Below are 57,671 nucleotides of genomic sequence, written 5' to 3'. Positions count from 1 at the left end.
ACTCTTGAGACAAGCACGGGATCGAGCCAGATGCTGGGCTATATTCCCTTCGCCGAAGTGATGTATGGCATCCCGTCCGCGGCTCTCCCGTCGCCGCGCCGGATGGAAAGCGATGACGCGCTCGCCGCGCTCGCCGCTCCGCTCATGGCGTCGCTGGCGCAGCAGATGAACCGGCTCGACGGAGAAGGCGGCAGGTGCGCGCGCCAATTGCTGGTGGAACTGACGCGGGGCCTCATCAACCGCCAGCGCCAGCGGCCCGTGCTGGTCGAGCCCATCCCGGACCCGCGGGTGCGCCATTTCATCGACGCCCATCTCGCCGACCCCGATCTCAATCCGGCGAACATCGCGTCGGGATGCAATATCTCCGTGCGGCGCCTGCACAGGATCTTCTCGACCACGCCATGGTCCGCTTGCGGCTGGATTCGCAAGGAGCGTCTGGAGCGCTGCCGCAGGGACCTGACCGACCCGGCGCTGTCGGACCTTTCCGTCACGCAGATCGCGTTCCGCTGGGGTTTCAACGATGCGGCGCATTTCAGCCGCGCCTTCCGCAGCGCTTATGGGGAAAGCCCGTCCGAAGCCCGGCGGGCCGTCGATGCGCCCCGATATGCTGACATTCCGCGTGCCGTGCTGCGCGCCCGCCTTGAGGAAAGCGGTTCAGCCCGCCCCTGACGCCGCCAGATCGGAAAAGAGCGCCAGCCGCTCCGCCCCCAGCAGCGCAAGCGCGGCGGCCTGACGGGAGCGCGCATCCAGTTCCGTGAGGAAATAGCGCGCGCCCGCCTGCACCGCCCGCGCCTCAGGGCCTTCCGCAGTCTTCGTCAGCAGGAAAAGCGCGGTCCATCCCGCCGCCGCCAGCGAAGCCAGTTCAAGGAAATGGGTCGCTCCCGCATCCGCTTCTTGAGGAGCGTCCTGCCAGCCGGTCAGCTGCGCGGCGGTCTGCTTCAGGCGGTCGAGCACTGGCGAGAGAAGCGCCGCATCCTCTTTGCGCGCCTTGGTCAATGTGTCCGCCGCAAGGGCCATGAAGACGTCCAGTCCTTCACCCCGTTCGCGCCACAACCGGCGATGAAGGATGTCGATCGCCTGCATGCCCGTCGTGCCTTCGAACACGGAAAAGACGCGCGCGTCGCGCAGGGCCTGCTCCACCGGCCATTCGCGCGTATACCCCGCGCCGCCCAGCACCTGAACCGCGTCGCTGGCAAGATCGAATCCGGTGCGCGCCGCCATGTCCTTGGCAAGGGGCAGCAGCCATTGCGCCAGCGCCAGCATGCGCGTCCGCTCATCGGCGTCCGGCGACCGTTCGGCAAGGTCCAGGCTGGCCGCCGCCGCCAGTCCCACGCCGCGAATGGCCTCCAGCCGCCCCGCCATGGAAAGAAGCTGGCGCTGCACATCGGCATGGCTGGCGATCGGCACGGGCGGCTGGTCGGCGGGTCCGCCCTGCTTGCGCTCGGCGGCATAGGCGATCGCGATGTCCACCACCTTGGCCCCGACGCCGCATCCTTGCGGATTGACCGAAAGGCGCATGCGCAGGACCATGTCGAAAAGCTGCTGCAATCCCCGGCCGCGCTGCCCGATCAACGTCGCTTCGCTGCCCTCGAACCCCAGCGCGCAGGTGGGCGAGCCATGCAGGCCCAGCTTCTCCTCGATCCGCCGGGTAAAGACCTGGTTCCGGCTGCCATCGGCCAGACGATCGGGGACGAGGAAGAGGCTGAGGCCCCGAACGCCCGGCGCATCCTCCGTCCGTGCGAGCAGCAGATGGCCGATCCGTTCCGACAGGTCATGATCGCCGAAGGATATCCAGCATTTCTCGCCAGTGACGCGCCACGTCTCGCCGTCCAGCGCCGCGCGGGTGCGCACACGGCCCACATCCGATCCGGCATCGGGTTCCGACATGCATATGGTGGTGTTCCATTCGCCGCTCGCCAGCTTCGGAAGCCATTCCTTCTGCACATCTTCGGGCGCATGGGTGGACAGGAGGAATGCGCCCGTCCGCGTCGGCGCCGCCAGCATGCTGAGGCTGGGCGATGCGCGATTGGACAATTCCTCAAAGGCGGTCTGGACCAGCAGGGGCAGGCCCTGCCCGCCATGATCGGCCGAAAGATTGAGCGTGAGCCAGCCTGCGGCGGTAAAGTCCGCCCATGCCTGCCGTTCGACAGCGCTGATCCTGACCCGCCCATCTTTGACCCGGCATCCTTCCCGATCGAAGCTGCTGTCCTGCGCCGCCCATCGATCCTCGAAGAAACGGGCGGCCTCGTGCAGGACCATCGCTGCCGTATCCGTATCGAACAGATCGGGATCGACCGCGCGGAGGCGCGCCGCGAGCGGCGATGCTTCCATGTGGAAGAGGAGGGCGGCGGCGTTGGTGGCAAAGGACATGACGCTGTTTCCGGCAAGAATAAGGGACGGGCGGGCCTAAGGCAGAAGGCCGCCCTTCAGTCGCGATGTTGGCGTTGGAGCCTTTCAGATCAGGCGGGAACGCCCGCGATCGTCTTGACCTCCATGAAGTCGATCAGGCCGTGGCGGCCGCCTTCCCGGCCGTTGCCTGATTGCTTGTATCCGCCAAAGGGCGTGCCTTGCGGGGGCGCCCAGCCATTGATGGTGACGATGCCAGCCCTGATCCGGCGGGCAATACCGGCGGCGGCGGCGGGCTCGCCAGTAACGGTGGCGGACAGCCCATATTCCGTGTCGTTCGCCAGCCTGATCGCTTCGTCGATATCGGAATAGGCCGTGATCGTCGCCACGGGGCCGAACACTTCCTCGCGGAATATCCGCATGCCGGGGGTCACGTCCGCCAGCAATGTCGGCCGGACATAATAGCCGGTGTCATGGCCTTCCGGCCGCCCCGTGCCGCCCGCGACCAGCGTTGCGCCCTCGTCGATGGCGGACTGGATCAGCGCCTGTATCTTCTCGAACTGGGCAAGGTTCACCACCGGGCCGATATGCATGCCCATTTCGGCCGGGTCGCCCACGGCCGTGGCTTCCATCATCCCCTTGACCAGTGACGTCGCTTCCTCGACCTGGCTCTCATGCACCAAAAGGCGGGTCGGCGCGATGCAGCTTTGGCCCGAGTTGACGATCACGCCTTCGACCGCCGGGGGAAGGAAGGTGGCAAGGTCCGTGCCCTCCAGCACCAGATTGGGCGCTTTCCCGCCAAGTTCCTGATGGACGCGCTTGACCGTCCGCGCCGCCGCCTGCGCGACCGCGATACCGGCGCGGGTGGAGCCGGTGAAGCTGATCATGTCCACATCGGGATGTTCCGAAAGCGCGGCCCCGACGACCGCCCCCGTGCCGTTCACCACGTTGAACACGCCGGGGGGCGCGCCCGCCGCCTCCAGAATTTCGGCCAGGATAAGGCCGGAAGAGGGGGCTTCCTCGGACGGTTTCAGCACGATCGTGTTTCCAGCCGCCAGCGCGGGCGCGACCTTGGCGCAAATCTGGTTGAGCGGCCAGTTCCAGGGCGTGATCATCCCGACGACGCCGATCGGCTCATAGCGGATGGAATATCCGTCGCCCTTTTCTTCCTCCCGGAAATCCCTGAGCACCGCGAGGGTGGATATGAAATGCCCCAGGCCAATCGGCACCTGCGCCGCGCGGGCGAAGCCGATCGGCGCGCCCATCTCCTCGCTCGTGACAAGCGCGAGCGCATCGGCGCGCTTCTGATATTCCTCGATGATCCGCTCAAGCAGGGCGATCCTGCTGGCGAGCGATGTCGTCGAGAAGGATGCAAAGGCGGTCCTGGCCGCCGCGACCGCCTGGTCCACATCCGCCGCCGAGCCGAGGAGGATTTCGGCGACGGGCGCTTCGGTGGCGGGGTTGATCACCTGATGAACCTGTCCGCCGGTGCCGGGCGTGCGTGCGCCGCCTATATAATGCCAAAGTTGACTGCGCATTCGACCACCTCCCCATGATTGAGGGCCATTTTTCTCAAACGCTGTTACCGGCGCATCCGGGTTCGAGCGAATCGTAACGAGCGATTATCTCCATCTCGATCCGCGATTTGTATCCCGCCCGGTCCTGATCAAGAAAGCGCTGGACGGCGGCGGGCCGTGCAATGCCGGAACCGCCTGCAATGCCTGTGGAAAGGAATGGAATAATGGCGGATTCGCGGCTGGATGCGGCTCTTGAAGTACAGCGGGCGATGTTCCCGCCGGGCTTCGCGGACAATGCGATGAAGAACGCCAGCGAGTTCTCAAAGCCATTCTTCGTCATGATGGCCGAACAATTGTTCGGTGAAATCTGGACGCGTCCGGGACTGTCCCGCCGTGATCGCAGCCTGATCACGGTGGCGATGCTGACGGTGCTCAACCGCAGCGAAGAGTTGCAGCTTCACGTCCCCGGTGCGATCGCCAACGGCGTGACCCGCGATGAAATCCGCGAGGTTCTTCTCCAGGCCATGGGCTATGGCGGCGTGCCCTATGCCGTCGCCGCCTTCAAATCGGCGGATGAGGCCCTCAGGAAGCTCGACGCCGCCGACGCGGCAAAGACGGCGTGACCGGCATGCGGATCGCTTTTATCGGGCTTGGCAATATGGGCCATGAAATGGCCCTCCGGCTGATCGCGAACGGCTTCGACGTTGCTGGATATGACAGTTCGGAAGCGGGACGGGCGAAGTTCGCCGCAGTTGGTGGAACGGTGGTCGACCAGCTGGCAGGGCTTGGCGGCGACCGTGACGTGATCATCACCATGTTGCCCGATGGCGGCATCGTTCAGGCTGTCCTGTTCGGCGATCAGGGCCTGGCGCAGCAGTTGAAGCCGGGCGCGATCGTGATCGAGATGAGCAGCTCCGCGCCGACCGACACGATCATCACGGCGCAGCGGCTTGCGGAAAAGGGCGTCATCCTGATCGACGCGCCGGTGTCCGGCGGCGTCGCGGGTGCGCGGGATGGCCGGTTGAACATCATGGCGGGTACAGCGGACCCTGCCGCCTTCGACAAGGTCAAGCCCGTGCTGGACGCCATGGGCAATGCGCGGCTGGTCGGCGGCACGGGCGCGGGACATGCGGCGAAGGCGATCAACAATTTCGTCGCCGCCGCCGCCATCGCCGCGACGTCCGAAGGGCTGGTGCTGGCGGAAAGCTTCGGCCTGTCGCCCGAAACGATGCTGGATGTGATCAATCGTTCCAGCGGGCGCAGCGCCAGTTCCGAAGGCCTGTTCCCGGCCCATGTCATCCCCCGCACATTCAGCTTCGGCTTCGCCATGAGCCTGATGGCGAAGGATGCCGGAATCGCCGCGCGCATGAGCGAGGACCGGCAGGCGAACCTGCCGTTCGTGGCGCTGACCTCCGGCCAGTGGGCGGCGGCGCGCGATGCCTTGCCGGGCGCTGATTTCTCCGCGATGCAGCTTTACGTGGAAAAGCAGGCCGGGGTGGAGTGAAGCCGCGCCCGCGCGCGCAGGCCTTTCGCCTTTCTTAGAAAGGATTGCGGCTTGACGAACTCATCGCCGCCCCCAGCTCCCGTTCCAGGCAGTCGACGGCTTGCTGGATCTTGGGCAGCAGGTGGCGGCGCTGGGGATAGACGGCCCAGATCGCCTCATCCTCAGGCTGGCAGTCCCGCAGGATCAGGGTGACGAGGCCCTGATCCAGATAGGGAAGGACGTAGAAGTCGGGCAACTGGCAAATCCCCATGCCGGAAAGGCAGGCTTCCATGACGGCATGGCCGCTGTTGCAGCGGAACCTGCCCTTGGGGTGATGCGTGACCTCCTGACCTGCGACATTGAAATGCCATGTGCCGCTCGTCCCGGCGATGCATTCATGATGGGAAAGGTCTTCGACCGTGGCGGGCGTCCCGGCGCGGCTGAGATAGCCGGGCGCGGCGCAGGTGTAGAGCGTGCGCGCGGCGACGGGCTTGGCGATCAGCCGGGGATCGGACGGCTGACCCGTCCTGATCGCCAGGTCATAGCCTTCGGATATAAGGTCGACCACCCGGTTGGTCAGATCGATCATGACGTTCAGCTTGGGATGCTGCGTGGCGAACCGGCGGATGATGGGGGCGACGAACCGTTCCCCCATCGATGTGGAGCAGGTCAGGCGCAATTCGCCCTGCGGCTCGCCCTGCTCGCCGATCTGGGCGATGACCTCATCGGTCTCCTGCGAAATCCGCTGGCACCGCTCATAAAAGACGCGGCCCGTGTCCGTCAGCTGGACGATGCGGGTGGTGCGATGGAACAGCTGTGCCTGCACGCGCCGCTCCAGCGCCAGGATCGCCCGGCTGACATGGGTGGGAGACATGCCGATGGCCTGAGCGCCCTTGGTGAAGGAACCGGTGGTCGCCACCGCGATGAATTCGTCAAATCCTTCCCACTTCGACATGATTATCCCAATGCTGACACAATGATTTGCGAAATTAGCCTATTATCACAGATGCGGGGCGGCCTTATAGAAAAAGGCAGAAAAAATGAGAGGAGAGGCACGGTGTTCGGAGCGATCTGGATTTGCCTGCAAAAGCTGTTGGAGGCGTTCGCGAATGCGGCGGGCGCATGCGACGGATTGTCTTGCGCTCCGGTGCAACATGATAGTGATTATAATACGAGGAAATTGCCCAAATGAAGACGCGCGCCGCCGTCGCCTTTGAAGCCAAAAAGCCGCTGGAAATTGTCGAGGTCGATCTGGAAGGGCCCAAGGCGGGCGAGGTCCTGGTCGAAATCATGGCGACCGGCATCTGCCATACCGACGCCTATACGCTGGACGGTTTCGACAGCGAGGGGATTTTCCCGTCGATCCTGGGTCATGAAGGCGCGGGCATCGTGCGCGAAGTGGGGCCGGGCGTCACGTCGGTAAAGCCGGGCGACCATGTGATCCCGCTCTACACGCCGGAATGCCGCCAGTGCAAAAGCTGCCTTTCGGGGAAGACGAACCTGTGCACCGCGATCCGCGCGACCCAGGGCAAGGGGCTTATGCCTGACGGCACGAGCCGGTTCAGCTACAAGGGGCAGACCATCTTCCACTATATGGGCTGCTCGACCTTCTCCAACTTCACCGTGCTGCCGGAAATCGCGGTGGCGAAGATCCGTGAGGACGCGCCGTTCGACAAGAGCTGCTATGTCGGTTGCGGCGTGACCACGGGCGTGGGCGCCGTGGTCAAGACCGCGAAGGTGACGCCGGGCAGCAATGTCATCGTCTTCGGTCTGGGCGGCATCGGCCTCAACGTCATTCAGGGCGCGCGAATGGTGGGCGCGGACATGATCGTCGGCGTGGACCTCAACGACAGCAAGGCGGAATGGGGCAAGCGCTTCGGCATGACCCATTTCTACAATCCCAAGGGCAAGTCCACGGCGGAGGTCGTCGCCGATCTGGTCGCGCTGACCGATGGCGGCGCGGACTATACGTTCGATTGCACCGGCAATACCGAAGTCATGCGTCAGGCGCTGGAAGCCTGCCATCGCGGCTGGGGGGTTTCCACGGTCATCGGCGTGGCGGAAGCGGGCAAGGAAATCTCCACCCGCCCGTTCCAGCTCGTCACCGGCCGGGTCTGGCAGGGGTCGGCCTTTGGCGGCGCGAAGGGCCGCACCGACGTGCCCAAGATCGTCGACTGGTACATGAACGGAAAGATCCAGATCGACCCGATGATCACCCATGTGCTGAGCCTGGAAGAGATCAACAAGGGTTTCGACCTGATGCATGCAGGGGAAAGCATCCGGTCCGTGGTGGTGTTCTGACGGGCGCTGCGCTCGTCAGCGGATGAAGCTGCGGGCGCGCCCATCCCTCCTTGATCGATTTTAAAAAATTGCATCATTTCCAACAAGGAGAACCGATATGGCGGTGATTTCCGGTGATGGCGTGTTCAGCCATGTGTTCATTGGCGCGGCGGATGTCGATGCGTCCGCGGCCTTCTACGACGCCGCTCTGGGCGCGCTGGGCGTCAAGAATCTCGGACCGTTCGGCAATGGCTGGATATTGTACGGCCGCGACAAGCCTGCCTTCATCATCGCGCGGCCCGGCAATGGCGAAGCGCCCTCGTCCAACGGGGTGACCATCGGCTTTGCGGCCGCCACGACGGCTGACGTCGACAAGTTCCATGCCGCGGGAGTGGCCAATGGCGGCACCGACGAGGGCGCGCCCGGCGCCCGCAGCCACCTGCCCGGCGCTTATGCGGCCTATCTGCGCGATCCGGCGGGCAACAAGATCTGCGCCTATACGTTCACGGACGGCAACTGACGGATGAGCATGGAGCAGGTCAGCGCCAATCTGGCTTTCGGCGGCGTTCAGGGCGTCTATAAACATGCCTCTGCCGCCACCGGCACGGACATGACATTTTCGGTCTATGTCCCGCTCCATGCCGACGGGGCGAAGCTGCCGGTTGTCTGGTATCTGTCGGGGCTGACCTGCACCCATGCCAATGTGACGGAAAAGGGCGAGTTCAGGCGCGCCTGCGCTGAACTGGGCCTGATATTCGTCGCGCCCGACACCTCGCCGCGCGGCGAAGGCGTTCCCGATGACGCAGCGGCCGCCTATGATTTCGGCCTGGGCGCGGGCTTCTATGTCGATGCGACGCAGCCGCCGTTCGACCGGCATTACCGCATGTGGTCCTATGTGACGGAGGAACTGCCCGCCCTGATCGCCGGGAACTTCCCCGCGGATATGAGCCGCCAGTCGATCATGGGGCATTCCATGGGCGGGCATGGCGCGCTGACCATCGCGCTGCGGCACCCGGACCGGTTCAAGGCCGTGTCCGCTTTCTCTCCCATCGTCGCGCCGGGCCAGGTGCCCTGGGGGGAAAAGGCGCTGGCGGGCTATCTGGGCGATGACCGTTCCGCATGGCGCAGGCATGACGCCGTCGCGCTGATCGAGGATGGGGCGCGCGTTCCCGGCCTGCTGGTGGATCAGGGCACGGCCGACCAGTTTCTGGAACAGCAATTGCGGCCCGAACTGTTGAAAGCGGCCTGCGAAGCCGCCGCCATCCCCCTGACGCTCAACATGCGGGAGGGCTATGACCACAGCTATTATTTCATTTCCACCTTCATGGCCGATCATCTGCGCTGGCATGCCGGGCGGCTGGGCGCCGGGACACGCTGAATGAGCGCGGAACAGATTTTGGCCGCCTATTATGGCGCGTTCAACCGGGGCGACAGCGCCGCCATGCTGGAACTGCTGACCGATGACGTGGTCCACGAACCTTCGCAAGGCGCTGTCCGGCACGGCAAGGCGGCCTTCGCGGAATTTCTGGACCATATGAACCGCTGCTACAAGGAACGGGTGATCGATCCGGTTTTCCTGAGCGATGCAGAAGGCGGCCGGGCAGCGGCGGAGTTCCAGCTGGAAGGCGTCTACCTTCAGACCGATGGTGATCTGCCGCCCGCCCGCGATCAACGCTATGCCCTGCGCGTCGGAGCCTTTTTCGAGCTTCGCGGCGGCCGGATCGCACGCGTCAGCAACCATTATAATCTGGCCGATTGGCTGGCGCAGGTCAGCGCCGGATGATGGCTGCTGCACGTCCCTCTGCCCAGGTCACGGTGGAGCGGATCGGCAAGGACGATATGTCGCTGCGCGCGCTGGCGACCTTGCGCATGACCGTGTTCCGCAGCTGGCCCTATCTCTATGACGGCAGCATGGATTATGAGGCGGACTATCTTGCCGAATTTCTGGCGGACGAGGCGGCGGTCCTGATCGTCGCCAGGGTGGGGGACATCCCGGTCGGGATGGCCACCGCCTCCCCGATGGCGGGTCAGGCGGACGCGATCAGGCAGCCCTTTCTGCGCGCCGGGCGGGACCTTGGCGCGATCAGCTATTTCGGCGAATCCGTCCTGCTGCCCCAGTTCAGGGGACAGGGCATCGGCCACCGCTTCTTCGACGAACGGGAAGCCGCCGCCCGTGAAGCAGGCGCATCACTGGCGGTCTTCTGCGCTGTTCAACGGGACAGCAGCCACCCCGCCCGGCCGCCAGCGGCGCGTGACCTCCAGCCTTTCTGGGAAGGCCGTGGATACCGCCAGACGCCCGATTTCAGCACAGCCATGTCCTGGAAGGAAGTCGGTCAGGCGGACGAAAGCGAACATCTGATGCACTTCTGGCAAAAGCACCTCTGACGGCGGAACAAATCCTCCGCCGTCGAGATTTCCCTTCAGCGCCAGCGCCGGTCACGCCTGACTGTTCAGGTCGGCGCGCCGGTTATCCTGCTTGAACGGCGATTGCGCGACGGTCACGCGGATTGCCTTCTGCCGATGGCCCGGCTCGCCCCAGATCACCGTCAGTTCCGTTCCCGGCTCCGCATAGGCGGTGTCGATGACGACATGGCTCAGCATCTTGCGGAAATAATAGGAATAGCCGCGCGATGTCGCCACGCCCACCAGCCTGTCGCCGTCCATCACCTTGTTCGCATACATGGCGTTCCATTGGTGCCGGGGGAATTCCATATAGTCATAGGGCGTCTCTTCTTCGAAAAGCGACGCGAACACATCGACCACATCCTGCTTGTTCCAGATGAGCGTGCGGCGGACACGCTTGATATCGGTCATTTCGGCTTCCAGCGCCTCGCGCCCGTAAAAATCATGGTCGAACTTGATGCTTTTCGCCCATCCCAATTCGATGGGAGAGCGATACCAGTCGGTGACGGATCGTCCCTCATAACTGCCCTTCACCTTCTGGGTCCGCGCGAAGCTGCGGAACCATTCGGGCGAACCGAACACGGGCGTCGCGGAACCGTAAAGCTCGTAGAATTCACGTTCCGGTTCGTCGCCGACCGCTGGCAGATAGTCATGCGTCACGGTGGGAAAGGCGGCTTCGAGATGGTTGATCATGGCGGTGCGCGATCCAAGCTGGCGGATGCCCATGTCCGCGCCCGCCTCCAATATCGCCTGCCGGACAATTTCTGCTTTTTCCGAAGGGCCCTGAAGCTCGAACCCGATTTCGCCCGCCATGCCCTGCCGCAGGAAAAGGACATCGACATCTCGGATCGGCGCTGACCGGAAGCGCATGAAACCGATGTCGCGCAACGGCTCGCCGGTCGCCTTTTCGCAAACGGCGAGGGCGGCCGGTCCCGACACCTGGAATTTGAACTTGCTTATCGACGTTGCATAGGCCGCAGAATAGCCCCCCTTGGCGAGACGATATTCCAGCCATTTGACGACTGGCCCGCGCGCCTGAAATTCGAATTCGTCCTCGCCCAGCCGCTGGAGCACGCCTTCGCCGATGACCTTGCCCGCCTTGTTGCAGAACACGGCATGTTTCGCCTGGCCAAGGTCGAATTTCGCGAAGCTGTTGATGGCGTGATCGACAGGAATTTCAGCGCATCGGCGCCCTTGACATGGAATTCGTCGAGCCAGCTCCAGTCGCCAATGTAGCAGCTTTCCTTCCACGACAGGTTCTCATCCTGCCACCCAGTGAACTCAAGACGCCCCCATGATACCGAGGTGTCCACATTAGTGCGAAGATCATCGATGCCGGACATGGAAACTCTCTCCTACGATGCGGGATTATGAAATGGCGGGGCGCAGCGCGCCGCCATCTCTGTCGCGGTCAATGCGCTGACCCAGGGGGGAGCAGGTCACATCCGGGGATAAGCTTTGCGCCCGTTGGCAGGCCAATCGTTATTATGAATTTTCAGCATCGGCGAACGTGATGGGCGCGTAAATGCCTCAACGGCTGCCGAAAAGCGCGTCCCGCACCGATTGCAGATGCGCCCGCATCAGCGCTTCCGCCCGCTTGTGGTCGCGCGCGGCGATCGCGTCCACATAGGCTTCGTGCTGCTCGTTGGTTTCGGGTGCGGGCGCGGGGAAGACATCGTGCAGCCGGTCGCGCATGCCCGTCGGCGCGCTTTCGCGAACGGTGTCGTAGAGCGCGAGCAGGAGGGTATTATGCGCCGCCTTCGCCACCAGCCGGTGCAGGCGCTCGTCCCAGACCGCCCAGTCCGCAAATTGGGACAGGTCCGCCATGCGCGCCAGGCATTCGCGCATTTCCTCGATCTGGGCAGGCGTGGCGCGCAGCGCCGCAAGGCCCGCAAGCTGCGGTTCGAGCACGATCCGCGCTTCGAAGGTTTCCAGGGGCGTCAGCATGTTGGGCAGTTCGCCCAGCGTGTTGGTAAGGCTGCGCTCGCCGACGAAAGTGCCCTTGCCGACATGCCGCCAGATCAGCCCTTCGGACTCCAGCTTCTTCAATATGCGCCGCAGCCGGGGCCGGGTGATGCCCAGCCGCTCGGCAAGCTGCGGTTCGGACGGCAGGCGCGCCTGCTGGTCCCGGCGCGCCTGCTCCACATAGCTGCGCACGCGATTGAGTTCTTCATGCGGGGCGGGGTCGGTCGGCATCGTCATGCCAACGGCTGTAGAAGGCGGCGGCGCGGCTGTCCACATTTCATCGGGTGATGCAACGCAATCAATCTTCTTGACCGCGCTCAATAATGAAATTAAGGCACATCAATATCAACTAAGACTCGCGAACCCGTCGCGACTGGATGAGAGGTTTTCCCCATGGCCGATCCCGATACGCCGTCCGTATTCGTCTCCGGCGAAACCGCGCGCGCGGTTTTCCAATGGCCCGATGCTATCAAGGCGCTGCAACACGCCTATGCTCAGCAGGCCGATCCCGTCGCCCTGCCGCCCCGCACCGTCGCGCGGGGCGGAGGGGCGTGGCTGCGCACCTTGCCAGCCTTGCCGCCGGGCTCGCGCTATTTCGGTGCGAAGCTCATGGGGATGTCGGCCACCGCTCCCGCGCCGGGCGCTGAATATGTGATCGTGCTTTTCGACCGTGAAACGAGCCGCATCGCCGCATTCGTGGACGCGAACATGGTCACCGCCTATCGCACCGCCGCGACCACGGCGGCCGCGCTGGACCGCATCGCTCCGGCGAAGGTCGACCGGCTCGCCGTGCTGGGCAGCGGGCTGGAAGCGGCCATGCATGTCCGCGCCATCGCCAGCGTGCGGGACCTGAGCGAGATCGCGATATTCAGCCCCACGCCGGCGAAGCGCGAAGCCTTTGCGGCGTCCATCCAGGAAGAACTGGGCGTCACTGCCACGGCCTGCGCCAGCCCGGAAGAGGCGGTGCGGGAATCCGGCCTCGTCCTCGCCGCCGCCCGTTCGCAAGGGGAGCGCCCGATCCTGTACGGCGACTGGCTGCGGGACGGGGCTGTTGTGGCGTCGATCGGATCGACCGTGCCCGAACAGCGCGAGATCGACATTTCGGTCATCAAGCGCGCCGACCTGATCGTGTGCGACATGGTGGAAGAAGTGCTGGAGGAAACCGGCGACATGATCGCCGCGCATGAAGCGGGCATCGAATTCCATGACAAGTCGTTCGGTCTGTTCGACCTAATGTCGGGCAGTCTCGACAGCCGGGTGCAGGCCGCGCGGAACCCGATGTTCAAATCCGTCGGCGGCGGCCTCCAGGACGTGGTCGTGGCCGGACTCATCCTCACCAAGGCCCTGGAAGCGGGTCTCGCATTGCCGCTTCCGGCCGCCTTCGAAACCAAGCGTTAGAAAAGGATCTGGGACATGCTCAGCTATAATCGCAACGACGCACGGGCATGGGCTCGTGAAAAGCTGGTGGGCGTTGCCAATGTGGTGATGCCGACGATGACGTCGGACTTCACCCGCCTGAACGAGGCGGCGGTCCGCCATGATGTCGAAACCAGCATCCGGCATGGCTTCACCGCTACGCTTGCCTGTTCGGAAGTCGTCATCACGATGGACGAATATGAACAGTTCGTGCGCGTCATGGTGGATCAGGCCGCCGGGCGGATCATCACCGTCCACCATGCCGTGTTCAACTCGCTTGAGGAAAATATCGAAGCGGTGAAGCGGGCGGAACGCGCGGGGGCCGAACTGGTGCTCCTTGGTTATCCGCCTTATTTCTACCCCAAGTCGATGGAAGAGGTTTACGCCTATACCAAGGCATTTTGTGATGCCACCGACATGGCGGTGATGCTTTTCCCCATCCCGACCTGGGGCTTTTCGCATCTCGACCCGGCGGACATCCCGGTTCCCATATTGCGCCGCCTGATCGACGATTGCCCGAACATCGTCGCGATCAAGGCGGAAGGCGGCGCGCCGCTGATCATGGCGCCGATCGAGGTTCATCGCGCCTTCCATGAGGAAGTGGTGATCTCATTCCCGATCGAACATGAATTCATCCCCCTGTCGCAGATCATCCCGGTGCCCTTCTGCGGCACCAACTATTCCGCCTATTTCGGCCCGATGCTGCCCAGGATCTTCAACCTGGTGCAGGAATGCCGGTTCGATGAGGCGACGGCCCTTTATTATTCCATGGACGCGGCGCGCAAAGCCTTTGGCAGCGTGCCGATGGGCGGTGGCGGCCTGCTCAACCGCATGCTATGGAAATATCAGGGCTGGCTCCAGGGATATAATGGCGGTCCGCTCCGCCATCCTACGGCGCGCATCTACACGCGGGAAATGATCGTCCTGCGCCGTGGCCTGGAAGCGGCCGGTCTCAACCCGACAACCGATCCCGACGAAGCCTTCTTCGTGGGACGCAATCCTGAATGAGGGCCGCCATGACTGCTCCTGTCAAACTTGATCTTAAAGACCCCGGTCTCCTGCGTCAGGCCATATTGATCGATGGCGAATGGGTTCAGGCGGACGATGGCCGCACCCTGGACGTGCGCAATCCCGCCACCGGCGAATTGATCGCCACGGTGCCGGATGCGGGCGCTGAGGAAACCCGCCGCGCGATCGCCGCCGCCGAGCGCGCGACGCGGGAATGGAGGAAGGTGCTGCCCAAGGAGCGGTCGCGCATCCTGCGCCGCCTCTACGACCTCATGCTGGAGCATATCGGCGATCTGGCGGTGATCCTGACGGCGGAACAGGGCAAACCCCTGTCCGAAGCGCATGGCGAACTGCTCTACGCCGCAGGCTTCATCGAATGGTTCGCGGAAGAGGCGAAGCGCGTCTATGGCGACATCATCCCGCAAAATGCGGACAATCGCCGCATCCTGGTGCAGAAGTCGCCGATCGGCGTGTTCGCGGCGATCACGCCGTGGAACTTCCCGGCCGCGATGATCACGCGAAAGGCGGGGCCGGGCTGGGCGGCGGGCTGCGCTGGCGTCATCAAGCCCGCCAGCCAGACGCCGCTGTCCGCGCTCGCGCTGGGCGTGCTGGCGGAGCGCGCGGGTCTGCCGAAGGGCGTCTGCAACATCGTCACCGGATCGGCGCGGGCGATCGGCGGCGAACTCACCGGCAGCCCCATCGTGCGGAAACTGTCCTTCACCGGATCGACCGAAGTCGGCGCCCTGCTGCTGGCCCAATGCGCGCCCACCATCAAGAAGACAAGCATGGAACTGGGCGGCAATGCGCCCTTCATCGTCTTCGATGACGCCGATCTGGAAAGCGCGGTGAAGGGCGCGCTCATGGCCAAATATCGCAATACCGGCCAGGCCTGCATCGCGGCGAACCGCCTGCTCGTCCAGTCCGGCATCTATGACGCGTTCGCGAAGCGCCTTGCCGAGGAAACCGCGAAGCTGAAGGTGGGCAACGGCATGGAGGATGGCGTCGTCCAGGGGCCGCTCATCGACGAAAATGCGGTGGCGAAGGTCGAGGAGCATGTGGCCGACGCCGTGGCGAAGGGCGCGGAGGTGCGCGCAGGCGGCAAGCGGCATGCGCTGGGCGGCACCTTCTTCGAACCCACGGTGCTGACCAATGTCCCGCGCGACGCGATGATCTTCGCTGATGAGACCTTCGGTCCCATCGCGCCGCTGTTCCGCTTCGAAACCGAAGAGGAAGCGATCGCGCTCGCCAATGACACGCCCTTCGGCCTTGCTTCCTACATCTACGCGCGTGACGTGGGCCGCATCTTCCGCGTCAGCGAAGCGCTGGAATTCGGCATGGTCGGCGTGAATGAGGGGCTGATTTCCACCGAGGTCGCGCCCTTTGGCGGGGTCAAGGCCTCCGGCCTCGGCCGCGAAGGATCGAAATATGGCATCGATGACTATCTGGAGATCAAATATATCGCTCTAGGCGGCCTCTGAGCGCGCTGACGGGGAGCGGAAGGGAGCGCCCGCACGCGCGGCTTTCCTTCCCTCCCGGACGCGCGCAGCGGATGGTTCAAGAATGCTTGCTCCCTTAACCGTTCGTGTGTACGGTTAACTCCGGTTCTTCCCCATAAGGGCAGTTAACGCCCGCCGAAGGACCGGCAGATATAAGGAGAGGCGCGGCGCCGACGCCTCCCCCGGCAGATAAAATTCGGGCGCAGTGAAAAGAGTCCGGTTTCATCGGAATCGGCTGGGAGAGGTGGAAGATGGCCATGAGCTTTCGATCTGGAAAGCCAGAACGGCACGCGCCTGAGCAAGAGCGCGCCGCTTCGTCAGGGGGGCGGCCATGCATCTGAATGGCCTCGACCTCAATCTCCTCGTCTCGCTCGATGCGCTTCTGAACGAGCGCAACGTCACGCGGGCGTCCGAACGCCTCCACGTCTCCCAGCCAGCGATGAGCTTCGCGCTGCAAAAGCTGCGCTTCCACTTCTCTGATCCCCTGCTGGAACGGATCGGGCGGCAGATGGAGCTTACGCCGCGCGCCCGCATGCTGGTGGGGCCGCTCAAGGAGATATTGTTCGATGTGCGCGCGCTTCTCAGCGATGGCGACGGCTTCCAGCCTGCCGAAGCGCAACGCACCTTCAAGGTGGTGATGTCCAATAGCTGCGCCGAGATTTTCGGGGTTCAGCTAGTCGATGAGATCGTTTCCGCCGGACCGGGGCTGAACTGTGAGATTGATGAACTGTCGATGGACACGCTGACGCGCCTGCATGATGGCCAGATCGATGCCTGCGTCACTCTTCCGCACAGCGCGCTGTTCGACCCCGCCTATCGCCGGGACGATGTGTGCGAGCAGTTGCTGTTCCATGACCGCTTCATCCTGGCCGGGTCCAGAAGCAATCCCCTGCTGAACCGCCCGATCAGCTACCCGGAATTCTGCCAGCAGGTCTTTGTCGACGTGCGCTTCGGCGGCCGTCTGGTCAGCAATATCGAACTGGCATTGCGCAAGCAGATGGAGCGGCCCCGGATCGGCGGATGCGTGCCCACCTTCTTCCACGCGCTTTCGATGGTGAGCGGCACGGACATGGTGACGATCGTCCCGCACCGCCTTTTCGAAATTCACAAGGATTATCTCCAGCTCAAGGCGCTGCCCGCGCCGATTGAGCTTCTGGAACTGAATGAAACGGCCATGTGGCACCCCCGGTCGGAAGCGGACCCAGGGCATCGCTGGCTAAGGGACGTCATGTCGGCGGTGGCCGAACGCATGCCCGCGACGGCAGAGCCGCTTGGCATGGACCCGCCGGTGCGGCGCACTCTTCAGGCTGTGGCCGATTGCGGCACGAAACCGCGCGCGGTTGCGGGCGGCCGCCCGTGATCGCCGCTATCAGGATGCAAGGACGAACATGATAGAATTTGCTGGAGACGTCGCCATAGTGACCGGCGCCGGGGGCGGCATTGGCGCTGCAAGCGCGCAACTGCTGGCAGCGCGGGGCGCCAGGGTCGTGGTGGCCGACATCGCGCTGGAAGCGGCGGAGGCCGTTGCCCACGCCATCGCCGGTCAGGGTGGCGATGCGATCGCGCTTCCCTTCGACCTGCATGACGAAACCAGCATCGAACGGCTGATTGCCCGGTCGCACGATCATTTTGGGTCCATCGGCATCCTGCACGCCAATGCCGCCGATCTGTCGCCTGACCTGAACGGCAGGGATGGCGCGATCGCCGGCATGGATGCCCAGGTCTGGGATCGTATTTTCGGGGCCAATTGCAAGGGCACGATGCTGTGCAGCAAATATGTGCTTCCGCATCTGCTGGCGGCCGGGGGCGGCGCGATCGTCAATACCGGCTCGGCCCTTTCCCTGCGCGGCAATCTCGTCCAGTCGGCCTATTCCGCGAGCAAGCTCGCCCTTGTCCAGCTTACTCGGTCGGTGGCCACGCAATATGGCAAGGACGGCGTTCGCTGCAATGCCGTCCTGCCGGGCCTGACGCGTTCGCCCGCCGTCGTGGCGGCGTTCCACCCGGCGATCTTTGAACTGGAGTTGGAGGAAACGCTGACCCCCACGCTTGCCGAACCTGTGGACATTGCCAACGCCGCCGTGTTCCTGGCCTCGTCTGCCGCGCGCATGATCACGGGCCAGATCCTGGTCGTGGACGGCGGGGAGGGCGCTCACGTGCCGGGAATAGGGAAAGTGCGCGAAACGCTCCTTCACGGGCAGATGATCAATTCCTGACAGCGCATATGAGGAGGCATGGCAATGAGTGAACAGGCGCGGACCAGCCAAGGCAAGGTGGAAGGCCGCCTCGCCGGAAAGGTAGCCATGCTGACGGGCGTCGCAGGCGGGCAGGGCAGGGAAGCCGCGCTTCTGTTCGCCAGGGCCGGGGCGGCGGTCTTCGGGTGCGACATCAATGAAGACGGGCTGCGGCAAACCCGCGCGCTGGCGGAGGCGGAAGGGCTGACGCTCGATCTCGACGTTGCTGACGCCACCAATCCTGAACAGATGAAGCGCTGGGCCGATGCCGTGGTCCAGAAGCAGGGCGGGATCGATATCCTTTACAATAATGGCGGGTCGGCCCGGTTCGCGCCGTTCGCAGAAACCAGCATCGAAATGTGGCATGACAATCTGCGCGTCGAACTCGATGTCATCTTCGTGCCGACGCAGGCGGTCTGGCCGCATATGATCAAGCGGGGCGGCGGCAGCATCATCAATATCGGGTCGATCAGCGGCATGGGCGGCGCTGAACCGATTGAAGGCGTCGGCGCGCTTGCGCACGGCACCGCCAAGAGCGGCGTCATCGCGATGTCGCGCCAGCTCGCGGTCGAGGGCGCGCCCCACTGGATTCGGGTGAACGCCATTTCCCCCGGCATCATCGCCACGCCCGCCACGCAGCCGCTGCTGCGTGAAAAGCCGAGGCTCAAGGCCTTTTTCGAGGATTCCTCCGCACTTGCGCGCCTCGGCAGCCCGGCCGACGTAGTCTATACGGGCCTGTTCCTGGCCTCCGATGAAGCTGCCTATATCACCGGCGCGAATATCCCGGTCGACGGCGGGGCCACGGCGCGGCTCAGCCTCACCTTCCGGGGATAGGCCGCCTGGGTCCTGCGCGGCGGCGTTCGGCTCCCGCGCCGGGGTTCAGGCATAACCCGGTTCGATATATCCGATCAGCCACATATATTTGTGGGCTCACAGTCCCGATGCTAGCCTCCACTTCCGTAACTGGCCCTTGCTGCACGGTCAGGAAATGGAGGCCAAGTCCTGGCGGCGTGGCGCGGGCAATTGCCAGCGCCGGTGGCAAGTCGCGCGCGCGGCGGGCATTTTCATGAATTTCACTTTTGCGATTGGATGAAGATCGATGAACAGTATCCCGGACCAGAAATCCTATATTCGCGCGCAACCCCAACCTGTGCCGGAAGGGGCGCAAACCATCCAGATCGCCATGCGGGACGGCGTCGAGCTTGCGGCGGACCTTTACAGGGCCGACCTCGACATCCCGGCCGCGACCATCCTCATCCGCACGCCCTATGACAAGGGCGGCTTCCCCGGCATGGGGAAGATCGCGCGGCTGTTCGTTGCGCACGGCTATAATGTCGTCATTCAGGATGTGCGCGGACGCTTCCGTTCGGGCGGCGCGACCGAATATATGATCCACGAGCCTGATGACGGCTATGACACGATCGACTGGATCGCAAAGCAGCCGTGGAGCGATGGTTCGGTCGGCATGTGGGGAACGTCCTATATCGGCTTTACCCAGATCGCGGCGCTTTCCTCGGCTCATCCTGCGCTCAAGTGCATCGCGCCGCGCCTGACCGGCTCCAACCTCGGCCTTCCGGTGATCGCCCCGGACGGTTCCGAAGATGTCGAGCATGTGGTCAACCGCTGGTATTTCGGCCAATGCTATAACGACAATTTCCTCTATATAGGGCGGCTCCCCTGGCATCAGCGCCCCTGGAAGAAGATGATGGAGGGCTTTTTCGAAACGGTCGGCCAATGGTCGGCGGATTTCGAAAAGTCATTCGAAAGGGATTTCCCCTCGCGCGCGCCCAGCCTGGCGTCGCTGATCGCCAATCCCATCCCGACCCTGTTCACCGTGGGCTATTACGACCTGTGCGCCCCCGCCGCATGGCAGGATATAGAGGCGCTCTCCGCCGCCCCCGCCTGGGCGGGCAAGCTCTTTCTCCGCCTCGAAGCGGTGGATCATGAAGGCTATAATGTTGAACAGGCACCCTTCGGGCCGGAGGACTGGTACACGCACAATCCCGTCGCGCTGGAAAAATTCATCCGCCGCGCGGTCGATCCGACGATCCCCTTCTACAATCGCCATCTGCGCGGGCTGGGCGAAGGCGTCCCGCCGGTGCAATATGAGATCGGCAGGACCGGCTGGAAAGCGAGCGAGGCCTGGCCCCCCGCCCACACGCGCCGGGTCCGCTTCTACCTGTCCGGCAAGAATGACGCGCAGGGTCTGTTGGGTGAAACGCCGCCCGAGCGGGACTTCGCGCGCTGGCGTCATGACGGCGAAAATCTCGTGCCTTCGATCGCCGCGAGCGCAGAGCAGCCCTGCGGTCCGGGATCGACCACGGTGCTGATGGCGTGGCCCGATCTTGCGCCGCTTGGCGACCGGCCCGATGTGCTCGCTTTCGGCAGCAAGCCGGTGGCGGTCGACCTCCTGATCACCGGCGCGGTGACGCTGAAAGGGCGGCTCGCCTCCACGCTGGAAAGCGCCGACATCTTCGCCCGCCTGCTCGACCAGGCCCCCGATGGGACCGCCCATCTCATCACGCGCGGCCAGGTCCGGCTCAAGACCCGGCCCGTCAGCGAAACGGCGGACGGCGGCGTCATTCAGGAACATGCGACGCCCTTCACCGTGACGGTGGGGCAGACCGCCTATAAGCTTCCCGCCGGTCACCGGCTGTTGCTGCATATCTTCAGCAGCGACTTTCCCGAATATACGGCCAATGGCGGCGGCGTCGATCCCTGGCTTATCGAGGACGTGCCGTCCGGCACGCATATTCTGGAATTCGGCCCGGCGACGGGAGCCATCCTCGACATCGACGTCGCCGCCTCGCCTGAGGCCGTGCGCGCCGCCTTCGCTTGAACCCCCCTATCGAATGGAGCCACCTCATGGCGGAATATAAAGACAAGCTTGCCTATATCACGGGGTCCGCGAGCGGGATCGGGCGCGGACTGGCGCTCGCCTTTGCGAAGCGGGGCAGCGCGCTGGCGCTCGCCGATGTGTCGGAAGCAGGGCTTGAGGAAACGAAGGCGCTCGCCCTCGCGGCAGGCGCGCCCAAGGTGACGACGCATCTGTGCGACGTCAGCGCGATCGACCAGATCGAACGCGTGGCGAAGGAGGTGCTGGACGCGCATGGCGACGTGCATTTCCTCTGCGCCAATGCGGGCATCGGCATTGCCGGCATTCCCTTCACATCCGTGACGCAGCGCGAGGTCCGCTGGGTGATGGACGTCAACACCATCGGCGTCTACGAAACCGTTCGCTCCCTGCTCCCCTCCATGCTCGCCCATGGACAGCCGGGCCATATCCTGTGCACCTCCTCGCTCGCCGGGCTGCTGACGCCGCCGGGATGGCATCACGGCATCTATTCCGCCAGCAAGTTCGGCGTCGCCGCGCTGGCGCAGGGCATGCGGGACGAGATCGGCGACAGGCCGATCAAGGTTTCCAGTATCTATCCCGGCATGGTGCGCACCAATATCTCCAACACCTTCCGTTCGCTGCGGCCCACGGGCGGCGTAGCGCCGCAACTGCCCGAAGGCCTCGACATGAACGTCGCCATTCCGCCGGCGCAGGCCGCCGAGATCATCCTGGCCGCGGCCGAGGCTGGCGTGGAGGACATCTGCACCCACCCGGACGAAGCGCGGGAGATGCATGAAGCCTACAGCCAGCGGGTAAAGGCAGGCATCGCCGCATCCGCCGCGGCGATCGAGCGGCTCAGCAAGGCAGAGGCGGAATTGCCCGCCTGATCCCGCAATGATGTTCCGGCCGCATGGCCGGACCATCCAGCAGCATGGTCCAGTTCATGGCTCGCCCGGTTCATCTTTCCGATGGATCGGGCGAGTCATGAATATGTCATTGTCCTTCATGACAACCGATCATTGTTATGGAACATTGCAAATCCGCCATCTGTCGAGATGATGCCATAAATAACTAACTTATATTGGACCAATTCTGTCCTGTTCCTAACATCCCCGCAAAACATCATTTACCGGGGAGGACAGCCATGAAAATGGGCAAGGTTTCATTGAACGCCATCGCCTGGGCGTTCGCATTTTCCACACCAGCTTTCGCTCAGCAAAATGCCGCCGATCCTGCCAGCACGCAGGCCGCGGCAGAGGCTGCGTCCCCCTCTTCGCCCGGCGGCATTCAGGACATTGTGGTGACCGCCCAGCGCCGTTCGGAAAATCTTCAGCGCGCCGCGATCGCCGTTACCGCGGTCAATGGCGACGCCCTGCGAGCCGCTGGCGTGTCCGATCCCAAGGCGCTGACCACGCTCGTTCCCTCGCTTCAGGTCGCGGGCAATAATGGCGCATACACGCAATTCTACCTGCGCGGCGTCGGCAATGTGAACGCCAATCCACTGACGGAATCCGCGATCGCGTTCAACTATGACGGCGTCTATATCGGGCGGCCCAATTCGACCACTGGCTATTTCTACGATCTCGAACGTGTCGAGGTTCTCAAGGGGCCTCAGGGCACATTATATGGCCGCAACGCGACCGGCGGCGCGATCAACGTCATCACCCGCAAGCCCGATTTCGCCTTCGGTGCGGATGCCAGCGCCGAATATGGCAATTATGATGCGGTAAGGCTCGACGGCGCGCTCAATGTTCCGCTTTCGCCGGTTGCGGCCATTCGCGCTGCGGGCATCTTCGTTCGCCATGACGGCTATATGAAGGACGGCACCGACGACCAGCATGATTATGGCGGCCGTATTCAATTGCGGGTAAATCCAAGTGATGATCTGGAGATATTGCTGTCCGCCGACTATTTCCATCAGGGCGGCCGGGGAGCAGGCGGCACGCCGGTCGATCTGGGCATCGACAATCGCTACGGGATCAATTCGCCGGAAGGACAGGCCTTCTACCATTCTCTGCCCAACGTCCTTGGCGGCAGGAACTTTCTGTCCGTTGCCGATAACCAGTATCAAAGGAACAATTTCTGGGGCGTTTCGGCGAACCTCAGCTATTCGACCGATGCCGGCACGTTCACGATCATACCCGCTTACCGGCGATCCAGCCTCGACAATGTCAGCACGACGGACGGCTTCTGGATCTACGACCGGGAGAAGAATGAGCAGACGAGCGTCGAGGCCCGTTATGCAAGCCCGGAAAGCAACCCCCTGCGGCTGCTCGTCGGCGCTTATTATTATAATGAAGACAATCATGTTCCCACCTATCTGGTGAACCATCAGTTCGACCATTATCAGGCGCAATTCGCGTCCACGCTTGACAGCTATGCAGGCTCTGCGCGGCTGACCTATGCTCTCAGGGATAATGTCCGCGTCACCGGCGGCATCCGCTACACGCATGAGCGCAAGACGCTGAAAGCCAATCTCCAGACGATCGACCGCGTCTGCCTCGCCCAATATCCCAATTGCCCGGACGCGGTGCCCTTCCCCTATGACACCGCGCCCATCCCGGTCACGCGCCTACCGGACGGCACGATCGCGCCCGTGCCCGGCGCTGATGGAACGCTTCAGGTGGGCACGGAAATCGCCCAGGACGGGGCCGCCAGGTTCAACCGGGTCACGTGGCGCGCTGGCGCCGACTGGGACATCACGCCCCGGAACCTGCTCTATGCGAGCTTTGAAACCGGCTTCAAATCAGGCGGCTTCTTCCTGAGCGGGGATGAAGGCGTGTTCAAGCCGGAAACCATCAAGGCCTGGACCGTGGGATCGAAGAACCGCTTCTTCGACAATCGCCTGCAACTGAATCTTGAGGCCTTTTACTGGCGCTACACCGACCAGCAGGTGAGCCACCTTGCACGGGATTCTGCGGGCACCACCATTTTCGCGACGGAAAATGTCGGCCGCGCCAGCTTCAAGGGCGTCGAACTGGAAGCCCAGTTCAAGCCGCTCAGGAACACGCTGCTCACCGCCGATGTCCTTTATCTCGACGCCCGGTACAAGGATTTCGTCTATTCGGTCCCCAATCTGGGCGCGCCGCCCGCATCCGGCTGCGCGGTCGGCGCGCTGGTCGGCAATTCCTACTCCGTCGATTGCAGCGGCAGGAGGCCGCCCCAGGCGCCCGTGTGGACGATCAACCTGGGCGCGCAGCAAACCGTTCCTCTTGCCAATGACGCGAACATCGTCCTCAATGTGCGGACGCATTATCAATCCTCCTCCCTGACCGCACTCGACTTCGTGGCTGATGAATATCAGCAGGGTTATTGGATGAGCGACGCGCAGTTGACCTATAATGCGGCGGGCGGACGCTGGTATGCGGCGGCCTTCATCAACAATATCGAAAATACGACCGTCATGGGCAATGGCTGGCAACTGCCCTTCTCCGCAGCGTCTAACGTGATCGCGATCCTGCGCGCGCCCCGAACCTATGGCGGGCGGATCGGCGTGCGTTTCTGATCCGGCTCTTGATTGTTCCCCTGATCAGGAAGGGCATATTTGCTGGTGACCCGCGTCCGCCTTTGCACGTATAGCAGGCGAGAGGCGCGAAGGCGGACGGGCGGGTCACAGGGAATGAGCCAGAAGATGAAAGAGACCTCCGGGCCCGCGGTCAAAAGCGACGTCCGCGCCACGCGAAACAAGGCGGCATCGATCGAACAGATACTGGATACCGCCGAAGAACTGTTTTCCTGCCATTCCTATGACGAAGTCTCGACCCGGATGATCAGCAGCCGGGCGGGATTTTCGCTGGGCCTGCTCACCTATCATTTCGCGACGAAGGACATTCTGCTCGACGCCGTGCTTGCCCGCCGGGCCACGATGCTGGATGAAGCAAGGCGCGCCTCCTTCGCGCGGCTTCCGGCATCACCCAGCCTGGAACAGGTGTTCGACGCCTTCGCCCGCCCGGTGCTTGACCTCATGACCAACGGCGATGCTGGCTGGCGCGCTTATGGGCGTCTGCTCGCGCGGATGCATCAGGACCCTCGCTGGGCCGCGCTTTTGCTGAAGCATTTCGGGGCGGTCGGACGCGTGGCGATCGAGCGGATCATGGCCGCCGAGCCGTCCCTCAGCCTGGAAACGGCCCAGCGCGGCTTCACCTATGCGCTGTCGGTGATGATGGGCACGTTTGAAATAGACGGGCTGCTCGACCTCGTGTCGGAAGGCCGGATGAGCGGAGAGGATATCTCCGCCGCTTACCCCTCTCTCCTGTCCTATATCGTCGGCGGATTTCAGGCGCTTGCCGGTTACCGGCTGGTACGTCCGCAGCCGCTCTCAAGCGCCAAGGGGTGATCAAGGTCACCATAAGACCTGCTTATTCCATCTACCAAAAACAAATGATTTGAGCTTCGCCGGTTTTCCGGCGACGGTCGGGCATAGCCGCAGGAGCAATGGGTCATGTGCGGGTGCCGGTTCAACCGCACGCGCCCGCACTGGCTATCGTTCGGATGGCGGCGCTCTGCTCTAATATCAGGGCAGAACGGGCAAGAGGATGCGGAGGGGATGGTGAAAGACAACAGGATTCTGGTCATCGGCGGCGGTATCGGCGGCCTGAGCGCGGCCATCGGATTGCATCAGAAGGGCTTCGACGTCGATGTCGTCGAACTGAGCACTGATTGGCGCGTCTATCATGTCGGCATCATCGTCCAGGCCAATTTCGTGCGCGCCCTGGCAGCATTGGACCTGGGTGACGAGGCCGTTGCGGCGGGCTTTCCCTATAAGGGCTGGAAATTCCTCGACATGGCGGGGGAGGAGATTGCGGAGCTGCCTGGTGACTCGACGGTGACCGCGCCCTATCCCGCCGATCTGGGCCTTACCCGTCCCGCCCTTCACAAGGTACTGACCGGCAAGGTGAAGGCGCTCGGCATTCCCGTGCGTCTTGGCGTCACCTTTGAATCCATCGAAGATCGCGGCGACGGCGTAGATGTCCGCTTCACTGATGGAACATCGTGCCGCTATGATCTGGTGATCGGCGCGGACGGCGCTTATTCCAGGACACGCAATATAGTCTTCCCGCACGCGCCAAGACCAAGCTATACTGGACAGGGCGTATGGCGGTACAATGTTCCTCGTCCCAGAGACTTGGAATGGTTCCATCTTTACATGCATGATGACGGCCACACCGCAGGATATTGCCCGCTGACGCAGGACACCATGTATATCATGACGGTGACCGAGGAACCGGGCAATCCCCATTTCCCGCCCGAAAGCCTCGCCGATGAGATGCGCAAGCGTCTCGCTGGCTTCGGCGGCCTGCTTGGCGAGTTGGCCAAGCGCATCACGGAGCCGGAGCTTGTCGTCTACCGGCCCCTTGAGGTCTGCATGCTACCCTCCCCATGGTATAAGGGGCGCATCCTCCTGATCGGCGACGCCGCGCACAGCGCCACGCCGCATCTGGGCCAGGGCGCGGCCATGGCGATCGAGGATTCGGTCGCGCTCGCCGACGAACTGTCGCGCGACGAAGCGCCGCTGGCGGACAAGCTCGCAAGGTTCATGACGCGTCGCTTCGAACGCGCGAACCTGGTGGGGCAAATGTCGATCAAGCTCGGCGAATGGCAGATGAACCCGGCGTCCGCGGAACAGTCCCAGGCCGAGGTCACGGCGCAGATGCGGGCCAAATTGCTCGAACCGATTTGAGCACTCGAAAGAACCTATTTCACTCAGTAGCAGGAGTATGTGTGTTGGCGGATGATCATGGCAGGGCGGACAAGCTTTCGGGACGTCACGTCGTCGTCGTCGGGGGCAGCCAGGGCATCGGCCTCGCCGTCGCTCAGGCGGCGGCTGCGGCGGGCGCGAAGGTGACGATCATGGCCCGCAATCCTGATCGTCTGGCGCAGGCACAAGCGACGATCCCCGGCAGCGCCACGGTCGTCTGCGATGTCGCGGACGAGGCGTCGGTCGAAGCCGCGTTCGGCGGGGTCGCGCAGGTGGATCATCTTGTCGTCACATCCGGCACCTTCGGTTCGGAGGAGCGATGGACCTTCGTGAAGCTTCCCAGGGCGGAATTGGAGCGCGTCGTGCGGGTGCGGATTTGGGGTGTCTTCAACGTCATCCGGGCGGCCAGTTCGAAGCTGGCGGAGCGCGCGAGCATCACGCTGTTTTCCGGCGCTGCGGCATGGAAGCCCGTGCCGTCGCTGGGGGAGGCCGCCAGCACCATGGCGGGCATCGACAGCTTCGCGCGAAACCTCACGGTCGAAATGGCGCCGGTCCGCGTCAACGTGGTCGCGCCTGGCCCGGTCCGCTCGCCCGCGCTCGAACGGCATGTGGGGCAATCCTATGACAGGATGATCGAGCATCTCTCGTCAGTGCTTCCCAGCCGCTATGTCCCTACGACCGACGACATTGCCGACGCGGTGCTGTTCGCCATGCGCAATCCGGCGCTCGCGGGCACGACGCTCCATGTCGATGGTGGCGCGACGCTCGTCTGAGGCAGGCCATCTTTTTCAACGGCCCTGCCACCGCAAGCATTGCTATGGTGGCAGGGCTTCTACCGCTACCCGTCAGCCATTGTCTGACAGGATCATCGCCGCAGCCTTCTCCCCGATCATGATGGACGGCGCATTGGTATGCGCCCCGACGATGACCGGCATGATCGACGCGTCAGCCACGCGCAGGCCTTCGACGCCGTGGACTTTCAGCTTTGCATCGACCACCGCATTCTCGCCAGTGCCCATGGAACAGGTGCTGGTGGCATGATGGGCCGTATGAATATTGGCGCGGATATAATCGTCGATTTCGGCATCGCTGTTGATCGACGGTCCGGGCCTGATCTCTTCTCCGATCAGGTCGGAAACGGGCTGCTGCCGCATCAGGCCGCGGATCCACCGCACCCCTCGCCGCATGGCCGCCAGGTCGCTTTCTTCGGCAAGCAGGTTCCACTGGATACGGGGTTTGTCACGCGGGTCATTGGACCGCAGCTTCACCCAACCCCGGCTATCCGGGCGCAGGATGATGGTGGAGGTGGTGAAAACATGACCACGGGCGCGCGCGATCCCCGGAAACCATATGCGCGCGTCGAAAGCGGTCGGGATGAACATCGTTTCCAGATCGGGCCGTTCCAGTCCCTCGCGCGATTTGTAGAAGGCCATGGCGGTCAGGGGGATGGACCCCGCTATCCCCTTGCCGGTTGCCGCCCACCAGGCGACTGAGCGGGCCACCCGGTCTAGACGGATCGCATTTTCGAAATCCATGGGAATGCGCGGCTGGAATTGCGTATGCAACCCAGGATGCTCCTGCAAATTCTGGCCCACGCCCGGCAGGTCGGCGAGCACCGGGATGTCCATCTCACGCAGATGGTCCGCTGGCCCGACGCCGGACAGCATCAGCAGTTGCGGCGAATTATAAGCGCCCGCCGACAATATCACTTCGCGCGATGCGCGGGCCTGGACGATCTCGCCGCGCCGCAGATATTCAATCCCTACGGCCCGTTTTCCTTCGAACATTATGCGCGTGGACTGGGCTTCGACCGCCACCGTCAGGTTGGGCCGCCGCAAGACCGGGTCGAGATAGCCTCTCGCAGTGCTCGATCGCCGCCCCTTGCGGATGGAGAAGTCCGGGACGCCGAACCCTTCCGGGACGTCCGCTTCAAAATCCTGCCTGACGGGATATCCGTTCCGCCGCGCGACTTCCACAAGCGCCTGGTAAAGCGGGTTGTCAGTCGATTGCCCTTGCGTGCTGATGGGTCCCCCTGCGCCATGGCGATCGCTGCTGCCGCGCCAGCTATTTTCCATGCGTCTGAAATAGGGAAGGACGTCATCGAAGCTCCAGCCCTGGTTGCCCATCTGTGCCCATTGGTCATAGTCCCTGGGATGGCCACGGGTGAACATCATGCCGTTGATGGAGGAGGACCCGCCCAGCACCTTGCCGCGCAGCACCGGCAGGCGGCGATTATCGGCAAATGGCTCCGGCTCCGTCATATAGCCCCAGTTCAGGCCGGGCCGAAGCATGAGCGAAAAGAAGGAAAGCGGCATCGCCATGAGCGGGTGGCGGCTCGCCTTGCCTGCTTCGAGCAGCAGGACGCGTATGTCTGGATCGGCGCTCAGGCGGTTCGCGATGACCGCGCCTGCCGAACCTGCGCCAACGATGATATAGTCAAATTCGTCGGTCATCGAATTGCTGCTGCCTCTTCCCGCCAGATGATCCAAAAAGCTGGATATGCCGCCGATTGCAGAGGGGGGCTTCGGCTCCGCAAGACCCGATCAGCGCCGCCCGGCAGTCATTACGGAAGACATATCGGGTCTCTTATAGGCAGCAAAGAACAGGCAGGAAAAATCAGTCGCGCTGATGTGCGGCATATGACGGGATTATGAAAGGCAGTTTGCAACGGCCCTTCACGATACCGTCAAATAGCGGGGCGCCACCATCATCATTGCGGCAATGCTTGATCCGCCCGGATTATGGCAAGCATAATGGATATATATTTCCTGCCCCTTATCCGCCCTGCTAGACCTTGGACCGATAGATGGATTCAGGGCAGATATTCCAGAAGTTATGGCGAAGTGACCTGATCATATCGGGCGTGCCATGGCGAGCCATTTGGGAGTGGTGAAAGTCCAGATCCAAAGGCGGCGAAATATCAGCAGATTAAGGACAGTGATCAAGTCGGTGGAGTTGATCGCGACGGTCTTTGCCGCACGCCCTTTGAAGATGATCTTGAGAATAAGAACGTCAAAAAATCATAGAAAAAGGGAGGATGATATGAAATTTCTGGTTCTTTGCGGATCTCCTTTCGCGCTTGCATTGGCGCAAACGGCCGCGGCGGAGGTTCCGGGTACACCAGCGGATACTCCCAATGCAGAACAGTCAGGATCGGATGCTTCGGCAAATAGAAACGCTTCCGGGCTTGCCGATATCATCGTCACGGCATCGCGCAGAAGTGAAAGCGCCCAGCGGGCGGCATTGGCGATCCAGGCGATCACCGGCGAAGACCTTGCCCAGCGCGGCGTGCTGCGTCCTGAAGATCTGAACGCGGTCGCGCCCGGCGTGAATATTGGCACGGCGGGCAATTATCCGCAGGTCTATGTTCGCGGCGTCGGCAATTATTCGGCGAACTCCTTTGCCGAAGGCGCGGTCGCGGTCAATCTCAACGGCGTCTATGTGTCGCGGCCCTGGGCCACGCGCGCCAGCTTCTTCGACCTCGATCGTGTCGAGATATTGAAGGGGCCGCAAGGCACGCTTTATGGCCGCAACGCATCGGGCGGCGCGGTGAACGTCATCTATGCGCGTCCAAAGCTGGGGTCCCGGTCGGGCTTCATGGAGGTTGAGGCCGGCAATTACGACCTTCTGCGCGGAACGGCGGCGGTCAACCTGCCGGTCGGCGACACGCTGGCCATTCGTGCAAGCGGGCAGATCGTCCATCGCAACGGCTATCTGAGCGACGGCGCGGACGACGACAAGAGCCAGGCCGCCCGGCTTCAATTGCTCTATGAACCTGACAGCACATTCTCGCTGCTGCTGACCGGCGCCTACCAGCATATCGGCGGCGTTGGCGCGGGCGGGGTCCCGCTCCCCAGGATTTCGGGCAAGAGCGCCTGGACGTCCGTTACCGATCCCAGCCTGGAACCCATCTATGCCGGAGAACCCGGCGTCGGACCGTTCCTGACCCGCCCGACGACGGCCCAGAATGTGAATATCGACGTTCTCCATGTGTCGGCGGAAATGAATTGGGATCTGGGACCGGCGACGTTGACGGTCATTCCGGCCTACCGGCGCGGCAAGCTGGAAGATCTCCACAATCTGACCGGCTTTCGGACCACGGACAGCGAAATCGATCATCAGACCAGCGTGGAAGCCCGTCTGGCCAATGAAAGCGCCGCCTTCAAATGGGTCGCCGGCGGCTTCTACTTCGATGAGCATCAGAAGCGGGGCGACAAGCCTTACAGTCTGGTCGCCGACATTGGTCCTGCCACCGCCGTCCTGGACGTCGATCAGAAAAGCCGGAGCTATGCCGCCTTCGGTCAGGCGACCTACAGCCTCACGGAAGCCCTGCGCCTGACCGGGGGCCTGCGCTATACCTATGAGCGCAAGACGCTTGGCGGACCCACCACCAATTATCAGCTTCCCATGCCGGGTGTGGGATGCGCGCCGCCTTATGTCTTCAATCCCGCCACGCCTTATCCACCGCAATTTTGCACTTTCTCTTCACGGATGGACAACCGCCGTACCTTCAAGCAGGTATCGTGGAAGGCTGGCGTCGAATATGACGTGGCGCCCAACTCGCTCCTCTTTTTCAATGCCAGCACGGGCTTCAAATCCGGCGGCTATTACCCCGCGCCACTGCCCAATTCTTTCGGGCCGGAAAAAGTGCTGGCCTTCGAGCTTGGCAGCAAGAATCGTTTCTTCGACAACAAGCTTCAGCTGAACCTTGAAGCCTTCTACTGGAAATATAAGGGCCAGCAGCAAAGCTATTTCTCTGCAACCTCCATTCCGGGCTATTTCACTTTCGCAACCGTGAATGCAGGCAAGGCGCGGATCTTCGGCATCGACGCGGATATCGCCTTTCGCCCGACCGATGCCGATACGTTCAATCTCCAGGTCGAATATATCAACACCAAATATCAGAAGTTCACCATCACCAACTACACCTCGCTTGGGCCGCCAGTGACGGGCTGCGATATCGGGCAGCTCAGCCCGGACGGGGCGACGCGCCCGATCGACTGCGCCGGTTTTCCGCTTGTCCGCACGCCCAAATGGAGCGGCACGGCGAGCTACTCGCATCGCTTCGAGCTGAGCAGCGGCTTCGCGATTGAACCGGGCGCGAGCGTGCAGTTCGCCTCCTCAAGCTGGCTTTCGGTCGAATATCTGGGCACGGAGCGGCAGGACGCCTATGCGATGCTTGATGCCTCGCTCGCCTTCTACGCGCCGGGCAACCAGCTGTCGCTGACGGTCTTTGCGAGAAACCTCACCAATGAAGCGGTGATCACCCAGGCCAACCGGCACCTGTTCATCCATCCCGCCCCAGCCAACCCCAATGGCGGCGCTGACGGGCTGATCGTCGGCAGCATTCGCGCACCCCGCACCTACGGCGCGCGCCTGAGATATAATTTCTGATGGCCGTGAAGGCGCCGATGGTCCGCCTGAACGGAGGGCAGGGACCATCAGCGCCTTCACCGGGCGGCGAGCCTTTCGAACGACGAAAATTGCAGAACTGAGGAGTTGAAGATGGTCACGACTGAATATGCTCGAAAGGCAATCGCCGCACCCGACCCAGCGGAAATACCCTATATCACCAGCGACCCCCTGAACCGCGAAGCCATCCTGAACGCCACCGCCGTCGACAAGGAAATTCAGGCTGCCGGGCCGATGGTCTGGCTCGATCATCATAAGATGTGGGCCACCGCTCGCTATGATCTGGTCAAGGCGATCCTTCAGGATTGGGAGACCTTCTCCTCCGCGCAGCGGCCTTTTGAAAACCCCGACATTCCCATTCCGCAGATCGCGGTCAGCGAGGACCCGCCGTCGCACACCGACACGCGGCGCGCTCTGAACTGGATTCTCGCCCCCGCCGTCATACGCACCTTGAAAAGCAATTTCGAAGCGGCGGCCCGCGCAGCCGTCGATCGCGTCGCCGACGCGAAGGGCATCGATATCGTCGAGGGTCTGGTGAGGCCCTATATCTTCAAGGTGTTCGGGGACGCGATGGGGCTGCGCCCCGATGGACGGGAGAATCTGTCGCTGTTCGGCGCCGCCGCGATCAATGCTTTTGGTCCGACCACCGACTTCATGATCCAGTTCTTCGAAGAAGCCAGGGAGGCAGCGGTCTGGGTCCAGGGGCAGTGCAATCCCGAAGCCCTGGCTCCCGGCAGCATCGGCGCGCGTGTGTTCGAAGCGGCCGATCGCGGCGACATGACGCATGACCGCGCGGCGACATTGGTGCTGGCGCTGCTCACGGCGGGCACCGACACCACCATCGGCGTGCTCACCAATATGTTCTACGGCTTCTCGCAGTTCCCGGACCAATGGACCGTGCTGCGCAACAATCCAGATCTCGCCCTCAGCGCTTTCGAGGAGGGCCACCGCTGGCTCAGCCCCGGCCGCTGGCTGGGCCGCGTCGCGGTGCGCGATACCGAACTGGCGGGCGCCCATATCCACAAGGGCGATCCGGTTCTGATCTTCGCCACAATGGCGAACCGCGACCCCACGGTCTGGGACGAGCCGGACCGGTTCGACATCACCCGCAAGTTTGGCAAGCATCTCTCCTTTGGCACCGGCATCCACAATTGCGCGGGCCAGATGCTGGCGCGCGAGGAGGCGGTGGCGTTGATCCGCGCCATGGCGGAAAAGATCGAACGTATCGAACTCGCGGGCAAGCCGGAGGTGATGATATCGGCCTTCCAGACCTTCGATCATCTGCCGATGAATTTCCACGCCGCTTCCTGAACTTACGCTCGACAGGCAAGCGTTTCGATAAGGGGGCGGAAAGGCTGACCCGGCCGCCGATGCGATGCAGATGGCGCCGGGCAGCCGATCTGAACGATCTCATTCCGGCTTGGCCGGATCGTCAACCATTTGGGAGTCTTCATATGCCGGATTATGCAGGCAAGGTTGCCTATATCACAGGCAGTGGCAGCGGGATCGGCCGGGGACTCGCCATGGCTTTCGCGCGGGGAGGGGCGGCGCTGGCGCTGGTCGACATCTCGCCTTCTTCGCTGGAAGAAGTGAAGGCGGCGGCGGAGGAAGCCGGCTCCCCCAAGGTCACGATCCATGTGGGCGACGTCACGGACAATGACCGGCTCGCGGCGATCGCCGGGGAGGTTTTGGACGCTCATGGCGAGGTTCATTATCTGTGCGCCAATGCTGGCGTCGGGCTTGCTGGAATTCCGTTCACGAAGGTGACGCCCGAAGAGGTGCGCTGGTCCCTCGATGTCAACACCATCAGCGTCTATGAAACCGTCCGCTCGCTCATGCCGTCCATGCTGGCGCACGGAAAGCCTGCCTATATCCTCTGCACGGCGTCGCTGGCTGCCCTGGTGGCCTCGCCCGGCTGGCATATCGCCCTCTATGCGGCGGCGAAATTCGGGGTTGCGGCCTTGTCCCAGGGCATGCGGGATGAGATTGGGGACAGGCCGATCAGGGTTTCCACCATCTATCCGGGGCTGACCCGCACCAACATCGGCGCTAACTTCCTCGCCCTGCGCCCTGCGGGAGGCGTCACGCCGGACATCCCCGAAGGCCTCGCGGAGTCCGAAAAGACCATCTCTCCCGATCAATCCGCGCAGATCATTCTGGCGGCGGCCGCCGCGGGTGTGGAGGACATCTTCACACATCCGGATGACGCGCGGGAGATGCATCAGGAATATTGCGATCGTATCCAGAAGGGCATCGCTGGTTCCAGCGCGGTCGTCGCGCGCATCCGTGACCATGTGACTGCCTGAATGCCGGAGTTCGAAGCCCGGACGGGCGCAGAGTAATTTTGCTGGGAGAAACAGGATGCTTTTTGAACGGGTCGATCGGGTCATCGCGCTGGTCGATGACATTGACAAAGCCAGGGACTTCTTCAGCGATCTGCTCGGCTGGAAGTTCGACGATGTCATCAGGTCGGAAGAACAGCAGATCGCCGTGACGCTGGCGGGCCGCCATGGTTTTGAGCTGGGCCAGCCACTTTCCGACGGCCATCCAGTCGGCGCGGCGGAAATGAAGCATCTGGCGGACCATGGCCCTTGCCTGCGCACCTTCGTCATCAAGGTGTCCAACCTTGATGAGGCGGTCGCGCATTTCCGCAAGCGCGGGATAGAGCCGCTGATGATCAATTCGATCGGGCCCGCCCGCGAAGCCTTCTACGATGCCAGCCAGACCTACGGCATTTCCTTCCTGCTCAATGAATATCCCGAACCCCACCCTATGTCGCTGATCGGCAAGAAGGTCGAACAAGAAGGCGGCTGAGCGAAACGTTATAAGTGACTATTTCAAACGATAAGAAAGCGTGCGTTATGAACAAAGTCGTTATCGTCCCCAAAACCAAGATCGGCTTGTCACGGGCTGATATTCAGCATCATCTGTTGAACGTTCACGGCCCGCTCGCCATGGCGCATGAAGAGGTCGGCGGCCGGTTTGACGGATATGCGCATGCCTATGCCATCGATGGCGCGTCCGACAGTGTCAGCGGCGCGCCACTGCTGGATTGCGACGCGCTCTCGCTGGTGCGGATCGCGTCAAAGCAGGTTGCTTTCGCAACGCTGGACAATGATGCCTATCGCAATCATGTGCAGCCGGACGAGGATAATTTCGGTGACCGCGAAGGCACCCGCATCCTCTTTGCCGATGCAACCGAATGGGGACCGCCCGCCAAGAGTGGAGACACGAAGGTCATCCTGTTCAGACGTGCGGAGCGCACGCCCCCGGCCACCGCATTGGCGGAGTGGCGTACCCGGCTGGAAAGGCTGCTCTCCCGCTATCCCTCGGTTTCATATTGCCATAACGCCATCGAACAGGGCGAAGAACCGGCGGCCTGGGACGCGATCGATGAAGTGGTTGTGCCCAGTGGGGGGCTGCCACAGGATTTCTCTGCCCAACTGTCGGAGGCTGCGATTGAAGTGTTCGGTACGGATGCGGTGGCTGCGATGGTGACGCGCTACCAATTGTTCAAATAGGGCGGGCGCGCGCCCCTCGCGATCAACAATCGACCCGCACTTTCAGCGAGGAAAAGCCGCGCAGCACCGCATGGTCGGTGCGCTTTTCCTCCAATATTTCGATGCTCCTGACCCGCCGCGTCAGGGCAGTCAGCAGCGCCGTCATCTCCAGCAGCGCAAGGTTGGCGCCCACGCAGCGGTGGATCGCGTGTCCGAAGGAAAGGTGGTCCGTGCTGTCGCGCTCGATGTCGAAGCGATCGGGATCCGGATAGCGCCGCTCGTCACGATTGCCCGCCGCGAACAGCATCAATATGCGGCTGCCCTTTGGAATATCCACACCGTCGATATTTGCGTCGCGGGTGAGCAGGCGTGAAAAGCCGGTCACCGGGCTTTCCAGCCGCAAGGCTTCGTTGATCGCGCGCGGAATCAGGGCGGGCCGGTCACGGAGGCGTTGCCACTGTTCAGGATGCTTCGCCAGCAGCCACATCAGATTGGATGTTGCGAAGATTGTGGTGTCGAGCGATGGCGCAAGATAGGCTTGCAGCAGGCTTTCGAACGTATCCTTGGTGATCTCGCCGGCCTTCACTGCTTCATGGAGTTCCGCCGCCCAGCCGCCCGGCACCAATCGTTCCGGCAAAGCGGCGTCCGCGATATAGGCGACCATTTCGCCGACGATGGGAAGCGCTTCCGCCGCATAGCTGCTGCCTTCCATCGCCATGCTGTTGAAGACGGCCGCCGCCCAATCGAGCATCCGCCGCCGTCCATCGTCCGGCATGCCGACCAGTTCCGACACGATCGTAAGCGGCAGATGCTGGGCAAGGTCCGTGGCGGCGCAGAACTCGCCGCGTGACGCCAGATCGTCCACCAGCGCTTCCGCGGTTTCGGTGATCTTTTGCCGCAAGGCCGCCAGCCGCCCTGGCGCTAGGGGGCGGCCGACGACCTGCCGCAATCCGGTGTGCAGCGGCGGGTCGCTGGCAAGGACCGTCCCGCTCAGCGCGTCATTCATCGTCTCGTTCAAAGCCACGCCGGACTGCGAACTGAACAGGGACCAGTCGCTCAACGCTTGTTTGAGATCGGCGTGGCGGCCCATGGCGAAGACCCCGCCCGGTAGGCGGCAGACGGGCCCCGCATCGCGGATCGCCTTAAAGACCGGATACGGATCGGCGATCAACTCAGGCGAATATAGATCGATATCCAGATCGGCAATCATGGTGGCATCCTCTCAGCCTTGATCAGCGCCAGTGAACCATGGGCAATCCCGCAACTGGGGAAGTGAAATAGGGGAGGCGGCTCCCCTTGAGGCTGCCGAGATAAGCGGTCTTGAGGTCGGGCCCCCCAAAGGTCACGCTTGCAAGCCAGGGCGCGATCGTTCCGCCGCAGCGCGACAGAATGTCGAAGGAGACGCTCTTGCCAGTAGCGAAGGCCGCTTCAAATTCTGCCGTAGCGGCATCATTGCCGTCGTCCAGCAATTCGAGCAGTTCGCCATCGGGCGTCAGGGCAATCAGCCGGTCCGCCAGGAACATCGTGCCCCACAAATTGCCATAGGCATCGAAGCTGATGCCGTCGATCAGACCCTTGCCAAGATTGCCGGGGCCGAAAATCTCCCGGTCGGTGAGCGATCCATCCTCACGGATGCGCAGCCGCGTGATGCGCTTGGCCGTGGTTTCAGCGACATAGATCCACTCTTCCGCCGCATCCAGCCTGACCTCGTTCGTGAAAGAAAAGCCATCGGCCACGATCCGCGCGCCGCGCTCGTCGATCAGCAGCAGATAGCCGTCATGCAATGCGCTGCAAATTGCATCGCTCCACGGGTTGATCCGGGTGGAGATGGTCACCCACAGCCTGTTCCGGCTGTCTCGCAGCACGAAATTGACCTTGCCCATCGGCGCGCCGTCAAGTTCGGAAAGCAGGACTTGCGTCGCGCCGCCAGGGGTCATCATCTCCAGCCGGTCCGTGCCGAAATTGGCGATGAGGAAATTGCCCTCGGCATCGAAGGCCAGCCCGTTGGGCAGGGTGCCGGTCAACAGGCTGGACGCGGCATCGGCGGCGAGATCGAAATGATGGTCCGCCTGCTGGGCAATCAGCCGTTGCGACCCGTCCCTGGCGATCGCCACCACGCCGCCGCGCGCGTCGGCTGTGAACAATGTGCCGTCGGGGCGCGCCAGGATGCATTCGGGGCGCTGCAATCCCTCCCCCACATATCGGATGGTGGCGGGATCGACCTGCCAGCCCTTGAGGGGATTGGGTCCGGGGGAGGTGCGGATGACGGTCATGCGGATATCCTCGTATTGGCGGCGCCCTTGAGCTGGAGAAGCTCTCGGGCCTCGGCGGGTGTTGCGATTTCAAGCGAGAGCGCTTCGATGACCTGCCGGATGCGGGTCACCTGGTCGGCGTTTGACCGGGCCAACCGTCCGGGGCCGTCCCAAAGCGAATCCTCGATCCCCACGCGCACATTGCCGCCGATCGCCGCGGACAGGGTGGCGATCGGCATCTGGTTGCGGCCAGCGCCCAGCACGGACCATTGATAGTCATGGCCGAACAGCCGGTCGGCCGTCCGCCGCATCATGATGACATCTTCATAATGCGGCCCCGCTCCGCCCCGCAGACCAAAGACCGACTGGATGAAAAGCGGCTTGGGCAGCAGGCCGCGATCCAGGAAATAGGCGGCGGTATAGAGGTGACTGGTGTCATAGCATTCCAGCTCGAACCGCGTCCCCGCATCGCCGCAGGACCGCAGAATATGCTCGATGTCCCGGAAGCTGTTGCGGAAGACCAGATCGTCGGAATTGCGCAGATACGGTTCTTCCCAATCATGCTGGAATTCCTTGAACCTGTTCAGCATCTCGAACAGGCCGAAGTTCATCGACCCCATGTTGAGGGATGCCAGTTCCGGCTGGAACACGCGCGCGGGCTCCAGCCTTTCTTCCAGCGTCTGAACGGGCGATCCGCCGGTCGTGATGTTGATGACGACATCGCTCTGTTCGGCGATCGCGGGAAGGAAGCGCCGGAACAGCGCCGGGTCCTGGCTGGGACGCCCATCCTCTGGCTGCCGGGCATGAAGGTGCACGATGGCAGCGCCCGCCTGCGCCGCCCCGATCGCCGCCTCTGCGATCTCGGACGGCGTGACAGGCAAATGCGGCGACATGGACGGCGTGTGGATGGCCCCTGTCACGGCGCAGGTGATGATCACTTTCCTCAAATTGCAACTCCATGAAATTCGTGAGGTCCAGATCCATTCATTTTTGCGGCCACCTTCTGGACGACTTCGCGCAACCACAAATGGGCGGGATCAAGATCGGTCCGGGGGTGCCAGATTGCGGTTTCTTCAAGCGGATCGACCGGCAGCGGCGCTGGCACCGCCTTCAATTCCAGGGCATCCGCATGCAGCGCCAGCATCCGCGCTGGCACCATCGTCAGCAGTTCGGTCTGGCTCGCCATCGCCATCGCATGCAGGAAGGAAGGCGCCCATGCGCGGGTGGGCGGCCGTTTCGATTGCCGCCTCAGCGCCTGTTCGACCAGGCTGATGACCGTTCCACCGATGCGGACATCGACATAAGGCTGCTCGCAAAACTCGTCATAAGTGAGTTCCTTCGCAAGCGCCGGATTGCTCCTCGAACCGACCAGCACGAAATGATCGATGAAGAGGCGTTGCGTACAAAGACCGTCGTTCGCATAGTCCGGGTCGAAGAGGACGCTGTGCGGCAGGGCGACGCCCATGTCGAACTGACCTTCGCGAAGGCGCGCGATCATGTCGATCGACAAGTCGTGCATCTCGCATGTCACATGGGGAGCGAGCCGCCCGATTGCGTGGATCAGCGGCACACCGAACACCTCGGCGCAATAACCCGACATCACGATGCGGAAGGAATGACGGGCGGTTTCCGGGTCGAAGCTCGCCTCGGTATTGAATATGCCGCGTATCCCGAAAAGCAGGTCCTTGACTGGCCCGGCGATGGCTTTCCCGCGGGGCGTCAATTCCATCTGGCGGCCGATGCGTTCCAGCAGCGGGTCGGACAGTTGGACGCGGAGCTTCTGGAGCGCCGCGCTCATGGCAGGCTGCGAAACGCGCAATTTCTCCGATGCCCGCGTCACATTTCGTTCGGTCAGCAACGCATCAAGCGACACAAGAAGATTAAGGTCGAAGCCTTCGAAATGCATGGGTCAGCCGATCGCGCCAAGCTGGCGCCTATGCCCGGCATAGCCATGCCCAGCCTGGCACAGCTTCACACATTCCAGAGCAATGCCGGGAATCCTCGCTCGTCCCCACATGCTCCATCTCCGTCCGTTACTGCCAGTGGCTCGCTGTTCTTCCGGGTTTTATCGGAGCAGGACGGGGCTAGAAAATTTAAAGTGATAATGTTTGATATAACCGGGGATTATCTCAGGAACCGCGCTCGTGCGGTTATGCTTCGGTCATGATCGCGGTGGGATCGCGGCCGGTGAGTTCCGATCGCACGAATTCGCGCAGCCATCCGACTTCGGGATCGCCCTCGGTGCGGCGATGCCAGAAGAAGCCCAGCGGGATCGCGGGAATGGGGAAGGGCGGCGGAAGCACGCGCAAGGGGTAGATGCGGGCATAGGCGACGCCCAGCGACGAAGGCACCACGCTGATCATGTCCGTGCGGGAAATGAGGTGCGGAACGCTCAGGAAATTGGGGACATGCAGGCGGACGCGGCGCGCCAGCCCAAGATCAGCGACACGACGCTCGACGATCGCCTGGCTGCTGCCTTCCTGATCGACCACCAGATGCTCCGCTGCAAGGAAAGCGTCGAGGTCGAGGGACGTGCCGACGATCTGATTGCTATCGCGCACGATGCAGCTGAAGGGATGTTCGAACAGGGGTGCGCATCCGATATTGGGTCCGCGCACATCCGGGAAATAACCGATCGCAAGGTCGATCATCCCCCGCTCCAGCGCTGCATGTACCTGATTTTGCGGAAGGGACAGGCACCGCAGCGTGATCCGGGGCGCAACCTGGGCGAGCGCATCCAGAAGCGGCGGCAGGAAGACGAGCGCGCCGATATCGGACGTGGTCAGCGTAAATTCCCGGTCGCTATTCGCCGCATCATAACCCGGCTTGCGGATCACCTTGCCCTCTATAATCGCCATAGCTTCGCGCAGGGGCGTGATGATGCGTTCTGTAAAGGGCGTCGGCCGCATCCCCCGCCCGGTTCGCACGAACAGCTCGTCGCCGAAATAGCGCCGCAGTTCGGCAAGGCGGCTGCTGGCGAGCGGCTGCCTGATCCCCAGCGCATAAGCCGCAGCGGTCAGGCTGCGGCTGTCATAAAGACGGTCCAGCAGAAGCAGCAGATTAAGGTCAAGGCGTCTGATATCCATATATCGAATAAGGCATATCTCATCTTAGTCGCTTTTCAAGATGAGGCTGGCGAGCGATAGGGATTGGCGCTGCGTCGACAGCGCAACAAGGATAGGATCTGCCGAATGGATATAGCAGCGCTGCGTCGCACGCCGGAGGGCTATTTCACCACCCGCTGGGGATTGCCGGAATATACCGACTGGCTGGATGAAAGCATGTCCTGGAAGCAGACATGCTATATTGGCGACTGGTCTTTCCTGTGGCAGCGGCGTTATCTCGGTCCTGACGTCTTCAAGCTTTTTTCCGACTTCACCGTCAACAGTTTCGCGAATTTCGCGGTAGGCCAATCCAGACACGCCATACACGTCACGAAAGCGGGCAAGGTCATAGCGGAGGGCATCCTGACCCGCTTGGGCGAGCAGGAAGTCCGGCTATTCGGGCGCGGCACTTTCTGGATCGATTATCAGCTCGCCCAAGGCAGCTATGATGTCGAGAGCATTGCGGAGGAAGGCTATAATTTCCAGGTGGCAGGACCGCTCGCGGCCGCCGTGATGGAAAAGCTGGTCGGACCGCAGATCCGCGACATCAAGTTCATGCGTAATGGCGAAACGATTATCGCCGGGCGGCCCGTGGTCGCGCTGCGTCAGGGCATGTCGGGCGAGCCGGGCTGGGAGCTGCAAGGCCCTGCGGAAGACGCGAAGGCCGTCTATGACGCTGTGGTGGAAGCGGGACAGGAGTTCGGCATCCGCAAACTGGGCGGCCGGGCCGCCTTCATCAATCATCTGGAAGCCTGCTATCCTACTATCGTCCCGACTATATGCCTGCGATTTTCGATGAGGACCTTCGCGGCTATCTGGAAGCCTTCCGCGCCGGGCTGCCGGCATTCGCCTCCACCTTCAATGTCGCGGGCAGCTTCCAGTCGGATGATATCAGCGACTGGTATCGCAGCCCGGTCGAACTGGGATGGGCCAAGGTGATCAATTTCGACCATGATTTCCTTGGCCGCGCCGCGCTGGAGGCCGAAGTGGCAGCGCCCCGGCGCGTGATCCGCACGCTTGTCTGGAACGCTGACGACGTGCTGGACGTCCATGCGTCGCTGTTCCGCTCTGGCGCGCCCTATCATTTCATGGAGATGCCGCGCGACCAGCGCGGCTTCATGTGGGCCGACCGCGTCGTGGCGGGTGGACAGGATGTCGGGGTCGCGACCTCGCGCGGGTACAGCTTCTTCTTTCGCGAAATGCTGTCGCTATGCGTCATCGATGTCGCCCATGCGGAAATCGGCACCGATGTCACAGTAATCTGGGGTGCGCCAGGCGAACCGCAGAAGCAGATCAGGGCGAAGGTCGCGTCCGCGCCTTACAAGCAGGATAATCGTCGCGTGGATATGCACGCGCTGCGCTGATTGCTACTAATCTCACTCCTGTCATTTTCGAGCCGGGGGGAATGCTCGTGTCCGATACCTATATTTTGAAGCTCAGTTGTGCCGATCATCCGGGCATAGTCGCGGCCGTCGCCGGAACGCTGGTGCGCAATGGCGCGAACATCCGCGAGGCGCAGCAGTTCGAGGATGTCTTCACCGGCCGCTTCTTCATGCGCGTCGAATTCACCTTGGCGGACGATTCCAGCCTGCCGTCTCTGGAGAAGGCCTTTGTCACGACGGCGGGTGAACATGGGCTCGATTGGACCATGCGCCCTCATGCGACGCCCAAGAAGGTTCTGATCCTCGTTTCCAAATTCGACCATTGCCTTGGCGACCTTCTTTACCGGCACCGGCTTGGCGAATTGAACATGGACATTGTCGGCATCGTGTCCAACCATCCACTTGAGGCGCTCAAGGTGTCGCTGGTGGGCGACATCCCCTTCCATCATTTCCCCATCACCAAGGATACGAAGGCGCAGCAGGAGAGCCGGATCAAGGCCCTGGTCAACGAAACCCAGCCGGATCTCATCGTGCTGGCGCGCTATATGCAAATCTTGTCCGACGACCTGGCCGCTTTCCTCGCAGGGCGCTGCATCAACATTCATCACAGCTTCCTCCCCGGCTTCAAGGGCGCGAAACCCTATCACCAGGCCCACGCCCGCGGCGTCAAGCTGATCGGCGCGACGGCCCATTTCGTGACGGCTGATCTGGATGAAGGACCGATCATCGAACAGGATGTCGATCGCGTCAGCCACCGGGATTCGCCCGACGATCTGGTCAGGAAGGGCCGCGACATTGAACGCCGCGTTCTGTCACGCGCGGTTCACGCCTTCCTGGAGGACCGGGTGTTCGTGAACGAGCAGACGACCGTCGTCTTCCCTCACTAAGACCATAAGGATAAAGTTGCGGCAGCTTACGTGACCATCCCCGGCATCATCGAGATGCCGGGGATGGTATGTCAGACTAACGCGCTCAGCTAATCTTCGGGCGCGAGTGTCACCCGGATGCCTTCAAGCGCTTGCGTGAAGGGAATCTGGCAAGACAATCTGGACCGCGAATTGCGATGGGCCGAACTGTCGAGAAGGTCATCCTCATCGGCGCTGATCGGTGGAAGATGCCGCGCAAATTCCTCGTCCACGATGATATGGCATGTGGCGCATGAACAGCATCCGCCGCACAGGGCCAGCAATTCATCTACGCCGCCGTCACGGATGATCTCCATCAGGCTCAAGCCTTCACTCGCCTTCACATCGACCTTCTGACCCTCTCGGGTGGTCACTTCAATCGTCGTCATTCCTCGTCAGCGCCTTTACATCTCAATAATTTGCGGTACCAAATGGAGGCGGCCTGATCAGGCCGCCGCAACCCTTTCCCGCTGCACGAGATCAGCGACGCGGCGCCGCGCCTCGACTGCCGCGCGGTCCGCTGCCACGCTATATTCGCGCGCCTTTTCCTGATCCGGCGCGCGCTGGCACAGAGCCGCCGTCGCTTCGATCATGGTGACGTCTTCGTCAAAGACGGAACTGACATAGGCGCGATAGGCGTCGACGTCATAGGGCTCGCCATGGTCGCGCGCCCAAACCCAGAAATAATGGGTGGCGAGCGGCGATACTGGCGTGGTCAGGTGGATCACCCGCAGGGCGAACCGTTCCAGCCCGTTCGGCTCCGGGTTGGGATCATGCATGTCGACCGCGCCTATATTGACGGACGGGGAATAGTAGCAGCCCCATGAGGTGCGATTGATGGGCTTGCCGACTTCCTTGCCAGCGGGATCGGCATAGACTGCCGCCAGCGGCGACATCTTGAATTCCTGCTTATATTTGATGAAGCGATCGGTGACCTCGACCTCCGGCGCATCCGTCCAGTCGGCAACTTTCAGCGACTTGGCATGCAGATAGGCGAAGTGCGTCAGGTCCAGAACATTCTCCTTGATCTGCATGTAGTTGCCCTTGACGGACTTGTATCCCCACACGCTATGCCAGCTTGGATTATCCAGGAACGCCAGTTCTTCAGGGATCAGCGACGGGTCGGCATCCGCCCGCTCGCCGCCCCATAGCCAGATGAAGCCATAGCGTTCGATCGCCGCGAATGCGCCGACCTGAATGGCGGAAGGGGTATGGCGCTGCGATGGCACGTTGATGCATCGGCCGGTCTCGTCAAATGCCATGCCGTGATAGCCGCAGACGATCCTGTCGCCCTCGACCTCACCCATCGAAAGCGGAGCCCAGCGATGCGGGCAGCGATCGATCAGGGCGGCAATGGACCCATCTTCCTTGCGGAAGATCACGATCGGCATTTCCCAGCGCCCACCGCGCGATCGGCTTTGCGCCAAGCTCGCTCGCATGGGCGACGACCCACCAATTATTCTTCGGCCAATTCCGCATTTCGTCCCCGCTAAGGCTCTCGCGCACTGGCTCCGGCATCAGCATCGATGGATTTTGCATGGAATACCTTTCTGAGTTCCTCTGCCTGTTGCGACCGGCCGTTGCATGCCTTTTCGCAAGCATGTCAGACGGCGTACCGTTCTTTCGCCTAAGAAATATCGCGCGCTTGCACGCGCGTAAAATATAGGCTGGTGATACCCGATATCAGTCCAGTGGATGGGCAATTCAGCGCTTTATCCTTAAAGGCTGCCACTCCTCGCCCGGCGGCATTGGAGCGAAATATTCCTCGACCATGGACCCGGTCACGCCCTCCGGTTCCGCGGGGGTCCATTTCGGATCAAGATCCTTGTCGATCAGCAGGGCGCGCACCCCTTCAATGAAATCGGCGCTGCGGCAAATGCGTGTGGCGATGCGATATTCCATGCGCATCTCGTCGGCGAAATCACTGTGGCGGGCAGCTTCGATCAACTGGCGCAGCGCGATCTTGCAGGTGAGATTGGATTTTTTTGCAAGGGCGGCCAGTTGCGCGGTGGCCCATTCGCCGCCATCGCTGCGCAACGCCGCAAGAATATCCTCATAACGATCGCTGGCGAAAAGGCGATTGATATCGGCTTGCTGCGCCTGGATTGCAGGCGGCGCGGCTTCGACCGTCCATGCCGCGAGACTGTCCTGCGGCTCCCTGCCGGAGGACAACAGCGCCGCCTTCGCCTCCTCGACCTTGCCGGAGAGGATATAGTGTGTAGCGACCTTCAACGCCACGCAGTCCGCGCCGTTCAGGCTCGCGCCGGTAAGCGCGAGCCATGCGCCGATGCGGCCCGGCAACCGCGAAAGATACCAGCCGCCGCCGACATCGGGAAAGAGGCCGATGCCGCTTTCCGGCATCGCAAGGCGCGTCCTTTCCGTCGCGACGCGGTATCGGCAGGGCAGGGATATCCCCACGCCTCCGCCCATGGTGATGCCGTCCATGAAGGCGATTACCGGCTTGGGATAGGTGAACAGCAGGTGGTTGAGCTGATATTCTGTATGGAAGAAGGCGGCGGCTTCCTTGCCGTCCGCAGCCCCGCTCTCGGCCAGCATGCGAATGTCGCCGCCCGCGCAGAATCCGCGTCCTTCGGCATGGTCGATCATCACCAGCCCGACCGCCGGATCATTGATCCACGCTGCGAGCGCATCAAGCATAGCACGGCACATCGACAGATTGAGGGCATGCAGCGCCTTGGACCGATTCAGCCGGAGCCGCCCGACGCCGCCCTGCACCTCTATGATGACGTCGCCGCTCATGGTCAGCTCAGCGTCGGCATGATGAAGTCCGCCCCGGCACGAATGCCCGTCGGCCAGCGCAGCGTGGCTGTCTTGAGCCGTGTGTAGAAGCGTACGCCTTCCGGGCCGTGGATATGATGGTCGCCGAACAGCGATCGCTTCCAGCCGCCAAACGAATGGAAGGCCATGGGGACGGGGATGGGAACGTTGACGCCGACCATGCCCGCCTGCACCCGGCTGAGGAAGCTTTGCGCCGCATCGCCGTCGCGGGTGAAGATTGCCGTGCCGTTGCCGAATTCATGATCGTTCACCAGCGTCAGCGCTTCCTCGAAACTACCGGCGCGCACGACCGAAAGGACGGGGCCGAAAATCTCCTCCCGATAGATGCGCATATCGGGGCGGACATTGTCGAACAGCGTGCCGCCCAGGAAGAAGCCCTGCTCATAACCCTGGAGCGACAGGCCACGGCCATCGACCACCAGCTTCGCGCCTTCTGCAACCCCAGCATCGATATAGCCCGACACCTTGTCACGATGGGCGGCGGTGATGAGCGGGCCCATCTCGGCGGCGGGATCGGTCCCTGGCCCTATGGCCAGGCTGCGCACACGAGGCGTCAGCCGCTCGATCAGCGCGTCGGCCGTTTCCTGCCCTACCGGCACCGCGACGGAAATCGCCATGCAGCGTTCGCCAGCGGAGCCGAAAGCAGCGCCCATCAGCGCGTCGGCCGCCTGGTCGAGATCGGCGTCCGGCATGACGATCATATGGTTTTTCGCGCCGCCCAGCGCCTGCACACGCTTACCCGCCGCAGTGCCGCGATGATGCACATATTCAGCGATCGGGGTGGAGCCGACGAAGCTGATCGCGTCTACACGGGGATCGTCCAGCAGCGCATCCACCGCCGCCTTGCCGCCATGCACCACATTGAAGACGCCATCGGGAAGCCCCGCTTTCTGGAGCAGCAGGCCAATCTCTCCTGCCAGGCTGGGATCGCGCTCGGAAGGCTTGAGCACAAAGCTGTTGCCGCAGGCGATCGCCACGGGAAACATCCACATCGGCACCATGGCGGGGAAGTTGAACGGGGTGATCCCCGCGACGACGCCAAGCGGCTGGCGCAGCGACACGGCGTCGACGCCTCTGCCGACCTTTTCGCTATAGTCGCCCTTCAGCATCTGCGGGATGCCGCAGGCGAATTCGACGACTTCCAGCCCGCGCGTGAGTTCGCCCTTCGCGTCGGACAGCACTTTGCCATGTTCAGCCGTGATAATGCCCGCCAGCCGGTCCATATTCTGTTCGACCAGATCGCGGAAGCGGAACAGCGCGCGCGCGCGGATATGCGGAGGTGTTGCCGCCCAAGCCGGGAAAGCGGCAAGCGCGCTGGCGACCGCTTGGTCAACGGTCGCCGCGTCGGCGATGCTGAGGGTGCCGCTCTGTTCGCCCGTGGCGGGATTGAAGACCGGCAGCGTCTCGCTGCCACTGCCGGAGGTGAAAGCGCCCCCGATAAAATGCTGAATCGAAGTCACATGATGTCTCCTTAAGCCGCCGCCCAGACCTGGCGATAGATCGCCTCGATCTCGCTGGGGGTGGGAATGACGGGATTGTTGGACGGTGAGCCCGAAGCCAGCGCCTGTTCGGCCATCGTAGGCAGAAGCGCGTGCCAGCGCTCGCCATCGATGCCGTAGGCCGAGGGGCTGGGCACCTTGAGTTCTGTATTGAGCCGGACGAGTTCGTCAATCAGCTTGCCGACTGCACCCTGATCGCCTTCGCTCTCATCCGCGACGCCCATGGCGCGGGCGCATTCGGCATAGCGGGGGAGGGCGCCCGGCGCTGACCATGCCGTTACCGCGGGCAGCAGCATGGCGTTGGATAGGCCATGGGGCACATGGAAATGCGCGCCGATGGGCCGACTCATGCCATGGACGAGCGCGACGCTGGCGTTGGAGAAGGCAATGCCCGCCTGTGTCGATCCGAACATCATCGCCTCGCGTGCGGCCCGGTCCTGCGGGTCGGCCCATACGCGATAGAGGTTCGGCGCGATGGCGCGCATGGCGAACAGGGCGAAGCTGTCGGAAAAGGGGTTCGCACGCCGCGACACATAGGCTTCGATCGCATGGGTCAGCGCGTCGATGCCGGTATCGGCGGTCAGTCGGGGCGGCATAGTCAGCGTAAGCTCGTAGTCGATCAGCGCCGCTACCGGCAGATAGGCGAGGCCCGTGCAGAGCATCTTTTCATCATTCTTCTCGTCAGTGACGATGGTGAAGCGCGTCGCCTCCGACCCCGTACCGGCCGTCGTCGGAATGGCGATCACCGGCAGGCCTGATATGTCCTGGATGTGCGGCACTTTGTAATCGCGGCATTCCCCACCGAAGGCCGCCAGCACCGCGATCGCCTTGGCGCTGTCCATCGGGCTGCCGCCACCGAAGCCGATCACGCAATCATGGTTTCCGCGAAGCAGGTCGGCGAGCGCATTTTCGATCGACGCCACGGTCGGCTCAGGCACCGTATCCGAAAAGACGCGCGCTTCGATCGCATCGGCGCTAAGGCCATGCAGCAACTGTTCGACACGGCCGCTTTCCAGCAGGAAACGATCGGTCACCAGAAACGGGCGCGACAGGCCCAGCATCTTGAGCACCGCGCCTAATTCCTTGGACGCGCCTGCGCCAATCTTCATCACGCGCGGCAGCGCAGCTTGGTAGGTCATCAGGGTCCTCCGCCTTTTTCACGGCCTAGCCTAGCGCTTCGTGCAACGATACAGATATGGTTGCGCAGTATCTGTGCGGTTTTGCGGGAGGGATGGCGTTGGCATTCGATTGGGGCGACCTGCGCTATTTTCTGGCCGTGGCGCGGACCGGCACCGTCTCAGCCGCCGCGCGCAGGCTGGCCGTGGACCATGCGACGGTGATCCGCCGGATTGATGCGCTGGAGCGGGGGCTTTCGACCAAATTGTTCGAACGGACGCTTCGCGGCTATGGGTTGACCCGGACGGGCATCAAGCTGCTGGAGGCGGCGGCGAAGATCGATCATGAAGCCACCCATATCGAGGCGGAGATCGGTTCGGCGGGCGAGATCAGCGGTCACATCCGCGTCAGTTCACTCGAAGGCTTCGGCAATTTCTTTCTGGCGAGCCGACTGCCTGCTTTCACGCGCGCCTACCCCCGGCTTCGCATCGAACTGCTGACCATTCAGCAGATCGTCGCCTTGTCGCGCCGGGAGGCCGATCTTATTATCACGCTCAATCCGCCCAATCTGCCCAAATCCGACCGCAAAGAATTGGTGAATTACCGGCTGTTCGTCTATGGATCGCAGGAGTATCTCGCCAGCTCTCCCGAAATCCACAAGCGCGATGATCTGGTCCGCCACCCCTTTTCCGGCTATATTGATGATCTGGTCTTCACCCGCGGCCTCGACTATTTGAGCGAAATCCTGCCGGGTTTGAGGCCAGCGCTGCAAAGCTCCAGCCTCTATGCGCAGATGGAATTCGCTTGTGCCGGGCATGGGTTGTGCGTCCTGCCCGCCTTCATTGCCCGCAGCCGTCCGCAACTGGCGCCTATCCTGCCGCACGAGATCATGCTTGAGCGAAGCTACTGGCTTGTCGAGCCTTCCCAGGGGGAAACGTCGCTGGCGGTCCATACGGCGGCAAGCTGGATACGTGAGCGCGTATCGGCCGAACGACACCTGTTCCAATAATCGCAAAGCTGCGGCGGACCGGAACCTTGCCGATCCTGCCATAAACCCAGCGGATGGCGGGGATAAAGACATACGATTTGATGGCGCTGCAACGCGCTATTATTCCAGCAAATGAACCCAGCCGCCCTGCTGGCAAGAATTGTGTGGAGAGTATGACGTGACAATCCTCGGGATAGAATCGCTCGTTTATTGTGTCGACGATCTGGAACGGTGCGTCGATTTCTTTGAGGATTACGGCCTCAAAATCTATGATCGAACCAGCGACATGGTGCGTTATCGCCTGCCCGATACATCCAATGTCATATTACAACGGCTTTCGACCCACCCGATAGAGGGTTCGGAAATCGTCGGCATCGGCGTTCATGAGACTGTGTGGGGTGTTGATTGCCAGGCCGATCTCGACCGCCTGGCGGCACGCGTCGCGGCCGACCGGGAAGTGCGCCGCGATCCTGACGGGACGGCGCATTTCATCGCTGATGGCGGCATTCCCATGGCGCTGCGCCTCTGGCCCACCTTCCGCATGCCGCAAACGTCTGTCGATCCGGTCAATTCGCCGGGGAACATCAACCGGCTCAATGTCCATCGCAAATGGATCGAGCGTGCCTATCCGAAGCGGCTCGGTCATGTCGTTTTCTTCGTCGCAGATACCGATGGCTGTGCCCAGTTCATGCGCGATCGCCTGGATTTCCGCCTGACGGATACGCAGCGTGGCTTCGGTTCCTATCTTCGCGCTGATGGCGCAAGCGATCACCATAACATCTTCTTCTATAGCTCAAACCTTCCCTTCGCGTCGGTGCAGGGCAAGACATCTTTCTGCCATACGAACTTCGCGGTCACCGATCTGGACGAGATCATGGCTGGCACCCTCTATATGCAGCGCCGGGGCTGGGCGAAATCGGAATGGGGGCTTGGCCGTCACCGGATTTCATCGGGCCTGTTCAACTATATTCCCTGTCCGGCCGGAGGCGACGCCGAATATGGCGCAGATGTCGATGCATGCGACGACAATTGGGTCCCGCGCGATTTCGACGCGATGTTCGGCTTTGCCCAGTGGATGCACGACATCCCGCAATTCTGGTATGAAGGGCACGACTGGAGCGTAGGTTTCGCGCCCGGCTTCGTTCATGATCGGGGCGAGACAAAGCCGCGTCCTTATCTGGTGGCGGAAAAGCAGTTGGAATCGCATCCGAGCGAAGTTCCGGCAGGTGATGAGCAGGTGGCGGCTGAATAGCCGCGGGATACACGCTCCCCCGACACCGTTGGAGAATTTTTTCCGGCTCAGGCCTTCATGGTCTGGGCCGGAACGCTGATGCTTAGCATGCGCTCTCCCATGGTCTTCCCGATTAGCCATACTATCGGTCCGGCTGATGCCATTCATAACCAGCTTGTATTTGATCTGGCTGCTCGGTTCCTTATCGAGCGTAACTGAATGGAAAAGAAAACTCCCAGGGCGAAGTCCCTGGAGGTCGTTTGGGTTGGCAGTAAAGAAAAAACGTAAATTCTACGCCGGGATCTATGTCCGGCGGAGAAGTTGGGCATTGCTGCCCGCTCTGAATTTATTGTCCGTTCATAAGACAACCAGAATTGGCGAAATCAATCAGCCGCGAGTATTGGCGGTTATGGGGGAGGAGTAATAGCCATGCGAACAACGAAGATGTTGGGCGTGTCGATCATTGCATTGACAATATCCACGCCTGTATGGGGACAGGAGCACGCCTCTGGTAATGACCAGAATGCGCCTGTTGCCGGAGTATCAGGTGCAAACGGCAGTTCCGCTTCCTCAGGCCAGATTGAGGATATTGTAGTCACGGCGCAACGGCGCAGTGAAAATTTGCAGCGTGTTCCGGTGTCGGTAACTGCCGTGACTGCGGAGGCCGTGCAGGCGCTCGGCGTCCGTGGCACGCAGGATCTCGCCGTGATCACGCCCGGTCTTAAAGTCACGATCTCGGTGGGAAATGCCACGCCATTCCTTCGCGGCGTCGGCGCACAATCAGTTGGTGCGGGGCAGGAATCGAGCATCGCCACTTATGTCGATGGCGTCTATATCGCGTCTCAAGCAGGCTCCGTGTTCGCACTCAACAATATAGAACGTATCGAAGTCCTGAAGGGGCCACAGGGAACATTGTTTGGCCGCAATGCGACGGGCGGCCTTGTACAGGTGATAACGCGCGATCCCAGCCAGACGCCTTCGGTGGAGGCCAGCGTCGGCTACGATAACTTCGAGACACTGGAAACAAAGCTATACGCGACCGGAGGGATTGCACCAAATCTGGCGGTGGACTTCGCGGGCTATTATTCTCACCAGGGGCAGGGCTGGGGGAAGAACATTCCCACGGGTGAAGACGTCAACAGAACACCGCTTGATCTATCGTTGCGCACCAAATGGCTGTATGAGCCTGGTTCCGACACGCGGATCACGCTTTCGGCAGATTATTCCAAGACGCATTCAAGCAAGGCCGTCGCCGTCCGGGCGATCGAGGGCGCGGTGACTGCGACGGGATACCGGTTTAACGGCGGATTTTGGGATACCGCGAGCGATTACTTCTCCGATTCGCGTGTCGAAGCCTGGGGTGGTAGCCTGAAGGTAGAACAGGGGCTCGGCGACATTCGCCTGCTCAGCATCTCTGCATATCGCAACACGAAGGGTTTTCAAAGTTTTGACCAGGACGCCAGTCCAACGCCTGGCCTGGTGATTGCCTTGCAACCACGCGAAAAGCAGTTCTCCCAGGAACTGCAACTTCTGTCGGACGAGAGCAGCCCGATCAAATGGATTTTCGGCCTTTATTACTTCCGTAACGATGCCAGAACCAATCCCAACGCGACGGTTTACCCGTTCCTCTCGCACCAGCCCGGTCCTATTGATCAGATCACCAATGCTCGTCAGGTGACCACATCGCTGGCAGCCTATGCACAAGCGACGGTTCCGCTGGGTGAGGACACGAATCTTACGGGTGGCATTCGCTACACGCGTGATCGCCGCCGGTTGAGCGGATATAACCAGACTATCCTGACTTTCGCAGACGTTGCGCTTCCGCGAACCGTCGCGGAGCCTCAAAAGGTGACGGACAGCCAGCCCAGCTGGCGCCTGTCTCTCGACCATCACTTCACGCCTGACCTGATGGTCTATGCGTCCTACAATCGTGGCTTCAAGAGCGGGACGTTCAACTTGAATGCCCTTACAGCCCCTCCACTCGAACCCGAAAAGATCGATGCCTTCGAGGGAGGGTTGAAGGTCGATGCGCTCGACCGCCATTTGCGGCTGAATATTGCTGGGTTTTATTATGACTACAGCAATATCCAGTTGACGCGTACGCTGTCCGGCACGCTCCAGATCCTCAACGCGGCATCAGCCAAGATCTACGGCGCTGAGGCTGAATTGACGGCAATTCCGTTTCAAGGATTGACGCTGCGAGGCTCACTTTCCTTGATGCATTCGCGCTACACATCTTTCCCCGATGCGGTTCTGATCACGCCCAACAGGGACCCGGTAACCGGGCAATTGACAGGAGGCAACTCCATCAGCTCCTTCGATGCGTCAGGCCGTCACACCATCAATGCTCCAGATTATACCTTCAATCTTGGCGCAACTTATGAAACCGATCTTGGCGGCGGGACGCTTTCACTGAGCGGGAATTACTATCGCAGCGCACGCTGGTTCCCGGAGGCAGACAACCGTATCTTCCAGCCGGGATATGAACTTGTGTCCGCCGAAATCGGTTATTCTTTCCCCGGCGATCATTACAAGGTGCGCTTGTGGGGCCGGAACCTCACCAACTCCAAGGTTTATGGTCTTTTGAGCGAGCAGGAACTGGTGGACGGCGGCTCAGTCTTGAACCGCGCACCTATGGCATAGCGGTGAGCGCCCGCTTCTGAGGCGCTCATATCGTCCGCGCGCAGGGCATTGCGTTGTCTTGCGCGCGGAACCAGCCTCAAGTGTAGGAAGCGCTTTGCGGTCAATCCCCGGATATGCCGCTAAACCATTGAGGCGGGTGGCTAAGCCACTCGGCTGAACCGCTGTCTTTTTATCACTCGCCCTTCGTTTCAGCAGATGCCGTTTTCCGTGGTGCTGCCCCGCGCTTCGCCTTTGCCTTGGGCGGAGTGGGTGCATCAGCCGCCGCCGCTGCCTTATCCTGCCCCTTCGGGCTTGCGATCGAGAGGCGCTTGCGCGCCTTAGCCTTGGCATCGGCGGCGGGCTTTTCCGCTGCCTTGCTCTTGACGTCCTTGTTCGGGGAAGCGGCTGGCGCTTTCACCGGCGCGGCCGTAGCGGGCTTTGCTGCCGCTTTGGGCTGTTCGGGCGGCGCGCTTTGCTCAGGCGTAGTTTCCGCATTGCCCGCAGGGGTCTTGCGGCCAAGGCCAAGCCGCTGGGCAACGCCACGGCGCGCTTCGGAATAGTTGGGCGCAACCAGGGGGTAGGATTTGGGCAGCTTGTAGCGCTGGCGATATTCGTCCGCCGTCAATCCATTCGCCTCAAGATGCCGCTTCAATGTCTTGTAAGGCTGACCATTGATCAAGCTCAATATATGGTCAGGCGATGACAAGCTCTTGCGGATCGACACGGCCGGGACATATTCCGGCTCCGCAGCCCCCGCCTCTTCGGCCGGATTTTGCAACAGCGCCGCGCGCGTCGACCTGATCAAATCGGCCAGGCTCTCGCTCGGAACATTGTTCTTGGAAACATAGGCGCTCAAAAGTTGAACGGTAAGTGCCGTAATGTCGGGCTGTAGTTCATCGGGCATCGTGGGGCATCCATCCGCAGGGAAGAGAAGGCAAGCTCTTAGCTTGTCCTGACCTTCGATGTAAATGGTGCCCTGCTCGTCTGTCTCGGCTATAGCCATGTTAGCAGGCGAGGCGTCCTGTGCAGGATCAACTCTGTACCTTGACGGCGCTGGTCAGCTTTGTTCCTCCGGCCAGTAAAGCCGCATGGGATTGTCGACCAGCAGCTTGCGCTGAAGTTCGGCCGTTGGCGCGATGCGGGGGATCATGTCCACCAGCAATCCATCGTCGGGAATGGCCTTTTCCATATTTGGGTGAGGCCAGTCAGTGCCCCATAGCACGCGGTCAGGATAATCTTCCACCAGCGGCGCGACGGAACGGGCGAAATCATCCCAGGGCGGGCCTTTCGGGTCTAGCCGATCGGGGCATGTGACCTTGGTCCAGATGTCGTCCCGGCTGTCGAGTAATGAGCGGAAGGCGCGCATGTCGGCACCGTCCGGCCCCTGGGATACGTCAGGGCGGCCCATATGATCGATGACGATCAAGGTCGGAATGGCGTCTAGGAAGGGGCGCATTTCCTCCAATATGTCCGCTTCGAAATAGACGACGACATGCCAGCCCAGCGGCTGGACGCGGCGGGCGACTTCCAGAAACTTGTCCTTGGGCGCGTCGTCGACAAGGCGTTTGAGGAAATTGAAGCGGACGCCGCGCATGCCGCCTTCATGCAGCTTTTCCAGCTCCGCATCGCTGATCGCGGGATCGACCACGGCGACGCCGCGTGCCTTTCCTTCCGAACGGGCTATGGCGTTCAGTGTCGCGCTGTTATCGGTGCCGTGGCAACTCGCCTGGACGATGACGTTGCGGGAAAAGCCCAGCCGGTCGCGCAGAGCGAACAGCATGTCCGGGCCAGCATCTTCCGGCAAATATTTGGCCTTCGGACTGAACGGGAATTGCGCCATCGGGCCGAATACATGGCAATGCGCATCAACCGCGCCCGGCGGCGGCGTGAAGCGCGGAACGGATGGATTGGCGTGCCAGCTGACGATGCGGTCCGTCATGCGAAAATTTCTCCATCCATGAGCTTGCGGGCGGTGCGGAGCATGGCGGCGCTGGTGACATTGCCGCTTTCGTCCAGTTCCATGACGCAGGTGGTTTCGCCGGTCGGATGTTCGACCGGCAGCGTCTTGCGGTTGCCGTCCGGGATGGCGGCGACCTCGGCGGCAGGCGACCCTTCGATCAGGCAGGCGGTGGCGACGCTCACCGCGCCCAGCACCCCAATTGAGGCATGGGCGCGGTGGGGGATGAAGCTGCGCACCGTGACAGCGCCGCCATTGCGCGGCGGGGCGACGAGCATCATCTTGGGCACCGACTTGTCCTTGACGTCGCCCAGGTTCATGCGTTCGCCGACAGCGAGGCGGATCTTTTCGATGCGCGCCTTCAACGCGCCGTCATTGTCCAGCGTCTCACGGTCTTCATAGCCGGTGACGCCGACATCTTCCGCCTTCATGACGACGCATGGCATGCCATTGTCGATCAGGGTGACGCGCACGCCCTCGACTTCATCGAAGGCGTTGCCGGAGGGGAGAAGCGCGCCGCAGGAGGAACCGGCGGTGTCGCGAAATTCCAGCGGGATGGGCGCGGCGGTGCCGGGCACGCCGTCTATCCTGGCGTCGCCGTCATAGCGGACCGTGCCACCGGGCGTCTGGACCGTGGCGATGGCGATCTGGCCGGTATTTTCCATGTAGATGGCAACACGGGTCTCGCCTTCGCTGGCGGGGATGAGGCCGCGTTCTATGGCGAAGGGGCCGACGCCTGCGAGGATGTTGCCGCAATTCTGGGCGTCGGTCACGATGGCCTGATCCACGAAGACCTGGAGGAAGAGATAATCGACATCGACGCCTTCGCGGTCGGATTTCTTCAGGACCGCGACCTTGCTGGTCAGCGGATCGGCGCCGCCCATGCCGTCGATCTGGCGCGGGTCGGGGGAACCCATGATGCGCAGGAGAAAGGTGTCGCGGGCGGCTGGATCGGCGGGGAGGTCCTGAGCGAGGAAATAGCCGCCCTTCGACGTGCCGCCGCGCATCCACATGACGCGGGCTTGGGTGGATGGGGTCACTTCAACCTCCGTTCGCTTCGAGCGTAGTCGAGAAGCGGTTAGCGCGTTTCTATCGTTTCTCGACTATGCTCGAAACGAACGGCTTTGGGACTCAGATATATTTCAGTCCCATCTCTTCCAGGCGGGGGCGCATATTGTAGATGTCGAGGCCGAGTTCACCAGCGGCAAGGCGGACGCGCTTGGCTTCTTCGGCGGCTTCGCGCGCCTGCGCCTTTTCCAGCACGGCGGCGGCATCGGCACGCGGGACGATGCAGACGCCGTCATCGTCGGCGATGATGACGTCGCCCGGATTGACGAGGGCGTTGGCGCAGACGACCGGGACGTTGACGCTGCCCAATGTGTTCTTGACCGTGCCCTGGGCATGGACGGCCTTCGACCAGACCGGGAAGTGCATGGCGGTGAGGTCACGAATGTCGCGCACGCCCGCGTCGATGACGAGGCCGCGGCAGCCGCGCGCCTGCGCGGAGGTGGCGAGCAGGTCGCCGAAATAGCCGTCGGTGCAGGGGCTGGTGGGCGCGAGGAGGAGGATGTCGCCTTCCTTCAACTGCTCGATCGCGACATGGACCATCCAGTTGTCGCCCGGAGGGGCGGAGATGGTGACGGCGCTGCCCGCGATGCGCGCGCCTGCGTAGATGGGGCGCATATAGGGGGCGAGGAGGCCGGTGCGGCCCTGCGCTTCATGGACGGTGGCGACGCCGCATCTGGCGAGGCCGTCGATGACGGAAAGCTCTGCCCGTTCGATATTCTGGACGACTATGGCGGACATGATCCCTTTTCCTCTCTCGCGAAATCACGAGTGAAATGGAGCCTTGGAACGAATTCCTCCAATTTGATCTATGTGCTTCCTATTAGTTTTTGCTAATCGTCGATCATGAGTCCCGACCAGTTCAATATCCGCCATCTGGCCGCCATGGCGGCGGTGGTGGAGCAGGGGAGCGTCAGCCTGGCGGCGCGGTCTGTGAACTTGACGCAGCCTGCGGTGACGCAGGGCATCGCCAAGCTGGAGGCGCAGTTGGGCCTGCCCCTGTTCGAACGGCAACCGGGCGGAATGGCCCCCACGGAGGCGGCAGGCAGGCTGGCCCCGCGTGTCGAGGCGGCGCTGCGGCTGATCGGCAGCAGCCGGGTGACGGCGGCGCAGATACGCGCCTTCGTCGCGCTGGCGCGGGCGGGGAGCTATGCGGCGGC

At 62.4% G+C, this 57,671-nt stretch carries 52 protein-coding genes (1 of these 52 running past the window's edge); 32 read left to right on the top strand and 20 right to left on the bottom strand.

Features of this window, described 5'->3' with window-relative positions:
* Positions 1–669, top strand: the 3' portion of a protein-coding gene (locus L288_RS43195; protein WP_021239052.1) for a helix-turn-helix domain-containing protein. 303 nt of this gene lie to the left of the window's left edge; only the last 669 of its 972 coding nucleotides appear in the window; its start codon lies off the left edge, out of view; the stop codon is at positions 667–669.
* Here L288_RS43195 and L288_RS36130 read toward each other — a convergent pair.
* Together L288_RS36130 and L288_RS36125 are read right to left on the bottom strand one after the other, a co-directional pair.
* The gene (locus L288_RS36130; protein ID WP_021239051.1) at positions 655–2,370 is read right to left on the bottom strand and encodes an acyl-CoA dehydrogenase family protein; all 1,716 of its coding nucleotides are present in this window, start codon (positions 2,368–2,370) and stop codon (positions 655–657) included. The two genes, L288_RS43195 and L288_RS36130, sit on opposite strands and share 15 nt — an antisense overlap.
* Before the next feature lie 89 nt (positions 2,371–2,459).
* The gene (locus L288_RS36125; RefSeq protein WP_021239050.1) at positions 2,460–3,884 is read right to left on the bottom strand and encodes an aldehyde dehydrogenase family protein; all 1,425 of its coding nucleotides are present in this window, start codon (positions 3,882–3,884) and stop codon (positions 2,460–2,462) included.
* Between the two features lie 203 nt (positions 3,885–4,087).
* On the opposite strand from L288_RS36125, the gene L288_RS36120 reads away from it, so the two are divergent.
* Together L288_RS36120 and L288_RS36115 are read left to right on the top strand one after the other, a co-directional pair.
* Positions 4,088–4,486 carry a carboxymuconolactone decarboxylase family protein gene (locus L288_RS36120; RefSeq protein ID WP_021239049.1) on the top strand — a complete coding sequence of 133 codons (399 nt, stop codon included), beginning with the start codon at positions 4,088–4,090 and terminating at the stop codon, positions 4,484–4,486.
* A 5-nt stretch (positions 4,487–4,491) separates the two neighbouring features.
* Complete coding sequence (locus L288_RS36115) at positions 4,492–5,367, top strand: NAD(P)-dependent oxidoreductase (protein ID WP_031304634.1); 876 nt, start codon at positions 4,492–4,494, stop codon at positions 5,365–5,367.
* A 34-nt stretch (positions 5,368–5,401) separates the two neighbouring features.
* On the opposite strand, the gene L288_RS36110 is transcribed toward L288_RS36115, so the two are convergent.
* Positions 5,402–6,301 carry a LysR family transcriptional regulator gene (locus L288_RS36110; protein ID WP_021239047.1) on the bottom strand — a complete coding sequence of 300 codons (900 nt, stop codon included), beginning with the start codon at positions 6,299–6,301 and terminating at the stop codon, positions 5,402–5,404.
* 233 nt (positions 6,302–6,534) lie between these two features.
* Between L288_RS36110 and L288_RS36105 the strand changes: the two genes are divergently transcribed.
* The 5 genes from L288_RS36105 to L288_RS36085 all read left to right on the top strand — a co-directional run bounded on the left by L288_RS36105 (position 6,535) and on the right by L288_RS36085 (position 10,011).
* Entirely contained in the window at positions 6,535–7,647 is a 1,113-nt protein-coding gene (locus L288_RS36105) for an S-(hydroxymethyl)glutathione dehydrogenase/class III alcohol dehydrogenase (RefSeq protein ID WP_021239046.1), read from the top strand.
* A gap of 97 nt (positions 7,648–7,744) precedes the next feature.
* Positions 7,745–8,146 carry a VOC family protein gene (locus L288_RS36100; RefSeq protein WP_021239045.1) on the top strand — a complete coding sequence of 134 codons (402 nt, stop codon included), beginning with the start codon at positions 7,745–7,747 and terminating at the stop codon, positions 8,144–8,146.
* A 9-nt stretch (positions 8,147–8,155) separates the two neighbouring features.
* Entirely contained in the window at positions 8,156–9,004 is an 849-nt protein-coding gene (fghA, locus tag L288_RS36095; RefSeq protein WP_031304633.1) for an S-formylglutathione hydrolase, read from the top strand.
* Positions 9,005–9,409, top strand: coding sequence for a ketosteroid isomerase-related protein (locus L288_RS36090; RefSeq protein ID WP_021239043.1), 405 nt, complete (start codon positions 9,005–9,007; stop codon positions 9,407–9,409).
* Positions 9,409–10,011 (top strand): GNAT family N-acetyltransferase, encoded by a 603-nt coding sequence (locus L288_RS36085; protein ID WP_031304632.1) that lies wholly within the window; start codon positions 9,409–9,411, stop codon positions 10,009–10,011. The genes L288_RS36090 and L288_RS36085 overlap by 1 nt, the downstream gene beginning before the upstream one ends.
* 51 nt (positions 10,012–10,062) lie before the next feature.
* On the opposite strand, the gene L288_RS36080 is transcribed toward L288_RS36085, so the two are convergent.
* Positions 10,063–11,280 carry an aminomethyltransferase family protein gene (locus L288_RS36080; protein WP_201766649.1) on the bottom strand — a complete coding sequence of 406 codons (1,218 nt, stop codon included), beginning with the start codon at positions 11,278–11,280 and terminating at the stop codon, positions 10,063–10,065.
* A 279-nt stretch (positions 11,281–11,559) separates the two neighbouring features.
* Entirely contained in the window at positions 11,560–12,231 is a 672-nt protein-coding gene (locus tag L288_RS36075; protein ID WP_030540979.1) for a FadR/GntR family transcriptional regulator, read from the bottom strand.
* Positions 12,232–12,387: 156 nt separating this feature from the next.
* On the opposite strand from L288_RS36075, the gene L288_RS36070 reads away from it, so the two are divergent.
* The 12 genes from L288_RS36070 (at position 12,388) to L288_RS36025 (ending at position 27,452) form a co-directional block, all read left to right on the top strand.
* A complete protein-coding gene (locus tag L288_RS36070; protein WP_021239038.1) occupies positions 12,388–13,392 on the top strand; it encodes an ornithine cyclodeaminase family protein in 1,005 nt (334 codons plus the stop codon).
* 15 nt (positions 13,393–13,407) lie between these two features.
* Positions 13,408–14,418, top strand: coding sequence for a dihydrodipicolinate synthase family protein (locus L288_RS36065; protein ID WP_021239037.1), 1,011 nt, complete (start codon positions 13,408–13,410; stop codon positions 14,416–14,418).
* Positions 14,419–14,426: 8 nt separating this feature from the next.
* The gene (locus tag L288_RS36060) at positions 14,427–15,896 is read left to right on the top strand and encodes an NAD-dependent succinate-semialdehyde dehydrogenase (RefSeq protein WP_021239036.1); all 1,470 of its coding nucleotides are present in this window, start codon (positions 14,427–14,429) and stop codon (positions 15,894–15,896) included.
* Positions 15,897–16,245: 349 nt separating this feature from the next.
* Complete coding sequence (locus tag L288_RS36055; RefSeq protein WP_021239035.1) at positions 16,246–17,274, top strand: LysR substrate-binding domain-containing protein; 1,029 nt, start codon at positions 16,246–16,248, stop codon at positions 17,272–17,274.
* Between the two features lie 28 nt (positions 17,275–17,302).
* Positions 17,303–18,127 (top strand): SDR family NAD(P)-dependent oxidoreductase, encoded by an 825-nt coding sequence (locus L288_RS36050; RefSeq protein WP_031304630.1) that lies wholly within the window; start codon positions 17,303–17,305, stop codon positions 18,125–18,127.
* 24 nt (positions 18,128–18,151) lie between these two features.
* The gene (locus L288_RS36045) at positions 18,152–18,979 is read left to right on the top strand and encodes an SDR family NAD(P)-dependent oxidoreductase (protein ID WP_021239033.1); all 828 of its coding nucleotides are present in this window, start codon (positions 18,152–18,154) and stop codon (positions 18,977–18,979) included.
* A gap of 265 nt (positions 18,980–19,244) precedes the next feature.
* On the top strand, positions 19,245–20,984 hold the full coding sequence (locus L288_RS36040) for a CocE/NonD family hydrolase (protein ID WP_021239031.1): 1,740 nt from the start codon (positions 19,245–19,247) through the stop codon (positions 20,982–20,984).
* A gap of 26 nt (positions 20,985–21,010) precedes the next feature.
* A complete protein-coding gene (locus tag L288_RS0121915; protein WP_021239030.1) occupies positions 21,011–21,868 on the top strand; it encodes an SDR family NAD(P)-dependent oxidoreductase in 858 nt (285 codons plus the stop codon).
* Positions 21,869–22,125: 257 nt separating this feature from the next.
* Positions 22,126–24,486, top strand: coding sequence for a TonB-dependent receptor (locus L288_RS36035; RefSeq protein WP_021239029.1), 2,361 nt, complete (start codon positions 22,126–22,128; stop codon positions 24,484–24,486).
* 126 nt (positions 24,487–24,612) lie between these two features.
* Positions 24,613–25,317: a TetR/AcrR family transcriptional regulator gene (locus tag L288_RS42055; RefSeq protein ID WP_021239028.1), complete on the top strand. Its 705-nt coding sequence runs from the start codon at positions 24,613–24,615 to the stop codon at positions 25,315–25,317.
* Positions 25,318–25,527: 210 nt separating this feature from the next.
* The gene (locus L288_RS36030) at positions 25,528–26,661 is read left to right on the top strand and encodes an FAD-dependent monooxygenase (RefSeq protein WP_021239027.1); all 1,134 of its coding nucleotides are present in this window, start codon (positions 25,528–25,530) and stop codon (positions 26,659–26,661) included.
* A gap of 44 nt (positions 26,662–26,705) precedes the next feature.
* Positions 26,706–27,452 carry an SDR family oxidoreductase gene (locus L288_RS36025; protein WP_021239026.1) on the top strand — a complete coding sequence of 249 codons (747 nt, stop codon included), beginning with the start codon at positions 26,706–26,708 and terminating at the stop codon, positions 27,450–27,452.
* A 72-nt stretch (positions 27,453–27,524) separates the two neighbouring features.
* Here L288_RS36025 and L288_RS36020 read toward each other — a convergent pair whose 3' ends face one another.
* Entirely contained in the window at positions 27,525–29,132 is a 1,608-nt protein-coding gene (locus L288_RS36020) for a GMC family oxidoreductase (protein WP_021239025.1), read from the bottom strand.
* A gap of 790 nt (positions 29,133–29,922) precedes the next feature.
* Between L288_RS36020 and L288_RS36015 the strand changes: the two genes are divergently transcribed.
* The 5 genes from L288_RS36015 (at position 29,923) to L288_RS35995 (ending at position 35,612) form a co-directional block, all read left to right on the top strand.
* Complete coding sequence (locus L288_RS36015; RefSeq protein WP_021239024.1) at positions 29,923–32,073, top strand: TonB-dependent receptor; 2,151 nt, start codon at positions 29,923–29,925, stop codon at positions 32,071–32,073.
* Positions 32,074–32,184: 111 nt separating this feature from the next.
* Complete coding sequence (locus tag L288_RS36010; protein WP_021239023.1) at positions 32,185–33,402, top strand: cytochrome P450; 1,218 nt, start codon at positions 32,185–32,187, stop codon at positions 33,400–33,402.
* A gap of 143 nt (positions 33,403–33,545) precedes the next feature.
* The gene (locus L288_RS36005) at positions 33,546–34,397 is read left to right on the top strand and encodes an SDR family NAD(P)-dependent oxidoreductase (protein ID WP_021239022.1); all 852 of its coding nucleotides are present in this window, start codon (positions 33,546–33,548) and stop codon (positions 34,395–34,397) included.
* Between the two features lie 55 nt (positions 34,398–34,452).
* Positions 34,453–34,905 (top strand): VOC family protein, encoded by a 453-nt coding sequence (locus tag L288_RS36000; protein WP_021239021.1) that lies wholly within the window; start codon positions 34,453–34,455, stop codon positions 34,903–34,905.
* Between the two features lie 47 nt (positions 34,906–34,952).
* Positions 34,953–35,612 carry an EthD domain-containing protein gene (locus tag L288_RS35995; protein WP_021239020.1) on the top strand — a complete coding sequence of 220 codons (660 nt, stop codon included), beginning with the start codon at positions 34,953–34,955 and terminating at the stop codon, positions 35,610–35,612.
* 22 nt (positions 35,613–35,634) lie between these two features.
* On the opposite strand, the gene L288_RS35990 is transcribed toward L288_RS35995, so the two are convergent.
* The 5 genes from L288_RS35990 to L288_RS35970 all read right to left on the bottom strand — a co-directional run bounded on the left by L288_RS35990 (position 35,635) and on the right by L288_RS35970 (position 40,929).
* Complete coding sequence (locus tag L288_RS35990) at positions 35,635–36,801, bottom strand: cytochrome P450 (protein WP_021239019.1); 1,167 nt, start codon at positions 36,799–36,801, stop codon at positions 35,635–35,637.
* 22 nt (positions 36,802–36,823) lie between these two features.
* Positions 36,824–37,864 carry an SMP-30/gluconolactonase/LRE family protein gene (locus L288_RS35985; protein WP_021239018.1) on the bottom strand — a complete coding sequence of 347 codons (1,041 nt, stop codon included), beginning with the start codon at positions 37,862–37,864 and terminating at the stop codon, positions 36,824–36,826.
* A complete protein-coding gene (locus tag L288_RS35980; protein WP_031304624.1) occupies positions 37,861–38,790 on the bottom strand; it encodes a BKACE family enzyme in 930 nt (309 codons plus the stop codon). Before L288_RS35980 ends, L288_RS35985 begins: the two co-directional genes overlap by 4 nt.
* Entirely contained in the window at positions 38,787–39,749 is a 963-nt protein-coding gene (locus L288_RS35975; RefSeq protein ID WP_021239016.1) for a LysR family transcriptional regulator, read from the bottom strand. The genes L288_RS35980 and L288_RS35975 overlap by 4 nt, the downstream gene beginning before the upstream one ends.
* 244 nt (positions 39,750–39,993) lie before the next feature.
* Complete coding sequence (locus L288_RS35970) at positions 39,994–40,929, bottom strand: LysR family transcriptional regulator (protein ID WP_021239015.1); 936 nt, start codon at positions 40,927–40,929, stop codon at positions 39,994–39,996.
* A gap of 105 nt (positions 40,930–41,034) precedes the next feature.
* Between L288_RS35970 and L288_RS35965 the strand changes: the two genes are divergently transcribed.
* Genes L288_RS35965 through purU form a run of 3 tightly spaced genes read left to right on the top strand, consistent with a single transcriptional unit; the run spans position 41,035 to position 43,216 of the window.
* Positions 41,035–41,886: an aminomethyltransferase family protein gene (locus L288_RS35965; RefSeq protein WP_201766648.1), complete on the top strand. Its 852-nt coding sequence runs from the start codon at positions 41,035–41,037 to the stop codon at positions 41,884–41,886.
* A complete protein-coding gene (locus L288_RS43740; RefSeq protein ID WP_201766647.1) occupies positions 41,883–42,311 on the top strand; it encodes a glycine cleavage T C-terminal barrel domain-containing protein in 429 nt (142 codons plus the stop codon). Before L288_RS35965 ends, L288_RS43740 begins: the two co-directional genes overlap by 4 nt.
* 47 nt (positions 42,312–42,358) lie before the next feature.
* On the top strand, positions 42,359–43,216 hold the full coding sequence (purU, locus tag L288_RS35960) for a formyltetrahydrofolate deformylase (protein WP_031304622.1): 858 nt from the start codon (positions 42,359–42,361) through the stop codon (positions 43,214–43,216).
* 89 nt (positions 43,217–43,305) lie between these two features.
* On the opposite strand, the gene L288_RS35955 is transcribed toward purU, so the two are convergent.
* From L288_RS35955 to L288_RS35935, 5 genes are all read right to left on the bottom strand, one after another.
* Complete coding sequence (locus L288_RS35955) at positions 43,306–43,623, bottom strand: 2Fe-2S iron-sulfur cluster-binding protein (RefSeq protein WP_021239013.1); 318 nt, start codon at positions 43,621–43,623, stop codon at positions 43,306–43,308.
* A gap of 57 nt (positions 43,624–43,680) precedes the next feature.
* Positions 43,681–44,625 (bottom strand): Rieske 2Fe-2S domain-containing protein, encoded by a 945-nt coding sequence (locus L288_RS35950; protein ID WP_021239012.1) that lies wholly within the window; start codon positions 44,623–44,625, stop codon positions 43,681–43,683.
* Between the two features lie 313 nt (positions 44,626–44,938).
* Complete coding sequence (locus L288_RS35945; protein WP_021239011.1) at positions 44,939–45,994, bottom strand: enoyl-CoA hydratase/isomerase family protein; 1,056 nt, start codon at positions 45,992–45,994, stop codon at positions 44,939–44,941.
* Positions 45,995–45,996: 2 nt separating this feature from the next.
* Complete coding sequence (locus L288_RS35940; protein WP_021239010.1) at positions 45,997–47,493, bottom strand: CoA-acylating methylmalonate-semialdehyde dehydrogenase; 1,497 nt, start codon at positions 47,491–47,493, stop codon at positions 45,997–45,999.
* A gap of 11 nt (positions 47,494–47,504) precedes the next feature.
* Positions 47,505–48,671 carry an iron-containing alcohol dehydrogenase gene (locus tag L288_RS35935; protein ID WP_021239009.1) on the bottom strand — a complete coding sequence of 389 codons (1,167 nt, stop codon included), beginning with the start codon at positions 48,669–48,671 and terminating at the stop codon, positions 47,505–47,507.
* A gap of 92 nt (positions 48,672–48,763) precedes the next feature.
* Between L288_RS35935 and L288_RS35930 the strand changes: the two genes are divergently transcribed.
* The 3 genes from L288_RS35930 to L288_RS0121895 all read left to right on the top strand — a co-directional run bounded on the left by L288_RS35930 (position 48,764) and on the right by L288_RS0121895 (position 53,510).
* Positions 48,764–49,657, top strand: coding sequence for a LysR family transcriptional regulator (locus L288_RS35930; RefSeq protein ID WP_021239008.1), 894 nt, complete (start codon positions 48,764–48,766; stop codon positions 49,655–49,657).
* 157 nt (positions 49,658–49,814) lie between these two features.
* The gene (locus L288_RS35925) at positions 49,815–50,888 is read left to right on the top strand and encodes a VOC family protein (RefSeq protein WP_021239007.1); all 1,074 of its coding nucleotides are present in this window, start codon (positions 49,815–49,817) and stop codon (positions 50,886–50,888) included.
* 408 nt (positions 50,889–51,296) lie between these two features.
* Positions 51,297–53,510: a TonB-dependent receptor gene (locus L288_RS0121895; protein ID WP_084465894.1), complete on the top strand. Its 2,214-nt coding sequence runs from the start codon at positions 51,297–51,299 to the stop codon at positions 53,508–53,510.
* Between the two features lie 172 nt (positions 53,511–53,682).
* Here the strand turns inward: L288_RS0121895 and L288_RS35920 are convergent, their stop codons facing one another.
* From L288_RS35920 to ligK, 4 genes are all read right to left on the bottom strand, one after another.
* Complete coding sequence (locus L288_RS35920) at positions 53,683–54,393, bottom strand: MucR family transcriptional regulator (protein ID WP_031304618.1); 711 nt, start codon at positions 54,391–54,393, stop codon at positions 53,683–53,685.
* Positions 54,394–54,546: 153 nt separating this feature from the next.
* A complete protein-coding gene (locus L288_RS35915; protein WP_021239005.1) occupies positions 54,547–55,428 on the bottom strand; it encodes an amidohydrolase family protein in 882 nt (293 codons plus the stop codon).
* Complete coding sequence (locus tag L288_RS35910; protein ID WP_021239004.1) at positions 55,425–56,459, bottom strand: 4-oxalomesaconate tautomerase; 1,035 nt, start codon at positions 56,457–56,459, stop codon at positions 55,425–55,427. The genes L288_RS35915 and L288_RS35910 overlap by 4 nt, the downstream gene beginning before the upstream one ends.
* Positions 56,460–56,577: 118 nt before the next feature.
* Positions 56,578–57,252 carry a 4-carboxy-4-hydroxy-2-oxoadipate aldolase/oxaloacetate decarboxylase gene (ligK, locus tag L288_RS35905; protein ID WP_021239003.1) on the bottom strand — a complete coding sequence of 225 codons (675 nt, stop codon included), beginning with the start codon at positions 57,250–57,252 and terminating at the stop codon, positions 56,578–56,580.
* 105 nt (positions 57,253–57,357) lie between these two features.
* Between ligK and L288_RS0121890 the strand changes: the two genes are divergently transcribed.
* On the top strand, positions 57,358–57,671 hold a 314-nt coding region (locus L288_RS0121890; RefSeq protein WP_031304617.1), incomplete at its 3' end, for a LysR family transcriptional regulator.

Source organism: Sphingobium quisquiliarum P25, from assembly GCF_000445065.1.
In the GTDB taxonomy this organism is placed as follows: Bacteria; Pseudomonadota; Alphaproteobacteria; order Sphingomonadales; family Sphingomonadaceae; genus Sphingobium; species Sphingobium quisquiliarum.
Note: the sequence above shows the minus strand (reverse complement) of the source record. Positions and strands in the feature narration are given on the sequence as shown.

Bases quoted from the DNA above. Each gene is read 5' to 3' on its own strand.
- L288_RS36125 (WP_021239050.1), bottom strand. From the start codon at position 3,884: ATGCGCAGTCAACTTTGGCATTATATAGGCGGCGCACGCACGCCCGGC.
- L288_RS36055 (WP_021239035.1), top strand. From the start codon at position 16,246: ATGCATCTGAATGGCCTCGACCTCAATCTCCTCGTCTCGCTCGATGCG.
- L288_RS36035 (WP_021239029.1), top strand. From the start codon at position 22,126: ATGAAAATGGGCAAGGTTTCATTGAACGCCATCGCCTGGGCGTTCGCA.
- L288_RS36050 (WP_031304630.1), top strand. From the start codon at position 17,303: ATGATAGAATTTGCTGGAGACGTCGCCATAGTGACCGGCGCCGGGGGC.
- L288_RS35975 (WP_021239016.1), bottom strand. From the start codon at position 39,749: ATGCATTTCGAAGGCTTCGACCTTAATCTTCTTGTGTCGCTTGATGCG.
- L288_RS36110 (WP_021239047.1), bottom strand. From the start codon at position 6,301: ATGTCGAAGTGGGAAGGATTTGACGAATTCATCGCGGTGGCGACCACC.
- L288_RS36085 (WP_031304632.1), top strand. From the start codon at position 9,409: ATGGCTGCTGCACGTCCCTCTGCCCAGGTCACGGTGGAGCGGATCGGC.
- L288_RS35945 (WP_021239011.1), bottom strand. From the start codon at position 45,994: ATGAGCGGCGACGTCATCATAGAGGTGCAGGGCGGCGTCGGGCGGCTC.
- L288_RS36000 (WP_021239021.1), top strand. From the start codon at position 34,453: ATGCTTTTTGAACGGGTCGATCGGGTCATCGCGCTGGTCGATGACATT.
- L288_RS36020 (WP_021239025.1), bottom strand. From the start codon at position 29,132: ATGACCGACGAATTTGACTATATCATCGTTGGCGCAGGTTCGGCAGGC.
- L288_RS36010 (WP_021239023.1), top strand. From the start codon at position 32,185: ATGGTCACGACTGAATATGCTCGAAAGGCAATCGCCGCACCCGACCCA.
- L288_RS35955 (WP_021239013.1), bottom strand. From the start codon at position 43,623: ATGACGACGATTGAAGTGACCACCCGAGAGGGTCAGAAGGTCGATGTG.
- L288_RS36005 (WP_021239022.1), top strand. From the start codon at position 33,546: ATGCCGGATTATGCAGGCAAGGTTGCCTATATCACAGGCAGTGGCAGC.
- L288_RS36045 (WP_021239033.1), top strand. From the start codon at position 18,152: ATGAGTGAACAGGCGCGGACCAGCCAAGGCAAGGTGGAAGGCCGCCTC.
- L288_RS36040 (WP_021239031.1), top strand. From the start codon at position 19,245: ATGAACAGTATCCCGGACCAGAAATCCTATATTCGCGCGCAACCCCAA.
- L288_RS36065 (WP_021239037.1), top strand. From the start codon at position 13,408: ATGCTCAGCTATAATCGCAACGACGCACGGGCATGGGCTCGTGAAAAG.
- L288_RS35920 (WP_031304618.1), bottom strand. From the start codon at position 54,393: ATGCCCGATGAACTACAGCCCGACATTACGGCACTTACCGTTCAACTT.
- L288_RS36130 (WP_021239051.1), bottom strand. From the start codon at position 2,370: ATGTCCTTTGCCACCAACGCCGCCGCCCTCCTCTTCCACATGGAAGCA.
- L288_RS35970 (WP_021239015.1), bottom strand. From the start codon at position 40,929: ATGGATATCAGACGCCTTGACCTTAATCTGCTGCTTCTGCTGGACCGT.
- fghA (WP_031304633.1), top strand. From the start codon at position 8,156: ATGGAGCAGGTCAGCGCCAATCTGGCTTTCGGCGGCGTTCAGGGCGTC.
- L288_RS36100 (WP_021239045.1), top strand. From the start codon at position 7,745: ATGGCGGTGATTTCCGGTGATGGCGTGTTCAGCCATGTGTTCATTGGC.
- L288_RS35915 (WP_021239005.1), bottom strand. From the start codon at position 55,428: ATGACGGACCGCATCGTCAGCTGGCACGCCAATCCATCCGTTCCGCGC.
- L288_RS36030 (WP_021239027.1), top strand. From the start codon at position 25,528: ATGGTGAAAGACAACAGGATTCTGGTCATCGGCGGCGGTATCGGCGGC.
- L288_RS0121915 (WP_021239030.1), top strand. From the start codon at position 21,011: ATGGCGGAATATAAAGACAAGCTTGCCTATATCACGGGGTCCGCGAGC.
- L288_RS36070 (WP_021239038.1), top strand. From the start codon at position 12,388: ATGGCCGATCCCGATACGCCGTCCGTATTCGTCTCCGGCGAAACCGCG.
- L288_RS35930 (WP_021239008.1), top strand. From the start codon at position 48,764: ATGGCGTTGGCATTCGATTGGGGCGACCTGCGCTATTTTCTGGCCGTG.
- L288_RS35985 (WP_021239018.1), bottom strand. From the start codon at position 37,864: ATGACCGTCATCCGCACCTCCCCCGGACCCAATCCCCTCAAGGGCTGG.
- L288_RS36115 (WP_031304634.1), top strand. From the start codon at position 4,492: ATGCGGATCGCTTTTATCGGGCTTGGCAATATGGGCCATGAAATGGCC.
- L288_RS35995 (WP_021239020.1), top strand. From the start codon at position 34,953: ATGAACAAAGTCGTTATCGTCCCCAAAACCAAGATCGGCTTGTCACGG.
- L288_RS36060 (WP_021239036.1), top strand. From the start codon at position 14,427: ATGACTGCTCCTGTCAAACTTGATCTTAAAGACCCCGGTCTCCTGCGT.
- L288_RS35990 (WP_021239019.1), bottom strand. From the start codon at position 36,801: ATGATTGCCGATCTGGATATCGATCTATATTCGCCTGAGTTGATCGCC.
- L288_RS35935 (WP_021239009.1), bottom strand. From the start codon at position 48,671: ATGACCTACCAAGCTGCGCTGCCGCGCGTGATGAAGATTGGCGCAGGC.
- L288_RS35950 (WP_021239012.1), bottom strand. From the start codon at position 44,625: ATGCCGATCGTGATCTTCCGCAAGGAAGATGGGTCCATTGCCGCCCTG.
- L288_RS35910 (WP_021239004.1), bottom strand. From the start codon at position 56,459: ATGTGGATGCGCGGCGGCACGTCGAAGGGCGGCTATTTCCTCGCTCAG.
- L288_RS36105 (WP_021239046.1), top strand. From the start codon at position 6,535: ATGAAGACGCGCGCCGCCGTCGCCTTTGAAGCCAAAAAGCCGCTGGAA.
- L288_RS0121895 (WP_084465894.1), top strand. From the start codon at position 51,297: ATGCGAACAACGAAGATGTTGGGCGTGTCGATCATTGCATTGACAATA.
- L288_RS36090 (WP_021239043.1), top strand. From the start codon at position 9,005: ATGAGCGCGGAACAGATTTTGGCCGCCTATTATGGCGCGTTCAACCGG.
- L288_RS42055 (WP_021239028.1), top strand. From the start codon at position 24,613: ATGAAAGAGACCTCCGGGCCCGCGGTCAAAAGCGACGTCCGCGCCACG.
- L288_RS36075 (WP_030540979.1), bottom strand. From the start codon at position 12,231: ATGACGATGCCGACCGACCCCGCCCCGCATGAAGAACTCAATCGCGTG.
- ligK (WP_021239003.1), bottom strand. From the start codon at position 57,252: ATGTCCGCCATAGTCGTCCAGAATATCGAACGGGCAGAGCTTTCCGTC.
- L288_RS35965 (WP_201766648.1), top strand. From the start codon at position 41,035: ATGGATATAGCAGCGCTGCGTCGCACGCCGGAGGGCTATTTCACCACC.
- L288_RS36120 (WP_021239049.1), top strand. From the start codon at position 4,088: ATGGCGGATTCGCGGCTGGATGCGGCTCTTGAAGTACAGCGGGCGATG.